Source organism: Mediterranea sp. ET5, assembly GCF_023337025.1.
Taxonomy (GTDB): Bacteria; Bacteroidota; Bacteroidia; order Bacteroidales; family Bacteroidaceae; genus Phocaeicola_A.
This window is the reverse complement of record NZ_JAMBLN010000013.1, coordinates 1-57,671: the sequence shown is the minus strand read 5'-3', so window position 1 is coordinate 57,671 and position 57,671 is coordinate 1. Positions and strand designations below refer to the sequence as shown.

Below are 57,671 nucleotides of genomic sequence, written 5' to 3'. Positions count from 1 at the left end.
AATGTAAGTGGTAATGCGTGGAACTGGTCAGTCAGCGCCGGACGTCTGACAAACTACCTGGAGCTGAACAGCAATCAGTATGACGAGGTATCCACGGCTTGCGAATATTTCTCAGACAAATTGTTGCAGGCAGCGCGCAGTAAAGACGAGGCTTCCCGTTCGGCACTGGTCCGCAAGGCGGTTTGGGGCAACCTGAAGCTGATGAAATCGGCATTAAGCGAGCAACAATACAGAAAATATGTGACGTTGTTAAATTTGACTTTACACAATAAAGGGCTTGATGTTTATTTGGATTAATAAGAAAGACAAATACAATTAATCGAGAGAGAGAAAAGCACAGCAGAAGAGGACAATGTTTCTCTTCTGCTTTTTTTATGCTATGATTACTTTCGTTTTGCTTGTTGACCGGGTTTTCTTACGTAACTTTGCAAGGTCACAGGTTGTGATAAACGATCAAACGAAACAAACACGAATATGAGTAAGAAAATTGTAACTTTTGGCGAGATCATGCTACGCCTGACCCCTCCCGACAATCTGCGTATCCAGCAGAGCCGCGTCTTCCTGGCTAACTATGGAGGCAGTGAAGCCAATGTGGCGATTTCGATTGCCAACTACGGGGGCGAAGTGGACTACATCACCCGTTTGCCGGAGAATGCATTGGGTGAGAACTGCATCACGGAGCTGCGTTCGCACAATGTCGGCACCCGGAACATCTTGCGTGGCGGGAAGCGGCTGGGAACGTATTACATGGAGAAAGCCGTAGCCTTGCGTAACTCCGAGGTAATCTATGACCGCGAAGGCTCTTCCTTCACGGACTTGCAGCCGGGCATGATCGACTGGCACAGCGTATTCGAGGGAGCCAGCATCTTCCACTGGTCGGGCATTGATGCTTCCCTGACTGACGGGTTGGCTGCCGTATGCGAGGAGGCCATCCAAGTGGCTGACGAAATGGGGCTGACCATCTGCTGCGACATCAACTACCGCAAGAACCTGTGGCGTTACGGCAAGACTGCAAGCGAGGTGATGCTTCCGTTGATGCAGCACAGCGATATCCTGTTCGGCAGCGAAGGGGAATATGCCAAGATTCTGGGCATTCCGGCACCGGGCTTTGACTCGAAGTCGGCTGCCGACGGCATCGACCGCTATGCCTACGACAGTTTCTGCAAGGAAATCAGCAAATCCGTTCCCCGATGCAAGCACATCTACATCGCCCTGCGCAATGTCCTGAGTTCAGAGCACCACACGCTTGCCGGTGCCCTTCATTCCAACGGAACGACGAAGTTCACACGGGTCTATGACATCAACAACATCATCGACTGCATCGGTGTGGGGGATGCCTTTGTGGGTGCCCTGCTCTATGCACACACGGTGTATGACGATGACCAGAAACGGGTGGATTTTGCAGCTGCGGCATCGGCGTTGAAGAATACCATCGCCGGAGACTATAACATGATGAAGGCTGCCGAGATTGAATCGCTCGTGGAGAAAGGCGAGAGCGGAGAGGTGAGCCGATGAGCATCATCAGCTTCGGAATGAATATGTAAAAGAAGGGTGCATCGCTTCGTGCGACGCACCCTTCGTCTAAATCTTTGTCTGACTTTGTAGTTCTTCGGATATTAGCCCAAGCTGATAGCTTCAGAAGGACAAACATCTGCACAAGTACCACACTCGGTGCACATATCCGGGTTGATAGAGTATTTGTCACCTTCAGAGATTGCTCCAACCGGACATTCGTCAATACAAGTACCGCAAGCGATACAATCGTCACTAATTACGTAAGCCATTTTCTTATCAATTTAAGTTGTTAGTACCAATTCAACGCTGCAAATATACACCTTTCTTCCATTGATTGTAATCTCTACTAGGCAAAACGGGATAATTTGTATCCGTTCTAAATAACGGCATCGGAGGACGGACGGGGAACTACTGTTCGTTATTCGTCTTTAACCGTTTGTAAGGAAAAGGATTGTAGGAAGATAGGTTTCGGAATGAACGGTACGGCGGAAGGTTGCTTCCGTCATTTCAAAAAAAGTGTTTCTAAACAAGCATCACTCCGAGCGGGAGGATTCCCGGCTATAATCCACCTCTATCCAGCCCAGGAAACGTCCGTACTTGCCCATCTGCTGCACCGGGACAGGGAGTCCGTCCAGGTTGGGATAAGTCAACGGATGTTCGAAGTAGGAATGCGAATGACCGCCCAGCACCAGATCGATATGACGGGTGGAGGCTATCAGCGTCTCGTCGCTCTCCGCTCCCTTCCAACCCAGATGAGAGAGGCAAATCACCAGGTCACAATGTTTCTTCCGCTTCAGCAGGGCAGCAACCCGGTTGGCTGCAACGACAGGATCCTCGTAACGTACGCCACGGTAGTACTCCGAGAAGATGAGTCCTTGCGGACGCGGGCTGAGTCCGAATACGCCTATCTTCAGTCCGCCCCGATGCAGGATGACGTAGGGCTTGATGAGCCCGTCGAGCGGTGTGTCTTCGAAGTGGTAGTTGGCACAGACCACAGGAAAGTGTGCCCGGCGAACGAGACGTGCCAGGTTGTCCAACCCGAAATCAAACTCATGGTTGCCCAGGGTGCAGGCATCATAGCCCATCGCGTTCATCAGGTCTATCTCCACCTCTCCCTTAAACAGGGCGTAGTAAGGGGAGCCTTGCGAGAAGTCACCCGAATCAAACAGCAGCACCCGGTCGGCGCCATGCTCTTTGCGCAGCCGATGAAGCAGGGTGGCACGACGGACGGCTCCTGCCTTGCCTGCCAATGCCGTGTCGGGATAAGCAGGTTCCACCGGGTCGATGGTGCTGTGGGTGTCGTTCGTGTGATAGATGTAGAGTTTGTCTTGTGCCTGCACCGTCGGGAGGACGACACACCACCCCATCAGCAGGCAGAGCAGGAAGATGTTCAAACGGTTCATGGTGCTGTTTCTGATTGTAAGAGGATACGGCGCTGTGACGGAGCTGTCAGCGAGTCTCCGGCAGCACGGAGGGCCGAGAGATGGTCAGCGAAAAGGTCACGCAGGTAGACACCCGGCGGAAATTCCTTCTGTGTCACGGTCCCGAGGACCACCATCCTGCTGTTTCCTTCCGCCAGGTAGTCGATGGTTGCCACCCGATAGGTGCATGTGTCATCCAGCGGACTTCCGCCGACCGTTGCTGCCAACAGATGTCCCGACGCATCCGCCGTCAGTGTGCAACCCGAAACGGCAACCGACCGTTCGCGCACCGCCGCGGCAAACAACTCCCGAAGCTGGCTGCCCGACAGGGTGAGCACACAGAAACGGTTGTCGAAAGGAAGCACCTCATAAAGGTGGCGCAACGTAATGTCGCCGGCAGGCAATGCACTCCGAATGGCACCGATGTTGATGATGCCGACGTCCGCCTTCCTGCCACAGTGACGGACAGCCGCCTCACGCAACACATCCGCCACCAGTCGGGACAATGGACTGTCCATGCTGTCTGCCGTCAACGGTACGGCGGCACAACCTATCACCGGACTCATCACACGGTCTATGCGATTCTTATAAGTGTGGACCAACCTCTGCACCGCCGTGTCGGGAGCCGCATCAAGGGCAGCCGTCAGTTCCAACCGTCCACCCGTCAGCGAATGGATGACCGGCGGACGGGACGACGTACAGGAGGCAGACAGCAGCAAGGCGATGCTGTAAATCAGGGTCAGTCGGAGGTTTATGCTTCTCTTCATAAAAACGATTTCAGACCGCATCCGGGCGGAAAGACGTGCAAAGGTACGTAAAAAGCAAAGAATCACACTCTTTCAGGAAAATATTTGAAGGGAAGCCTTGTGAGTGTGACAAATATCGTGTATTTTTGCACCGCTTTCCGCGCAATCGCTGTCACAGGAAGAGTAACTTGATATGTTGCGTTGGTCACGATAAACAATTTAATAAAACGAACAAATGGATTTAATTAAAATTGCAGAAGAAGCATTTGCTACCGGTAAAGAGCATCCGAAATTCAAAGCTGGTGACACCGTTACCGTAGCTTATCGTATCGTCGAGGGTAACAAGGAGCGTGTACAGATGTACCGCGGTGTTGTTATCAAAATCGCAGGACACGGAAACAAAAAGCGTTTCACGGTTCGCAAAATGTCCGGCACAGTGGGTGTTGAGCGTATCTTCCCCATCGAGTCTCCGGCCATCGACAGCATCACTGTCAACAAAATCGGTAAAGTACGTCGCGCCAAATTGTACTATCTGCGTGCACTTACCGGTAAGAAAGCCAGAATCAAAGAAAAGAGAGTCAGCCTCTAATTCGTTGGCTAAACAGCATAAAAAAGGGAGTCCGAAGTTACGGATTCCCTTTTTTATTGCCTCGTCCCTATGGTATTCTCACACGAATTGGCTATCTTGCCGCCCTAAACCCCAACCAACGGCGCCTCTCACGACACCAACCCGTTGCAAACCATTCATACCGATGAAAAAAATCCTCTTTCCCATTCTCGGCCTGTTGCTCCTGTCCGTCTCCGTTTCTGCAGACGGGAACGACAACGCCACCCGTCCGTCTGTTCCGGAACGGACTTCCGTGGAACAGTATCCCCGCCACTACCGGATGCAGGTGCTGAGCAACCATGCACTCGAACGCATCATCAAGCTGGCAAAAGAAGTCTCCTTCAGCGACGACCGCCGCTGTCTGCTCGAAGCTGCCCTGATCGAACGCCACATCACCTGCGACCAGTGCATCCGTCTGATGAAAGAGCTGGCAGACTTTGACGACGAACGGCTGGACATCGTACGCCTCGTCCGCGGAAACCTTGCCGACCCGGAAAACATCATCGACATCCTGGACGAATTCTCCTTCTCCTCCAACCGCGACACAGCCCGTGAGCTGCTCCGTCCCCGCCGATGACAACCGATACCCTCAAGTCCACCCGATGTCCGTCCGTCTCTGACCTGGACAGACAGATTGCCGCCCTGCTGCAGCAGGATGACGAGACGTGCCTGCGCCTTGCCTTCAGTCACTATTACCGTCCGCTCTGCCTCTATGCCACCCGTTACCTGCTGTCCCCCGACGACATCGAGGACCTCGTGCAAGGAGCCTTCATCTCGCTGTGGCGCAATCATCGCGGACGTTTCTTCACCGGTTCGGTGCGTGCCTACCTGTTCGGGGCAGTAGCAAAGGCTTCTCTGAAACGCATGGAGGAGGAGCAACGCTATTTTTTCGTCGACCTGGAGAGCGTGACCGACAGCCTCATCGACGAGCTGACTGCCGAGAGTGATTCCGACCGCGAGCGTATCCTCGGGCGACTTCACCGTGCCATCGATGCCCTGCCTGACCGTGCCCGTCAGGTACTCCGGCTCATTATCTTCCAGGGACTCTCCTACCGGGAAGTCGCCCACCAACTGGACATTTCACCCCACACGGTCCGCAACCATTATGCCTATGCCCTCTCACAGCTCCGCAAGAAACTGGGAGGGAAATGGATGCTCTGGTTGCTGCTTATGGGGTGATTGCACCTGGCTTCTCAGCCCCTGAATCCGCATGCCTGCAAGAAAAACTGGCTAAAGTTCATCCGACATCCATCAACAGGGGATGCCGTTCTCAAACAAATATTCGGGAGCTATATCCGCACCATTCGCCCAAAAGATAGTCTCATCCAATCCGAATTGGATAAACTTGGACTTGTCTTTCAACTCTTTGTATGCTGGATATTCCAAGAGCGGCGTGAGATCGACCTTACGTTTCTCGCCATTATTAAAGGTACATATCATGCTGTAGTCCCCTGTATATTCTACGTTTGTAACTTGTAGTATCATAGTCCTAAAATTTTATCGTTTAATCTTCCTGCCACAACTGGGCCCAGCAGTATTTACTTCATGACGGTCAGAAAACCGAGACACAAAAATCCAGCTTATAAATGACCAATCATGGTTCTTTGCAAAGATAACCAATTCACAACACAAGCTCTCAACTAATGGCTCTTCAAAAGTTTCCTGTCAGTCACAATGACAAACTATCACTTTGTCAAAGTGTCAAACGAATCGCCTGAGAGTGCCCTTCCTCGCAGCCAACTGCAAGTTTGTGCGCAAAACGGGCCTTCTCGGGCGATTCGCAAAATACACATTGTCAGAATCGGGGAATAATCGCCTGCATGCATACACAAACTGGGACGAAAATATCATCAGCAAGAAAGGAGAATGAGACGCATACCTGTCAATATCATAGTTCCCAATCGAACGTCTTCCGAAACAAACCAGAGGTAAAAATCACTAAATAATTGTTTTCAAACCATAAAACAAGTGTTTCACTGTTCGAAATCTTGACTTCGACGGATGAAACAATATTGTTTCACTCATCAAACAATATTGTTTGACGTACCAAACACAAGTGTTTGACTTCCCAAACAATATTGTTTCGCGGTATAATTATTCGTTTTTGACCCGGATTTGGAATAAGTATGCACGAACCATCGCATGAATATTCCTAAAAAAACCTACCTTGCCCGATTTTTCAAAAGTACGCGTTAGCTGGAAACAGTCAAATGGGAAAATCTGTCAAGCAAAACAGAAGAATCACTTACATTCTGTTTTCAGGACCTCGTCCAGAACTTTTCGTCAGGACTTGCTTGCACATTTCCGGCGATTCGCTACCTTTGTACAGGAAGTTCACTAAAAATGAAATACTTATGACAAAAGTTATTCGAAAAATCGGATTGGTGGCACACGATGCCATGAAGAAAGACATGATTGAATGGGTGCTGTGGAACTCGGAACGCCTCATCGGACATAAATTCTACTGTACCGGTACTACGGGAACATTCATCAAGAAGGCGTTGGAGGAAAAGCATCCCGACATCGAATGGGACATCACCCTCCTGAAATCGGGACCTCTGGGAGGAGACCAGCAGATTGGTTCGCGCATCGTGGAGGGGGAGATCGACTACCTGTTCTTCTTCACCGACCCCATGACCTTGCAGCCCCACGACACCGATGTGAAGGCACTGACCCGTCTTGCCGGCGTGGAGAACATCGTGTTCTGCTGCAACCGCTCGACAGCGGACCACATCATCACCAGTCCGCTCTTCACCGACCCGACGTATGAACGCATCCATCCCGACTATACCAACTATGCCCAGCGTTTCGCCAACCGCCCCATCGTTTCGGAGGCTGTGGAACAGGTGAAAAAGCGGAAAAACAGAAAGAAGTCCGAGGACTAACGGAGGGAGAAAGCCGGACCGGAAACGAAAACATTGAAAAACGAACAAGGAGGTTTCAGCTGTCCCGAGACGACGAACGTGTCGGGATACGGCTGAATGTCATGGGGTTGACGTTCATCGTCAGTGCAGCCTGATAGGCAACCGGATAGAGGATGGCAGCCGCCGCCGTATTGCTGACCAGCTCGGACAAGATGATGGCACACAGGCAGACGCAGGTCAGGGTCAGCAGCGGACTGTTTCCCGAGAAGGACAACAGTTTGGCTGCCAGGAGTTCGGCAAGACCCACCTTCTCAATGGCAAGTCCCATGCAGACGGAACCTGCAAAAATCAGCAGGATGCCCCAGTCGATGCTTTCGCGTGCCTGCCGGATGCTGCAACAGTGGGTGATAATCATGGCAAAGGCTGCCAGGAAACAGGAGGTCATGAGAGGCAGCACATTGAATGACGACAGCAGAATCATCGCCACCATAATCAGCGAAGACACAATGGTCTTGGAACCGATGTTGGGCACTTTCTCCGAATCAAACAACTGCAGGTCCGCCTGGTAGTTGGCAGGATGCTTCAGGAACGAGGGACTGCACTCCAGCAGCAGCGTGTCTCCCTTCTCCAGCACGACCTCACGGGGACTCTGCTGGATGCGTTCTCCCTCCCGGGCAACGGCAACCAGGACCACATCATTCTTCTCTTCAAAGTCAGTGTCCTCCATCTTCTTGCCCACCAGCGGACTGGTGAAACGGACGTTCGCCATCTCAGGCGCCGGTTGCGGTCGACTTCATCCAGAGTAAACACGTGGTGGGTGGCATTGACCAGCTGATGGGACTTCCGCAGTTCCAGAATCCGCTCGACATCACCGGAGAACACCAGACGGTCACCACCGAAGATGAACTCGTCCTTGCTCACCGGGGAGATGATTTCATGGTCAAAACGGATAATCTCAATGATGTGTCCGCCGGGGACCTTGTAAAGCCCGGCTTCCTCGACAGTCTCTCCCACATGAGGACATTCCGTCGGTACCAGCAGCTCGACCGTGTAGTCAGAGACATTCTCCAACGCATCCTCCTGCGATTTCCGTACAGGCAGCAACCGGCTCAATGCCAGTGTGGAGAGAATACCGACCACCAGGCAGAACACACCCACGACCGTCGGTGTGAACAGTCCTATCGCCTCCCCCGTATCGTCGGCATAAAAACCGGCAATCACCAGGTTGGTAGGCGAACCGATGAGCGTGATGGTTCCTCCCATGCACGAGGCATAGCTCAAGGGAATCAACAGTTTTGAAGGGGCGATGCCCAACCTTCTTGCCCACATCTTCACCGCACGCAGGAACAGGGCAACCACCGTCGTATTGCTCAACACCGTGCTCAGCATGGCCACGGGAAACATGAGGCGCAACAGTGCCTTCCCGTACGTCTTGGGCATGCCCAGGCAGTATTTGACAATCCATTGCAGGACACCGGAATAGACCAGTCCGGCAATGATGACAAACAGGGCGCCCGTCATGATGACCGACTCCGAACTGAAGCTGCTGAGCGCTTCGTCCACCGGAAGGACACCCGTAGTGACAAACACCACCATGCTGCCCATAAACACATAATCACCCGGCAGTTTTGTGAAGAGCATCAAGCCGAAGACCACCAGTATGGTCAGCAAGACAATCCACATATCCGGATTCATTCCTAGAAAAATGATACTTTCCATCGTTTTGCTTTATTTAGTTAGAAATGTTGTTTCAGCTTGTCAGCCTGCTCTTCTTCACCAGTGTCAACCGGTTTTCACCGTCCGTCCGTTGGTAGCGGACCTCGTCCATGATGCGCCGCACCAGCAGAAGTCCCAGTCCTCCCGGCGTCCTCTCTTCTGCAGGGAGCGTCACGTCGGCTTCCGGAACCTGTGTCGGGTCAAAAGCCTGTCCACTGTCCCGCAACTCGAAAACCAGGTTGCCGTCCCGGCATGCTGCCGTCAGACGGATAAGGCCCTCCCCGTCACCGTATGCATAACGGATAACGTTCGTGACCGCCTCCTCTACTGCCAGGAGCACCATCTCCGTCTCATCGGCAGGGATACCGGCACGTTGCCCCGCCTGCTTGACGAAGTCCTCCAGACGGAGAATCTCCGTGAGCCGGTTCTCCAGCACCAGTTCCATCTCCTGCGAATCCGGGTCGTGCTTCAAGCGGAGAGCCAGCATGGTCAGGTCGTCGTTCTGTTCCGCCTCACCGGCAAAGTCCTTCACGCTCCGCTCCAGTGTACGGATGATGTCCTGTGCCGGCAGTTCCTGCATGCCTTCGAAGGTCGCCAGCAGACGTTCCACGGAGTACAACTCCTCCGACGGGTTCTCCGCCTCGGTCAGTCCGTCGGTGTAGAGCAACAGGAGGCTGCCGTCATCCAGACGTCCGGACTCCGCCACGTAGTCGAAGTCCTTGAATACACCTATCGGTATATTGGGCAGGCAGGACAACAGGCGCGGCTTCTCCCCCGTCTGCAGGAACACCGGGGGATTGTGCCCCGCATTGCAGTAATCCAGTTCGCCGGATGCCAGGTCGAGCACTCCGACGAACAGGGTGATGAACATGTTCGACTCGTTGTTGTCCGCCACCGCACGGTTCAGGGCAGCAACTATTTCACCCGCCGTCTTCCGGTGAACGGCAATCGTACGGAACAGGCTTCGGGTAACCGCCATCAGCAGTGAAGCAGGAATCCCCTTACCCGACACGTCGCCTATCACGAAGAGCAGCTTCTCCTCGTGGATAAAGAAGTCATACAGGTCGCCGCCCACCTCCTTTGCCGGCTTCAGGATGGCATAGAGGTCGATGTCCTTCCGTTCCGGGAAAGGCGGGAAAAGTTTGGGAATCATGCCCATCTGTATCTCACTGGCAATGCGCAACTCACTCTCGATGCGCTCCTTGCGGACCGTCGTCTGTTGCAGCTCCTCCATGTATTCCGCCAGCTCGCGCTTCATATATTCGAACGCATCGCGCAGCTGTCCCATCTCATCGTCATACGGGCTCGGAGGCAACGGTGTCTGGAAGTCTCCTCCCGCAATCTGCCGGGCAGCCTGTGCAAAGCGTGACAAAGGGTTCAGAATGTGACGGATAATGTGTCCGCAGACCAGTCCGAGCACCACCAGCCCCACTACGGCAATCAACACCACGCACCACTGTATCTTGTCCAGACTGGCAAAGATTTCCTCGCGTGGACAGACCGTGGCGACCGACCATCCCGTCGTCTCGATGGGTGCATAAAACACGTAGGAGAGCGTGTCGTCGTTCTGCAACACCTCCATACCCCGTCTGCCTGCCAGCATGTCGCGCCCGATTTTCTGCGTAGTCGAGTCCTTCATGGTCTTGGTAGCGGAAAAGATGGTCTCATGCAGGATACGTTCCGGACGATGATGGACTATGTAGGTTCCCTCCCTGCCAATCATCAGGTTGTAGGAACGCGGATAAGGGCGTATTCCGTTCACCAGCTCGGTCAGCCATGCCAGCGAGATGTCTGCCGTAAAGACGCCGTACATGCGGTGGTCGGCATCATAGAGAGGTTGGGAATAAGTCGTCATGAGCATCTCCCCTCCTCCGGTGTCGTAGTAAGGTTCGCTCCAATGCGCCTTTCCGGTCTGCATCGGGCGGGAGAACCACTCCTTTTCGCTGTAATTGTAGCGTTCGGTTCCCAACTGTCGCCGACGGATATCCCCATTGGCGTCCTTGAACACATAGGGTGAGTAGTAGGAGCCCTTGTCGCGGAAGAAGTCTTCGCGGAAGGCAACGGCACTCCCGCTGATGATGGGATTGCGTTCCACAAAACGGGTCAGGAGTGCATAGAGGGAGTCGGGCTTGTCCAGCTCTTCGCCGACCGCCCAAGAGGAATTGGCGACTGCCGTCTCCACGGAGTTGAGCACACCGTCAATGCGCAGGATGGTGTTATCGAGCTGTGCATCGGCACGGTGTACCGCCTCTTCACGGATGAAGCGGTAGGAAAAACGAAAAATCACGTAAAAGGCGAGAATGAACAGCAAGGCGGTGAAGCCTACGACATAAACGCGCAAACGAGCCGTAAAGGAATGGCTCATGAAGTCGGGGTTCCATCTTTTCATGTGATGTGTGTGTTTTTTCCAGGTATAACTGGACTAAAACAACAAGATAACTCTTCAGCTACAAATGGATAAGTTCCGGCTCGCAAGCAGGACTTGTCCATTCTATTAACCGTGCAAATTTAGAAGAATCTCGCGGCATAGCTATACAAAATGACCGTATTTTTCTACAGACAGCAATAGAAAGAAGGCAGAAAGGCACAACATCGCCTGTATTGGCAAGGTCTGAAATGCAGTTCAGAGTAGCGGACAAAATAGAAACGAAGGAGGGAACAAGGGAACCGGACACAAGAAAATTTCTTAACATATCAAACCTTCTATTTATCCAATAAACAGTACATGACCTCTCCTCTTCAAGAGTCCCAGAATCGTTAAAACCGCCCCATTACGGACTGTACGGGAAGGAAGTGGACATGGAATATTTACCAAAAGCATGTATTTTCTGTCCCTTTTAGCAGAATGACCGGGAAATCGCTTGCAGATAACGCTTTTTACATACATTTGTGAAGAGTTGACAGAAGAGGCGAATCAAAAAGCGCGACATTCTTTACAACCCGAAACATTGACAAACCCTGAAAAACCAATTGTAGTCTCTTCCGGAAGAAACTACCGATTTTTAATCAATACGAAGTTATGGACACAATGCAGTACAACGAGTCACAGTCTTACGGACAGCCCTATGCCGTCCGGTCTGCTCTAGTCTCAAGACTTTCTGTTTCAACCCTTTCCGCCGACATGTGTGTGTGTGGGGGGGGGGGAGATTTTTCACCTGTTGAATTTACCCGAATCCGGGCAATCCTGCATTCACCACCCTTACACAAGACTCTTTTTACCGATGAAAGGCCTCCCGCCCGGGGAACGTGCATTCCATCGGTCCACCCTGACTACCTGAAATAATTCTACCTAACAAAATCGTTTAACCCCTTTAATCCACAATGTATGAAGAAAAACCATGTGGTAGCGACACTGGCCTGCCTACTTATGGCCGGATGTAGCAACAATATCAGCGACTCTGACATCATCTTTTCCGGAGACCCCGGTGCAAAGGTGACCTTCAGCGCAGTAATCAATGACCCGAACGGCAATGACCTGTCAAGAGTCACCGGTCTGAACTGGGACGATGGCGACACCATCAGCATCACCTGCGGACCGACCCAGCAAAATGTCCCCTACCGTTATAACAAGGGCGACAACTCTTTCACGACCAACCGGGCTGAGGAAATCTGGCTGCTGGGTAACGAAGCGTACGAAGTGACGGCTTTCTATCCGTACTCATCGGATAACGTACAGAAGGTCGCTACGACCAGCGAGAACCTGACAACTGCCGAAAAGCGTTCCAAGCTCGACTTCCTGTTCGCCTCCACCCAGGCAACCCGTGAGCAACCTAACGTCCGTCTGGACTTCAACCATGCCATGAGCCGCATCGTCCTGCAGTTCCAGGCAGGTAAGGACAAGGACGGACAGCCCCTCACACTGACCGACATCGACTGCTACGTGACCGGACTGAAGCTCAACGGAACTTTCGACCCCAAGACAGGACAGACCGCTGTCGACGAGGACGCTGCCGGCGCCAGTGTCTACCAGAGCCTGACCGATGCGAACAACCACACCTTCACCGGCTTCTTCCTCCCGCAGACTCTCGGAAGCGAAGGTTTGCTCATCGAGGGTGCCATGAGCACGAAAACAACCCGCGTATATTATAAGGTGGAAATCACCAACCTGAAAGAGCTGCTTCCGGGCTACTCCTACAACTACACCCTGACAGCCAACGACTACAACGACAGCCCGATTCGCCTGACCATCACCGGGACGCAAATCAGCCCGTGGAAAGATGTCGACGGCGGCAACCTGGAGCCTGACCCGGGCGTAGTGGGTACAGAGACTACCATGACCCCTTCAGACTGGGGCACCATCACCAACGAGGACATCGAGGCAACCCCGAAGAAATAGCCTTTATCTCATCTTATTAACAGACTAAGACAAGTTCATATCATGAAACTATCCGCATACTTATCCATCGCGTTGCTGGCAGCCGGTATGTCTGCCACCGTTTCCTGTTCCCAAGAGAACGAGCCTGACCTGACCGCCTCTTCCGTACAAGGACTGACCATCAGCATCTCCGATTCCGGCTATGCCACGACCGACGGCACACGTGCCATCGACCAAGCCTACAAGACCACTTTCACCGATGGGGATGCCATAGGCGTGTTTGCCGTACGCAGCGGCAAGGTGGTCGAGAAAATATCCAATCGCAAGTTCACCTTCAAGGAGGGAAACTGGGAGCTGGAGGGTGAACCCATCGAATACAAGGGCACGGAATTCAAATACATGAAGTTCTTCGCCTACTATCCCTACAGCGAAAATGTGAAGTTCGACGCCGGGAAATGGGATGCAGCCACACAGACGGGCGACCCGTTCGAATCGTATGTCAACACCTGGAACATCCAGTCCGACCAAAGCGGCGACAACTACACGAAGCAAGACCTCATGACCAGTTCAAGCGATGCCGAGGGGGAACGTCTGCAAGGCAAAGTAGCCTTCACGATGACCCACCGCATGAGCCTCGTCGTGCTGGAGATGCCGAAGCTGACCTATGACTTCACCAACCCGGGACTGGACGACTATCAGATGAACGTATCACCCGCAGACTTCCAAATCAACGGCAAGGCAGCACATCCGCATTACGACGCAGCGACCCATACCTACCTGGCACTGGTCAATCCCGGCAAGGACTTCACCATCGGCGGTTCCTACACCGGTACCCAACTGATGGAGTACAGCGCCAAAGGGAACCTGCAAGGTGGCAACGCGAAGAAATACACCATAAAGGATGCAGGCAAGATCAGCTATACCCTTGCCGTAGGCGACTATTTCTGCGCCGACGGCTCCCTGGTAAGCAAGGATGCGGAGACGGTCCCGGCAAATGTCGTGGGCATCGTGGCATACGCCGGCAATCCACAGCCGCACGTCATGGCTCCGGATGCCTGCAGCGATGTGCAGGACGCGCTCTTCCGCGACTATCCCTCCGCTTCTCACGGACTGATACTGGCGCTGAACAATGCTGCGCTGGAAGACGGCTCCACCACTTCCCAATACCACTCCGGCAAGTCAGGGACGTATGATACCTGGTTCGATGACGATGCGGAATGGGCAGGCAAGTTCGTTTACTGCAACACCAGCCGCAACGGCAGCCTGAAGAACGATGTGCTCGCCATGTATCCCGCCTTCTTCGGTTACAACAACACGGTCCTCATGACCATGGTGACGGAAGAGGGAAAGGGTTCTCCCTCGACCTGCGACCATGCCTGCAAGTTCATCCAGGCATACCGCTCCGCCGTTGAACTTCCTGCATCGGCAAGTCCGTGGTACCTCCCGTCCGCCAAAGGTCTGCAACAGGTGGCAGACAACCTGAGCCAGCTCAACAGCAGCCTGACGAAAGCCGGCGGACAGGAACTCGTCTCCACTACCGCACAATCCGGACATTACTGGACGAGTGTCCTGCGCAGCGAGGTGTACCAATGGACCCACGGCATGGAAGGCGGGCTCTATACCGTCCTGGCTGAACGCGGCTCACGGGCCGGACAATTCCGCATGATGGCAGCCTTCTGATTGCCGCATGCTTCCTTATTCCTAAAGACAGATATCTATGAACAAGAAAAACTACATAACAGGCACGACCCTACCCCTGGTCCTGTTTGTGTCGGCATTTGCAGCCTCGCCCCTCGCCGGGAGCAGGGTCCTTGCCGAGACACGGATGGAACAGCAACAGGGCATCCTCAAGGGTACGGTCGTAGACGATAAAGGCGAACCGGTCATCGGTGCAAGCGTACAGGTGCAAGGTGTAAAGGCGGGTGCCATCACCGATATCGACGGAAACTTCTCCATCAAAGTCAAACCGGGCACAAGGCTCACCATCTCTTTCATCGGCTATCAGACAGTGACCACGGAGGCCCGTCCGGGCATGACGGTCACCCTGCACGAGGATACACAGATGATTCAGGAGGTGCAGGTCGTCGCCTACGGTGTGCAGAAGAAAGTGACCGTGACCGGTGCCGTCGCCAGTGTGAAGACCGAAGACCTGACCCGTACACCGGTAGGCTCGGTATCGAATGTCCTGGGTGGACAGATGACCGGTCTGACCACCGTGCAGTATTCCGGAGAGCCGGGCTCGGATGCAGCGAGCATCTTCGTCCGCGGCAAGGCGACCTTCGGGGATTCATCGCCGCTGATTCAGGTCGACGGCGTGGAACGCAGCATGAACGACATCGACCCGAATGAAATCGAGAGCATCACCGTCCTGAAGGATGCTTCCGCCACGGCTGTATTCGGCATCCGAGGGGCAAACGGCGTCGTCCTGATAACGACCAAACGTGGCGCAGAAGGCAAGGCGAAGATATCCTTCACCACGTCTGCCAGTATCCTGACACCGACAAAGATGGTGGAACAGGCAGACTCTTACGACTATGCCACGTTCTACAACCGGATGCGCGAGCTGGACGGGATGACACCGATGTTCTCGGACGAGATTATCCAGAAGTTCAAGGACCACTCCGACCCCATCCGCTTCCCCGACACCCGTTGGGCGGACTACATCATGAAGGACCGGACGCTCCAGAGCCAGCACAACCTGAGCATCTCGGGCGGCACGAAGACGGTGCGCTACTTCATCTCTGCCGGAGCCTATACGCAGGGCGGTCTGTTCAACAACTTCAGCCTCCCCTATAACCTGGACTACTCCTACCAGCGGTTCAACTACCGCTCGAACCTCGACTTCACCGTGACGAAGAGCACCACGCTGCAAATCAACCTGAGCGGCAACGTGGACAACTCCGACAAGCCGCACACCAGCCAGGGCGCGTCGGGCATGATCAAGAACATGTACTATGCCACACCGTTCTCCAGCCCCGGCATCATCGACGGACGCTACATCGTGACCGCCACCGACTACAGCGACCTGCAGCTGCCGTTCACGGGAGGCACCGGCATGGCTTACTACGGTACCGGCACCAACCATCAGAGCAACAACAAGCTGAACGCCGACCTCGTCATCGACCAGAAGCTCGACTTCCTGACCAAGGGACTCTCGTTCAAGCTGAAAGGTTCCTACAACAGCGACTTCACCATCTACAAGTATGGCGAAGGTGGCGCCGTGGCAGTCTATACGCCGGTCATTCAGGAGGACGGTTCACTGAAGTACCGCAAGTCGGGCGAGAACACCGACATCCGATACAGTCAGAAGACCGGCAAAGGACGCGACTGGTACATGGAGGCTGGCTTCAACTACGCACGCACCTTCGGCGACCACAGTGTCAGCGCCCTGGTGCTCTACAACCAGTCGAAGGAGTACTACTACGGCTCGACCTACAGCGACATTCCCCGCGGCTATGTCGGATTGGTCGGACGTGCAACCTATGACTACAAGAACCGCTACATGGCTGAGTTCAACATCGGCTACAACGGCTCGGAGAACTTCGCGCCGGAACGTCGCTTCGGTACGTTCCCTGCCGGCTCAGCGGGATGGATACTCAGCGAGGAGAACTTCTTCAAACCGCTGAAAAAGTACGTCAGCTTCCTCAAGCTGCGCGTCAGCTTCGGACTTGTGGGCAACGACAAGACCACAAACAAGGACTTGCGCTTCCTCTACCTGGCAGACCCGTATGAAATCAACAACAGCGAGTCCCCCAACCGCAACGGAGGATATGGATACAACTTCGGCATCGAGAACGGGACCATCAGCCTGGGCGCCCGCGAAGCATCGAAGAACAATGCCGACGTAGGTTGGGAGAAAGCCTTCAAACAGAACTACGGTATCGACGCCAACTTCTTCGACGACCGCTTGCGCGCGACCTTCGAGTACTACCGGGAACACCGCACCAACATCCTGCTGCAGGACGGGACCGCTCCCAGCATCATCGGCTTCAGCGTGCCTTTTGCCAACCTGGGAGCTGTCGACAGCTGGGGATGGGAACTGTCCCTGAAGTGGAATGACAAGTTCGGCGACGACTTCCGCTACTGGGCAAACCTCAACTTGTCGCAGAACCAGAACGAGGTCATCGACCGCAAGGAAGCTCCGCAAAGCAACCTCTACCAGTATCAGAAGGGACACCGCATCGGGGCGCGGTCGCAATATGTGTTCTGGCGCTACTACGACGAACAGACGCCGGACCTGTATGAGCAGACTTTCCACCGCCCCTATCCGCAACAGATGGCGGAACTGCGTCCGGGTGACGCCGTTTATGTGGACCTGAACGGTGACCGCAAGATTGACGTGAACGACATGAGCCGCGACTACGGCTACACCGACGACCCGGAGTACATGCTCGGCTTCAACTTCGGCTTCAGCTGGAAGAACTGGGAGTTCAACAGCCAGTGGACAGCCGCGTGGAACGTGTCGCGCATGATTTCCGATGTGTTCCGCCAGCCCTTCACCTCGGCAACGGGCCCTACGACGGGCGGTCTGCTGGCCTACCACCTCGACAACACATGGACACCCGACAATCCGTCGCAGAGCGCCAAGTATCCGCGTCCGACCTGGGAGAATGCGACCAACAACTATGCATCGAGCACGCTCTATGAGAAGGATTCGAAGTACCTGCGCCTGAAGACGCTCCAGCTGGCCTACAACTTCAACTTCCCCTGGATGAAGAAGCTGAAGATGAACACCTGCCAGCTTGCCCTGAGCGGCTACAACCTGCTGACCTTCACACCCTATCTCTGGGGAGACCCGGAGACCCGGGCTAGCAATGCCCCGTCCTACCCGCTGGCACGCACTTACACACTAAGCTTAAAACTGGGATTCTAACTTAAAAGCAAACAACTATGAGAACTACATATACCTGGGTCATCGGCGCCCTGCTCTTCGCGTCCGTCGGAGCTGCCTCGTGCGTGGATGACATCAAATTCGGGAATGCCTTCCTGGACAAGGCACCGGGAGGAACAGCCACCAAAGACACGGTGTTCTCCAGTGCGCTCTACACCCAGCAGTTCCTGAACGCCATCTACGGACGGCAATACTACGGACTGCCGTACAAGGACGACACCTCGCTGCCCGTCTCCAGCAGCGCCTATGTGGGCAAAGCGGAAGCCTTGTCCGACTGCTGGCAGCTGCACTGGGCGGCACCGACCATCTATTCGCAATACTACACGGGCATCCACAAGGCGAACTACGTCCGTCGTGAGGACAAGTTCTGCTGGAACGACGAAAAGGTCTGGGAGGTCACACGCTGGTGCTGGCTGCTCATCGAAAACATCGACAAGGTGCCCGACCTGAGTGCCTCAGAGAAAGCCCGCATGGTGGCAGAGGCAAAGTGCCTCATCGCAACCCGCTACTTCGACATGTTCCGACACTATGGCGGACTGCCCATCCTGCGCTCTTCATTCATCGGCAACGAATCGAGCTACAGTAATCCGCGGGCAACGGTGGAGGAGACCGTGAACTTCATGATTGAGATGCTCGACGACGCCATCAACTCGGGCGCACTGCCCTGGGCTTACGACGGCTCCACCGCAGCCACCAGTCCGACTTACACGGGACGATGGACGAAGGCGGGAGCCATGGCGCTGAAGTGCAAAATCTGGCAGTTTGCCGCTTCTCCTCTGTTCAACGATGCGCAAGGCTACGCCGGGGGTTCGTCGGAGGCGGAACAGAAACATCTCGTGTGGTACGGAGGCTACAGGAAAGAGTTGTGGGACAACTGCCTGAAGGCTTGCGAGGACTTCATGAGCGCGCTCCGGCAGAACGGGTTCTACGAACTGAAGCAGTCGGTCAACAATACCCCGGCAGGCTATCGCTGGGCCTACCGCATGGCGTACATCGCACAGGACAGCCGCGAGATTCTGCACTCCGTCCGCACCAACGGTTATGATGCCTTCAAGTCCGCCACCTACATGTGGCACTATTGGGCGGACCTGGGACGCAACTCCTACACTCCGACGCAGGAGTATGTCGAGATGTTCCCGTGGGCTGACGGCAAACCTTTCGACTGGGACAAGACCAAGGCGGAAGGAAGGCTGGACGCCATGTTCATGACCGGCACGCTCGAAGGGGGCGACCTGACGCTGACCCGTGACCCGCGTCTCTATGAGAGTGCCCGCGTCAACGGACTGCCGAAAATGCTCGACTGGTCGACTCCTGCAGGCGTGATGGGCGGACAGCCCTACGAGCTCTGGGTGGGAGGCTACGATGCCGGAAACAACTCGAAGAACGAGACGGGACAATACGCCACCGGTTATGACAACATGAAGTATTACCTGGGGAACGACTACCTGCGCCAGTACACCCAGTGGGTGACGCTCCGTCTGTCGGACATCTACCTCACCTATGCCGAGGCACTCCTGCAGGCACGCAACGACAATGCCGGTGCACTGGAGTATATAAATAAGGTGAGGGCACGTGTCGGCCTGGGCAAGCTGGAGGACTGCAACCCGGACAAGAACCTGCGCAGCAACAAGGCCAACCTCCTGCAGGAACTGCTCCGCGAGCGTGCCTGCGAACTGGGACTGGAGGATTCACGCTTCTTCGACCTCATCCGCTACAAGCGGAAGGACCTCTTCGAGAAGGAGCTGCACGGACTGCTCATCTATCGGCTCGACGAGAATGGCAACCGCATCTACACGAAGTGGTTTGAGGGCGACCAGAACAAGGGTGCGAAGCAGCCTACCCGCTTCGACTACGAGAAGTTCGTCCTGAAGAACATCCGCCGCTACTGGTGGGATAACGGCTTCGATGCCAAATGGTACCTGTCACCCATCCCGGAAATAGAAATCAACAAGAAGTATGGTCTCGTACAGAACCCGGGATGGTAAGGTCCGGCAAGACGAGAAGTGAATAACCAAACGATGAATGGATTTATGAAAACATATAGATATCTGATAGTAGCAGGACTGATGTGCGCGAACCTGCCTGCACTGGCGCAAGAAGCCGTCGGGAATGTCACGGGAGTGGTCGTCGACCCGGCAGGACGCCCCGTCTATGGCGCGTCGGTCATGGTCATCGGTGCGCCCGGTACGCGGGTGGAGACCGACAAAGACGGCAAGTTCTCCATCAAGGCTGCCAAAAACGAAAAGCTTGTCGTGTTCAGTCCCGACAAAGGGACAACCACTGTCCGGGTGGACGACTCACTGACGAAGGTGGTCATGGGATATAAGGCGGAAACGGTCGACGTGGGCGCCGACCGCACGTTTACCCGCGGAGAGTCGACCATGGCAGTCTCGACGGTCTCTGCCCCGGCATTCGACAAACGCGCGGCCAAGGACATAGCCAATGCGTTGCTGGGACAGGGGCTGGGACTCATCTCCCTGCAGAATGCCGGCAACTACGCGGCTGTCGAATCGACGTTCTACGTCCGCGGCCTGCAAAGCCTGTCGAGCAGCGCCCCGTTGCTCCTCGTCGACGGCGTGGAGCGTGACCTCTCGTTCGTCAGTCCGGAGGAGGTGGAGTCCGTCTCGGTGCTGAAGGACGCACCTGCCGTGGCACTGTATGGCTACAAGGCGGTCAACGGCGCCATCTTCGTGACGACCAAACGGGGCAAGTACAACACGCGCGAGATGCGGTTCACCTACGACCATGTCACCAACTTCCTCTCACGCAAGCCGGAGTTCGTCGACGCGCCGACCTATGCACGCGCCATGAACGAGGCACGCGCCAACGAGGGACTGGCACCGCGCTATGCCGACAAGGAAATCGAATACTTCGGCAACGGGGAGTTTCCCTACCTCTATCCCAATGTGAACTGGCTCGACGAGACGTTCAGGAACACCGGCGTATCGAACAAGTACACGATGGAGATACGCGGGGGAGGGTCCAAGTTCCGCTACTACACGTTGCTCGGACTGGTGACCGACAAAGGCTTCATCAAGCACCCCGACGTGAACGACGGCTACTCCACACAGAACAAGTACGCACGCGGCAACCTGCGTTCCAACCTGGACATCGACGTGTCCAACAGCACCCGGCTGAAGCTCAACCTGCTGGGAACGCTGTCCGAGTCGAGCCGGCCCGGCGCGTCCGCCAACCTGTGGGACATGATTTACACCGTGCCTGCCGGCGCCTTCCCCATCCGCAACGAAGACGGGCTCTGGGGCGGCAACAACAATACCTTCACGGGCACACTCAACCCGGTCGCACAGGCACAGGGAGCCGCCTACTCGAAGGGACACACCAAGAGCCTTTATGCCGACCTCACCCTGACACAGGACCTCTCCGGGTTCGTCAAAGGGCTGGGAGCGACCCTCCGCCTGGCATACGACAACTACTCCTCCATCTGGGAAGACCACAGCCAGGCATACCAGTACGGCGGCTACGTCGTGACTTACGACGAGGTGAACGGACCGTTCTACACCCAGACTACCGGAGGTGAACCGGGCACCATGGGCAAGAGCGCCAACATCAACAGCTGGATGCGGCTCTTCAACTTCGCCGGAAGCATCGACTACAACCGCACCTTCGCCGGGAAGCACGATGTGTTCTCGCAGGCCAAGTGGGAATATGAGTTCCGCGATGCCTACGGACTGAACACGACCATCTTCCGGCAGAACCTCTCGTGGTTCACCCACTACGGCTATGCCAAGCGTTACTTCGCCGACCTCGCCCTGGTGGGCTCCGCCTCCAGCCTGCTGGCCCCGGGACACAAGTGGGCGTTCTCGCCGACGGTCTCTGCGGCATGGGTGTTGTCGGAAGAGGACTTCATGCAGCGTGCGTCCTGGGTCGACTTCCTGAAGCTGCGTGCCTCCTTCGGTGTCATCAACGCCGACTACCTGCCGAAGGACGGGAGCGACACCGTGCTCGACTACTGGGACCAGATTTACACCACGAGCGGCGTGCGCTACATGTTCAACAGCGCCTATGACTCTTCGTTCGGAACGACTGCCATCAGCCGTCTCGCCTCGGTGAACTCCACCCACGAGAAGGCATACAAATACAACCTAGGCGTAGACGCCACGTTGTGGGGCGGTCTGGACGTGACCCTGGAAGGATACTACCAGCGGAGGAAGGACATCTGGGTGTCGTCCGACGGCAAATACACCGCCGTGCTGGGCATGGGTGCCCCGTTCGAGAATGCCGGTATCGTCGACAGCTGGGGCGTGGAAGTCGGAGCGAACTACACCGCCCGGCTCGGCTCCGTCCTCGTGAATGCCGGCGGGAACTTCAACTGGAACCGCAACGAAATCAAGGAACAGCTGGAGGAGCCGCGCCAGTATCCCAACCTGGTCCAGACGGGACACAGCCTCGACCAGCTCTACGGACTGGTTGCCGACGGGCTGTTCAGGGACGCTGACGAAGTGGCACAGCGACAGCAGACGCTGCCCCAGAACTTCAGCACGCTCTACGCTGGCGACGTGAAGTATAAGGACATCAACGGCGACCACCTCATCGACAGCAACGACCGGACCGCCATCGGCTACGGCACCATCGCGCCCCGCATCTTCTACTCCTTCCACCTCGGTGCGGAATGGAAGGGATGGGGTGTCGACGCCCTGTTCCAGGGAACGGCACAGTACTCGGCACTGCTGAACACGAAGAGCCTCTTCCGTCCGCTGCTGAACACCACCACGCTCTCCAGCCACTACTATGACAACCGCTGGACACCCGAGCATCCCGATGCCCGTTATCCGCATCTCGCCACCCAAAGCTCGAACAACAACTACCAAACGAGCACCCTGTGGCTTGCCGACCGGTCGTTCCTGAAGCTCCGCAACGTCGAGGTGTACTACCGCTTCCCCAAGAGCCTGCTCCAGAAGACACACTTCATCGGCGACGCAAAACTCTATGCCCGGGGAGTGGACCTGCTGTGCCTGGACCACATCGACGTGACGGACCCGGAAGCGTACGGTGCCACCAACCCGCTGAACAAGAGCCTGGTCGTGGGACTGCAAATAGGTTTTTAACCCTTTAAGACAAGACGAACTATGAAACTGAATACATTCCTCTGTGGCGTCCTGTGCCTGGGAGCGCTGTCTGCCTGCTCCGAAGAGATGGACTACCACGAATACAACAACTACGATGAGGACTTCGTGAAGCTGAACTTCGGCAATGTCGGCGGCCTGATAACCAACATCTACTCGGACCTGGACACCGACTTCGGCTCCTACTCCGGCGCGGTCCTCGGCGCCGCGACCGACGAAGCGGAGTACGCGTACTCCGGCGGCGCCATCGAGACGTTCTACAACGGCACCTGGAGTCCGGTCAACACGCCCGCCGGCGCATGGCGCTCCTGCTACCGCGCCATCTCCAACTGCAACCTCTACCTGGAACGGTTCACCGGACTGACCTTCCCCGAACTGGAGATGAACGCCGACTACAAACCGCAGATGTACCGCTATAACAACTACCGTTACGAGGTCCGCTGCCTGCGAGCCTACTACTACTTCCTGCTCGTGCGACAGTATGGCGACGTGCCCTTCAGCGACCATGTGCTCACTGCCGACGAGAGCAATGCCCTCCCACGCACCCCGGCACAGGACATCTTCGACTACATCATTGCCGAGTGTGACGCCGTGAAGGACTCCATCATCGCCGACTACGCCAACCTGCCCGCCGACGTCGCCCTGCCTGCCGAGTCACCCGAGACGGGACGGGTCAACCGCCTGACCGTGCTCGCCCTGAAGGCGCGTGCCGCCCTCTACGCCGCCAGTCCGCTGTTCAACCCGACGGGCGACAAGGAACTGTGGCACCGCGCCGCACTTGCCAACAAGGAGCTGCTCGACGCTGCCGACGCCGCGAAGATGAAGCTCATAGACGACTATGCCAAGCTGTGGACCAAGAACAACTACAAGGACGCCACCTCGGAAATCATCTTCGGCAGAAGGGCGGACCGCGAAAGCAGCAGCATGGAGACCTCCAACTTCCCCGCCGGACTGGAGAACTGCAAGGGTGGCAACTGCCCGACGCAGAACCTCGTGGATGCCTATGAGATGGTGGACGGGAAGCCTTGGGACCAGAGCGCGTTCTACGACCCCGCCAACCCCTGTGCCAACCGCGACCCGCGCCTCGCCGCAACCATTGCCGTCAACGGGGAGACGGGCTGGCCCGCCTGGAACGAAGCCCCGCTGGAGACCTTCCAGGGAGGAGCCAATGGCGAGCCGGTCAACGGGGGCACTCCCACGGGCTACTACCTGAAGAAATACTGTCAGGGCGACATCGACCCGCGCTCGAACAGCACCAACAAGTCGGCATACCACACGTGGATTACCTTCCGACTGGGAGAGTTCTACCTCAACTATGCCGAGGCAGTCTTCCGTTACCTGGGCAGTGCCGACGCCACCAGTGCGGAGTTCCCCCTTTCCGCCCGGGAGGCAGCCAGCCGGACCCGCGCCCGCAAGAGCGTCAACATGCCACCCTTCCCCACCGGCATGAGCAACGACGAGTTCTGGACGAAGTACAAGAACGAACGGATGGTCGAGCTCGCCTTCGAGGGACACCGCTTCTGGGACGTCCGCCGCTGGAAAGAGGCTGACAAGTACTTCAGGAGCATCACCGAGATGAAGATTACCCGGCAGACGGACGGCACATTCGCCTACACCCGCAAGGAAGTAGCCCGCCAATGGGACGACAAGATGTACTTCTTCCCCATCCCCCAGGCGGACAAGCTCAAGAACCCGAACCTCGGGCAGAACCCGGGCTGGGGTGACTGACCGACGGACGTCCGCCGGACACCCTCCCGGCTCCCGGCACCGACAGGAGACCACCCGACCGGTGCCGGACCGGGAAGCTCCGTCCGACACATCACAAACCACACAGAACCATTAACCATACAGACTACCGCTTATGAAAACCCTTCATAAACTCTTGTGGGCTTGCTGCCTCACGGCGAGCCTCACCGCCTGCAAGGACGACACCGACACCCTCCTCCCATCGGACGAACTGCCGCCCCTGCCGACCGACATCATCACCGGCGACCGTGCCATGTGGGTCAGCTACGACCCGACACCGGACGCGGACGCCAACGCCACCACCGGCATCCACGGTGCCCTCATCAGCTGGCGCATGCTGCCGACTGACCCGGCAAGCACCGCCTTCGACCTCTACAAGTCCGTCAACGACGGGACGGAAACGAAGCTGAACGCCGCACCCATCGCCGATGCCTCCTGCTGGCTGGACGAGACCATCGACCCCGCACAGACCACCCGCTACCGCGTCACCCTTGCCAACCAGGCGGAGACGCTATGCGCCTACACCTTCACACCGCAACGCGCCAAGATGTTCTACTACCGGATTCCCGTCGACGACTCGCGGCTGCCCGACCCCTCGCTGACCTACACCATCGACGACATCCAGCCGGCGGACCTTGACGGCGACGGCGTCATGGAGCTGGTCGTGAAGCGCGAGCCCTATGACGGCGCCAACCAAGGCGGCTGGCACAACGGCACCACCCTCCTGCAGGCATACAAGATGGACGGCACCCTCCTGTGGCAGATTGACCTGGGCATCAACATCCGCTCGGGCTCCCACTACACGTCCTACATCGTCTACGACTTCAACGGCGACGGGCTGCCCGAGATTGCCTTCCGCTCGTCAGAGGGAACGACCTTTGCCGACGGGAAGACCATCACCAACGCCGACGGCCGGGTGCATGACTACCGCATCCGCGAAAGCAACGGGGCGGGCTGGGCTTCGGGCGCTTCGCTCCCGACAACCTGCGGACTCGTCTTTGACGGACCGGAGTACATCTCCGTCTGCCGGGCGTTCGACGGACGGGAGATAGCACGTACCGACAACATCGCCCGCGGCGGAAGCGGCTCGAAGAAGGACCGCGCCCAACACTGGATTGACTATTGGGGCGATGACTACGGCAACCGCATGGACCGTTTCTTCATCGGCGTCGCCTACCTCGACGGCATACCCGACCCATCCACCGGCGTCCGCACGACCAACCCCAGCCTCATCATCTCGCGCGGCATCTACAAGAACTGGCAGGTCCGCGCCCTCGACCTGCGGGAGGACGGCCTGCAGACACGCTGGACCTTCGACACCGCCGAACACAGCGACAAGTGGCTCGCCATGTGCTCGCATGCCTTCCGCGTTGCCGACCTCGACGGGGACGGACGCGACGAGGTGCTCTACGGCTCTGCTGCCATCGACGACAACGGCAACGAGCTCTGGTGCACGGGCAACGGGCACGGCGACTGCCTGAGCGTGGGCAAATTCGTGAAGGACCGCGAGGGACTGCAAATCGTCGCTTCCTTCGAGGAGCCGGGGAACTATGCGGGACAAGGGCACGGCTATGCCTGCCAGGTGATTGACGCACGCGACGGCTCGCTCATCGCCGGACACGGAGCCGGGGACCACGGGGACGTCGGGCGCAGCATCGTGGCAGACATCGACCCCGACAGCCCGAACTTCGAATACTGGTCGTCCATCAACTCGGGGCTCTACAACTGCGGCGGTCCGTCGGACGCACCCGTCACTGCCGACCTGCCGAAGGGCATCGGCGGGGGGAACGATGTACAACGCCGCCATCTACTGGAGCGGTGAGCTGACGCGTGACCTCTGGGACCGCGGACTCATCATGAGCTACCGGGCGAACCCGCTCACGAAGCGCAACCGGCTGGTGAACTTCAGCACAGGCTACGGCAGCAACCAGGGGAACCACAGCACGAAGTACAACCCGTGCTACTACGGCGACTTCCTCGGCGACTGGCGCGAAGAGGTCATCCTGGGCTCCGAAGACAACAAGTCCATCCTGGTCTTTTCCACCAACTACCCGACGCACCACCGCTTCACCCACCTCATGGAGGACCACACCTATGACCTCTCGCAGGCAATGCAGAACATGGGTTACAACCAGCAGACGAACCTGGGCTTCTACCTGGGTGCCGACATGAACCGATAAAGTTGGCATTTTGTCAAAACGTCAAATGAATCGCCCGAGAAGGGCCTTCCTTGCACCGAAATACGAATCGGTGAGCAGGAAGGGCCTTCTCGGGCGATTTGCTGAATGCAGGTTGTCACCTTACTCTGCATTTTCCTTTCTTTTCTCTCTACGCACGCACGCTTTCTTCATCCGGACGGTATGAAATCCTCCGGACGGACGTCCAAACGAAAGTTGGGAAACACAAGCCCACTTCCGTCTAAAAATGAAAACAGGTAAAGAATGCAGACAAAACAGACCCTTCTTTTCGTACGGACGTGTCCGCACGGTGGTGCGGATGGGTCGGTACGGTGGTGCGGACGTGTCCGTACGACGGTGAAAAGGGGTAGACACCGCGATGGGAACGGAAGCAAACGGTCGTTTTTATGTGAATAAAGTAAAAATAAAGCCTCGTCCGGACGGCACTATCTTAAAATATGTATTCAACTTCGCTCCAGAAGGGAGAAAATCACCAAGGTACGCGTCAGCTGAAAACGCCCAATCGGGAAAAAGAGACAGCCAAACGGGGATTTCCGTGTCAGAACGTCAGCGTCAGCAGGAGTCCCTTCCGCCCTCCAGCAGGCGGCAGAGCCGACGGACGAAATGCGCCCAGTCGTTCTCCGTCAGGAAGTCGCGGTAGGCCTCCATCGAGGCAGGCTCGTCGCCATGTGCCGCCAGCAGAGGGGCAAGGTCGTCGAACGAGCGGAAGGTATAGACCTTCAGGCGCGGCTCGCGTGCATAGTCCTTGAACGAGCCGGTATCGGGCCCCACGACCTTCGCTCCGAACGCCAGCGAATCCATGAGGATGCCCGAGCTGAGCACCGACGCGGCGTGGTAAGGCACCAGGACGAAGCGGCTCCGGTCCAGGTACGTCCGCAGCTCCTCGAACGAGGGGGCATGGAAGCGGCAGTCGACGTTCGGCAGGCGGACCGCCTCAATCTTCCGTCGGAGCGACTCGTCCGAACAGCCGCCCACGATGCACACACGGAAGGTCTGCGGACGGGCGGCGAGGTATTCCAGGAGTTCGAGCACGCCCTTGTACGCCGTGATGTGCCCCCACACGAGGTAGTCGCAGGCAGGCGGGACGTTGGCAGGGACACCCAGACGGTCCTTCGTCGGGTGATGGAGGAAGTGCGCCTTTGCCGCCTGACGGGGGAAGCGTTGGCGGACCAGCTCCACACCGTCGGTGGCATGGGTGATGATGAGGTCCGCCCCGTGTGCTGCCAGCCGGGTAAGCAGTTCCTTCAGCCGACGGCGGCGCGGGTGATGGGGATGCTTGTTGTGCAGCATCCACACCACCTTCCTGCCCCGCAGCTTCAGCCACACGAACCACAGCACGGCAATGAACGTCTGGATGTATCCGTGGCGGAAGTCGGGGATACTCTCGAACCAGTTGAGGATGACGACGTCGCCCTGCCGTCCCGGCTTCAGGAGCGAGAGGAGCGGATTGCGATGGGGCGGATTGACGACCTCCACGCCGGGCAGCGCGGAGAGTGCCTGCACCATGTCGTGGATGTAGGGGTTGGGGCGTGTGCCCGGACGGGGTTGCAGGTAGGGGAAGACGGTGACTTTCATAGGCGTGAGGCTGTGCAGTGGTAAGGGATGCCGCGGATGAGTGCGGCAACCTCGGAGAAGGAGCTGTAGTAGGAACCGATGATGCGCCGGGTACGGCTGAGCGTGAAGAAGTCGACGGCTCCCTCCTGCATGCCTGCCAGGCTGGAGCGGTCTGCCGGACGGTCGGACGTGAGGATGCGGTCGCCGAAGTGTGCACGCAGGGCACGCTTGTCCTCCTCGGAGTCGGATGCCACGAAGAAGAGTGTGTCCGCGTGCGCCGCTACCTCGCGCTCCATCTCCTCGATAAAGAGCGACAGGGGACTGCGGGCGATGGAGGCGGCGTTATCCGTCCGTCGGATGTGTACCCCGACGGTGTGTGGCGTGAAGCGCGCGACGTAGGCGTCGACGAGCCGTCCGACGGTTTCATTCGGACGGAAGAGCTCGCCATAGAGGACAGGGTCGGCAGGATAGAACGAGTGGCAGCTGCTGATGTACGTACGCCGGTGCTGCGCCATCCATCCGCCGAAGTCGAAGGCGGGTGCGTCCGCCGTCCAGGGTCCCTGTTCATGGAGCCGTCCGTCGAACAGCAGCCGCTGGAACATGCCCGGCAGCCGTGCGTTCCGTTTGCGCGGACGGTCATAGACCAGCGCGTCCAGCGCCGATGCCTCGTGCAGGCGGATGTCCGGTGCGTCGAGCGGAAGGCAGAGGTCGTCGAAGCGGCAGTTCAGCCCCGCGTCCTTGAACCAGTAGATGTGCAGTGTCTGTCCGTAGTCCCGTGCCAGCGCCACTCCCGAAGCGATGCTCCGCAGGCGGTTGGCGAGTCCTCCGATGGGTATGAGTGTCAGCATGAGTATATGAGTTTATCTGTTTGCAGGGATGGGTGTCTGTCCGCCTTTCACTGTTCCGGCGTGGTTGACCGACGGACGTGTCAACCGCTCCGTTCACCCCCGTCCTCCGCCCTTCAGCTTCCGCAGGTAGCCGAGGGTCTCGCGGAGCATCTCGGAGCGCAGCACATGGAGCGTCCCGACATAGAGCAGGGCGACGAAGGCTATCTTGCAGCCGAAGCGCAGGTAGACATTCCCGAGCGGTGTCACCACGAGGTGCACCACCCCGATGGCGGCAAGGGTCAGGGCGGCATAGGGCAGCAGGTCCCGGAACAGCAGTCCCGCCAGGCTGACGGGGATGCTCCGGCGGATGAAGTAGAACCACACGAAGAACCAGGCGAAGTTGACCACGACGTAGTTGATGACCATCTGATAGATGCCCAGCGGAGCGGAGAAGTAGATGACCAGCAGCTGCACCACGTCGAGCGCAATCGTCCCGTACATGTAGACGCCGGAGTGTCCGCGGCTGAGCAGCGTGTTCGTGCAGAGGTTGTTCAGCGGCGCGATGATGCCCCAGAGGCAGAACAGCTGCATGTAGGGGACGCTCGCCGCCCACTTGTCCGTCACGGTGATGGTGGTCAGCTCCGGCGCCACGAATGCCAGCCCGAGCATGCAGGGGCAGGTGACATACGCCATGAAGCCCACGAGCTTGCGGAAGACCGCCTGCTGCCGTCCGGGCGTGTCGGCGACCTGTGCCAGAACCGACTGCGAGACGTTCGACATCATGCCCCACAGGCTGGAGTATGCCATGTAGCCCCACTTACGTCCTTGCGAGTAGTAGCCTGCCTGCGCCTTGGAGTAGCGGATGCCGAGTATGAGGGTGAAGATGTTGTCGTTGACGACGTTGAACAGCCCCGTTATCAACAGCTTGCTGCTGAAGGGCAGCATGCGCCGGATGGGGGCTTTGGGGAAGCGGAACGAGGGACGCCAGGGGGAGTAGTGCCAGCGCAGGAGGACGCTCACGGCTCCCTGCACGACCATCTGGACTATGAGGCTCCAGTAGGCCATGCCGCAGAGTGCCATCGTCACCGCGACGACGCACGACACGATGAACGCCGTGAGGTCGGCACGGGTCTTCTCCTTCATCATCAGCCGCTTGATGAGGATGGCGTTGTGCACCGTCCCCGTACAGCCGAAGAGGAACCACAGGAAGAGCACCCGGGCGCCTGCCGTCAGTTCGGGCGCGCCATAGAACTCGGCAATCCACGGTGCGGCAAGGAAGAAGAGGACGTACAGCCCCGCTCCCATCGAGCAGCTGAACCAGAAGACGGAGTTATAGTCTTCGTCGGTAGCATCCTTCTTGTTGATGAGTGCCGTGGTGAAGCCGCTGTCCTGGAGCAGGTTGGCCAGGGACGTAAAGATGAGCAGCATGCTGAACAGTCCGTAGTCGTGCGACGAGAGGATGCGTGCCAGCACGATGCCGAAGAACATGCTCGCCACCTGCTGGAGCGTATTGCTGAATCCGCCCCAGAAGAGTCCTTTTGCCGTCTTGTCTTTGAGTGAGTCCATAAGCTAGCGTTTCTTCTCCCAGTACCATTGCCGCAGGGAGGAAAGCGGACGCCCCGCGAAGGTGCGTGTGAGGAATTTCGAGAAGGGGGTGCGCGGCATGACGCGGTGGGGATTGCGGTCCGAGAGGCGGGAAGCCAGGAACGCCTGCCGTCCGAAGAGGGCGATGCGCTCCACATTCTCCCAGCGGATGCGCACCTGGTCGCGGCAACGGTAGAGGCAGACGTTGAACACGCACTGGTCGTGGCGGTGTTCGCGGAAGAAGGGTGCCTCGTGCTTCCGCTCTTCTGCCGGCACATCGGTCACAAACTCGGGATGCTCGTCCATGAGCTGTCGCCAGTCGTCCACCAGCCGGACGCTCGCCCGGCTCTTCTTCAGCAGCAGGATACCGCCCATCACCTGGTAGTACTCGCCCCAGTGCGGTTGCTCGGTGCGTGCATAGTCCAGCAGGCTGCGGCGGCAGTAGAACTTGTTGCGGTAGCCCAGCCGGAAGGCGACGACACTCTTCGTCCGCAGGTCCCGGAAGAAGCGGTCCCATTCTGGCGACGGCTGCACGGAGCAGCCTGCATCGGCGTATACCAGGATGTCGCCCTCCTGCATCCGGCGCAGGCATGCCTGCAGAAGGCAGGGTTTCCAGTACCAGTATCCTCCCCCACGGGCATGACACATGAGCGGATGCCGCTTCACATCGTCGGGCAGGTCCGCCGGTCCGTACGTCCGGACGTCGTCGAAGATGCCGAGCGAACGGGCTTCCGCTGCGAGCCGCTGTGCGGAACGGGTGTAGTTCTCGTCGCCGTAGGTGATGAAATACTTCATGCCGGTCACTTTGCGCTTCCGCCGTTCATGGCAGCATGCTCCTTGAGCAGTTCCTCGCGGATTTGCAGCGAGTTCCATTGCACATTGTGGGGCGTGAGGGCTGCCTTGAGGTGGACAGGTGCGATGCCTGCCGCCTTGGAACGTGAGAGGAAGTTGTAGATGTCGTCGCTGTTGAAATCGCAGAATATCATCATCTCCTCGCCGAACGCCGGTCCGGCAGGGGTGTGGCGGCGCGGATAGCCGACGATGCCTGCCAGTGCGCCGATGGTTTCCAGATAGTCCGCGGGGGTAATGTCGCGGCACGAAACGGACAGGGAGGCACACACTTCGCGGATGCGCTTTCCCTTCTCATTGTTTAGGTTATAAAGCAATACTTCTTTCATAATGGTTGTGGGGAAACAAACAATTGACAAGGGACAACGGAAGGACGGTGCGCCCCCGTTGCCGATTGTCAATTGTCAGGGATTAAATCATTTCACTTCGCTGCCCGGCTTCACTTCGCGCATCGGGCCAATCACGGAGAGGCTGCCGTCGAAGTTCTCGGCAGAAAGAATCATGCCCTCCGACACGATGCCTTTCAGCTTGCGCGGCGGCAGGTTGGCGATGAAGCACACCTGGCGTCCCACGAGTTCCTCGGGCTTGTAGTGCTGTGCGATACCGGAGACGATGGTGCGGTTCTCCAGTCCATCGGCAATCTTGAATTGCAGGAGCTTGTCCGCCTTGGGCACCTTGGTGCACTCGAGCACCGTACCCACGCGGATGTCCAGCTTCAGGAAGTCGTCGAACTCAATGTTCGGACGGATGGGGTTCGCCTTGTAGCTGGCTTCCTCGTTTGCCTTCTTGGTCGCTTCGAGCTTTTCCACCTGTGCGGCGATGACTTCGTCGTCAATCTTCTCGAAGAGCAGTTCGGGCTTGCCCAGCTGATGACCGGCAGGGAGCAGGTCCGTATGTCCCAGCTGATTCCAGTCGAAGCTGTCCATGCAGAGCATCTTGCGCAGCTTCTCCGAGCTGAAGGGCAGGAAGGGTTCGAAGGCGATGGCGAGGTTGGCAACCAGCTGGAGGGCGATGTTCAGAATCGTTGCCACACGCGGCATGTCGGTCTTGGCAAGCTTCCACGGCTCGGTGTCAGCCAGGTACTTGTTTCCGATGCGTGCCAGGTTCATGGCTTCCTTCTGCGCATCGCGGAACTTGAAGACGTCGAGCAGACACTCCACCTGCGTCTTCACGTCGGCGAACTCGCGCAAGGTCTCCTTGTCGTAGTCGGTCAGTTCGCCGCACTCGGGTACACGTCCGTCGAAGTATTTCTGCGTCAGCACCAGTGCCCGGTTGACGAAGTTGCCGTAGACGGCGACCAGCTCGTTGTTGTTGCGTGCCTGGAAGTCCTTCCAGGTGAAGTCGTTGTCCTTGGTCTCGGGAGCATTGGCGGTGAGCACGTAGCGCAGCACGTCCTGCTTGCCGGGGAAGTCCACCAAGTACTCGTGGAGCCAAACCGCCCAGTTGCGCGAGGTCGATATCTTGTCGCCTTCGAGGTTGAGGAACTCGTTGGCAGGCACGTTGTCGGGCAGGATGTAGCTTCCCTCCGCCTTCAGCATGGCGGGGAAGACGATGCAGTGGAACACGATGTTGTCCTTGCCGATGAAGTGAATCAGGCGTGTCTCGGGATCCTTCCACCATTTCTCCCACGAGTCGGGCAGAAGCTCCTTCGTGTTGGAGATGTAGCCGATGGGCGCGTCAAACCACACATAGAGCACCTTGCCTTCGGCTCCCTCCACGGGAACAGGGATACCCCAGTCCAGGTCGCGGCTTACGGCACGCGGCTGCAGACCCATGTCGAGCCAGCTCTTGCACTGTCCGTACACGTTCGGACGCCATTCCTTGTGGTCTTCCAGAATCCATTGACGGAGCCATGCCTCGTGCTTGTCGAGCGGAAGGTACCAGTGCTTCGTCTCGCGCATCACGGGCTTGCTGCCGCTGATGGCGCTCTTCGGGTTGATGAGCTCGGTAGGCGAAAGGGAGGTGCCGCACTTCTCGCACTGGTCGCCGTAAGCGCCCTCGGCATGGCAGTGCGGGCACTCGCCGGTGATGTAGCGGTCGGCAAGGAAGGTCTTCGCCTCCTCGTCGTAATACTGCATGCTGGTCTTCTCGATGAATTCGCCTTTATCGTAAAGCGTACGGAAAAAGTCGGAAGCCATCTGGTGATGGGTTGCCGACGAGGTGCGCGAGTACACATCGAACGATATGCCAAATTCCTCGAACGACTTCTTGATGAGGTTGTGGTAACGGTCAACAATATCTTGTGGGGTAACGCCCTCCTTACGTGCCCGGATGGTGATGGGCACTCCATGTTCGTCAGACCCGCCGATGAAGAGTACATCTTCCTTCTTCAGGCGCAAGTAACGCACGTAGATGTCGGCAGGAACATACACACCGGCGAGGTGGCCAATGTGTACAGGACCGTTGGCGTAGGGCAACGCCGAAGTGACGGTTGTTCGTTTGAATTTCTTTTCCATGTAGTATGTTGATGTAGCTTTTATGTGATATCCTTTCGTAAGATGTTGCAAATTTAGACAAAAAGCATGATTCCCGTGTCATTGGAGGGAAAAAGAAGCCCGGCAGGCGACAGAAGGGAACAAAAATTGTCCGTCCGCCGCCCTCCGGTTGTCAAGATACGTTGTATCTTTGTCCCACTGACAGAAACTTAAAGACCTATTACGTATGAAACACGTCTTACTGGGCATGATTGCCCTGATGGCAACCGCAGGGACGGTCCGGGCACAGCAACCGGCAGACTCCCTGCGCTATGAGATTGTGAACAACATGCCGCTGTTCTACCAGCAGATGAAGGAGCAGCTCACCTACCCGATGGCTTGGGGAAACGCGCCTGAAACCGATTTCGGACAGTGGCGCACGAAGGCACGCGAGACCGTGACGGAATGCCTCCGGAACCTTCCGCCTGCCCCACGGGACTATGCCGTGCAGACCGTGGCGACGGAGCAGCGCGAGGGCTATGAGGTACGCAAAATCACATTCAACATCTCGGCATGGAGCCGTGTCCCTGCCTACCTGCTGGTGCCTGACGGTGCCGAGGGCAAGCGGCTGCCTGCCGTCGTGATGCTCCACGACCACGGTGCACACTTCACCATCGGCAAGGAGAAGATGGTGCGCCCCTTCGGCGTGAGCAAGGAGGTGCTGGCGGATGCGGACGACTGGGCGGTGCGCTGCTACGACGGACAGTATACGGCGGACTACTTTGCAGCCAACGGCTTCGTCGTCCTCTGCGTGGACGCGCTCTTCTGGGGCGAGCGGGGATGCAAGGAGGGCTTCGACTACGACCGTCAGCAGGCAGTGGCAAGCAACTTCCTGCAAATGGGAAGCTCGTGGGGTGCCTGCATCAACATGGACGATGTGCGCAGTGCCGAACTTCTGGCCTCCCTGCCTTACGTCGACCCGGACCGCATTGGCTGCCTGGGCTTCTCCATGGGGGCTTACCGCTCGTGGATGCTCGCCGCACTGACCGATGTCGTGAAGGCGTCAGCGTCCGTCTGCTGGATGAACACGACCGAACACCTGATGACCCTCACCAACAACCAGAACAAGGGCGGTTCCGCCTACTCGATGCTCATCCCCGGACTGCGCCGCTACCTCGACTATCCGCATGTGGCATCCATCGCCTGTCCCAAGCCGACGCTCTTCTTCAACGGACGGAAGGACAAGCTCTTCCCGGTGGCTGGCGTGGAAGATGCCTACCGCACGATGCACCGCGTATGGGAGTCACAGGGTGTCCCCGAACGTCTGGTCACCAAGCTGTGGAACGGCCCACACTTCTTCAGCCGGGACATGCAGCGTGAGACGCTGGAGTTCTTCAAGAAGTGGCTGTAAGCGAACCGATACAACAATCCCCGGACAATCGCATGACGGACTGTCCGGGGATTTTTTATGACGGGACGGCTCGCGGGGAGCGCGCTTATTTCTGCAAGAGGGTCATCGTGTCGGTGGCAATCATCAGCTCTTCGTCGGTCGGGATGACAACCACTTTCACTTTCGAATCCGGGGTAGAGATGACTGCTTCCTCGCCGTGGATGGTCTTGTTCAGCTCCTTGTCGAGCTTCACACCCATGAACTCCAAACCTTCGCAGGCACGTTCGCGGCTGTCGTCCTTGTTCTCGCCGACACCACCGGTGAACACGATTACGTCAACACCGCCCAGGGCAGCTGCGTACGTACCGATGTACTTCTTGATGCGGTAGTAGTACATCGTCTGTGCCAGGTTCGCCTTCGCATTGCCTGCGTCGACAGCTGCCTGAATCTCGCGCATGTCGGACGATACGCCGGAGACACCCAGCAAACCGGACTTCTTGTTGAGCAGGTTCGACACGCCCGTTGCGTTCAGACCTTCCTTCTCCATGATGAAGGTCACGGCACCGGCATCGATGTCGCCGCTGCGTGTACCCATCATCAGTCCTTCGAGCGGTGTCAGACCCATGCTGGTGTCGATGCACTTGCCGTCCTTGATAGCGGAAACGGAACCGCCGTTACCCACGTGGCAAGTGATGATGCGGGTGCCTTCGGGCTGGATGCCCAGGAACTCACACACGCGCTTCGACACGTAGCGGTGGGAAGTCCCGTGGAAGCCGTAGCGACGGATTCCGTACTTCTCATACAGCTCGTAGGGGATGGCGTACATGTAGGCGTAGTCAGGCATGGTCTGGTGGAAGGCTGTGTCGAACACGCCGACCTGAGGCAGACCCGGAAGGAGGGCGGATACGGCAGCCACACCCTTCAGGTTGGCAGGATTATGCAGCGGGGCAAGGTCGTTGCAGGCAGTGATGGCATCGAGGGCTTCCTTGTTGAGGATGACCGACTCGCTGAAGCGTTCGCCGCCGTGCACGATGCGGTGACCTACGGCATCAAGCTCCTTGAGCGACTTCAGGGCGCCGTATTGCTCGCTGGTCAGTGTCTGGAAGATGAACTCCACACCTACCGTATGTTCGGGGATGTCCTTGTTGAGGATGACTTTCTCGCCATTGGGGAGGGTCAGCTTCAGGAACGAGCCTTTCAGACCAATCTTCTCAATACCGCCCTGTGCGAGAATCTCTTTGGTAGTCATGTCAAACAGCTTGTATTTGATGGACGAACTACCGCAGTTCAATACTAATATCTTCATTGGGTTTCGGGGATTTAAGTTTGTGGGTTTATACATGCAGAAGCGGACGAGCGGATGAGTCCTCGCGGAACTCACCGGCTCACCCGCTGAACTCTTACGCCTTCTTGGCAGCGATGGCCTGGTTGGCGGTGATGGCAATCATCTTGTAGACATCGTCCACGGAGCAGCCGCGTGACAGGTCGTTCACCGGACGGGCGATACCCTGGAGGATCGGACCGATGGCATCGGCGTTGCCCAGGCGTTGAACCAGCTTGTAGGCGATGTTACCCACTTCGAGGTTCGGGAATACGAGGACGTTTGCCTTGCCGGCAATCTCCGAACCCGGAGCCTTGCTGGCACCTACCGACGGAACGAGAGCGGCATCAGCCTGCAGTTCGCCGTCAATCTTCAACGTCGGGTCGAGCTTCTTTGCCAGACCGAGTGCCTCAACCACCTTGTCGACCACTTCGTGCTTGGCAGAACCTTTGGTCGAGAAGCTCAACATGGCAACGCGCGGGTCTTCGAAGCCTGCGACAGCCTGAGCCGTACGGGCGGTGCAGACTGCAATCTGCGACAGCTGGTCGGCATCGGGAGCCGGAGTCACAGCCACGTCGCCTACCACCAGGACGCCGTTCTCGCCGTATTGGGGAGTCTTCGTGATGAGCAGCATGGCGCCGGATACGCAGGTGATGCCCGGAGCGGTCTTGATAATCTGGAGAGCCGGACGGAGCACGTTACCCGTGGTGTTGCGGGCACCGGCAAGCTGGCCGTCGGCATCGCCGGACTTGATGATGAGGCAGCCCAGGTAGAGCGGGTCAAGCACCAGCTTCCGAGCCTCCTCGATGGTCATGCCTTTCTTCTTGCGGAGTTCGCAGAGCAGTTGGGCATACTCCTCCTTCTTCGGATGGTTCTCAGGGTCGATAATCGTGGCTTTATCGATGTTTTTCAAGCCCAGTTTGTCAGCGAGGGCCTTGATTTCGGCAGGGTTTCCCAGGATGATGAGATTGGCTACACCGTCTGCCAGCGCACGGTCGGCAGCAGTCAGGGTACGTTCTTCAGTTCCTTCCGGAAGAACGATGCGTTGCGGGTTGGCTTTCGCACGCGCAACTATTTCACTAATTAAATCCATGATGGTATGTATTAAAAGTTGTTCTCTTACACATGAATGTTGTTTCGATGACGCAAAATTACTCAATTATTGCCATATCAAGATGTCAATACGCACTCATTTTTTGCCCGGCGGAAGCAAATATCTTATGTTTGATAACACTTTTTTCGCCCTTCTGCCTACCTTTGCGCATTCTGATGCTTTAAGATGAACGACCGAATATGATTGCTTTCAACGAGATTTCCCTCTCCGACCGGGAGAGGGTGTTGCGGTACACACTGACGAGTACCCGACGGAACTGCGACCTGTCCTTCTCCAACCTCTACAGCTGGCGGTTCCTGTACCAGACCCAACTGGCTGAGAAGGACGGATTCCTGTTAATTAAATTCCGAGTCGACGGACATGCGTGCTACATGATGCCCGTGGGCGACGGCGACCTGCGGGCGGTCCTGCACGACCTGAAGGAGGATGCCGAAGCCGAGGGAGAGACCTTCCGCATGATGGGCGTATGCTCGCACATGCGTGCCGACCTGGAGGAAGCCGCACCCGACTGCTTCCGCTTCACCGCCGACCGCGACTACTATGACTACATCTACCTGCGCACCGACCTTGCCACACTGAAGGGCAAGCGCTACCAGCCCAAGCGCAACCACATCAACAAGTTCCTGCGCACCTACCCCGACTATCAGTACCTTCCGCTGGACGCCACCCTCGTGCCGGAGTGCCTGGAGCTTGCCGACCGCTGGTGCCGCCTGAACGAGACCACGGAAGAGGAGCGCCGGGAGCTGGAGGACGAACATCGTTCGCTGACCGACGCCCTGAACCACTTCGACGAGCTCGGGTTGCTGGGCGGCGTGCTCCATGTCGGCGGACGCATCGTGGCGTTCACCTTCGGCGCACCCATCAACGCCAACACGTTCGATGTCTGTGTGGAGAAGGCGGACGTCGACATCGAAGGTTCGTACACCATGATTAATTACGAGTTTGCCAACCACATCCCCGAACAGTACTTCTTCATCAACCGCGAGGAGGACCTGGGACTGGAAGGCCTGCGCAAGGCAAAGCTTTCCTACTACCCCGAGGTGCTCCTGGAAAAATGGATTGCCGTATGCACGAAATGACTTCCGCTGACCTGAAAAGCTCCGTGCGCCACCTGTGGGAACTGTGCTTCCGCGACACGCCGGAGTTCATCGACCTCTACTTCCGCCTGCGCTACCGCGACGCGCTCAACGAGGCAATCCTCCGCGACGGGCAGGTGGTGTCCGCCCTCCAGCTCATCCCCTACGAGCTGCAGACGTGGGGAGCCCGCCTTCCGCTCGCCTACCTCTCGGGGGTCTGCACCCATCCGCAGGCACGGAGGCAGGGACTCATGCGCCGTCTGCTCAGACAGACGCACCGGCGGCTGTATGCCGAGGGCTGCCCCGTCAGTTCCCTGATTCCCGCCGAGCCGTGGCTCTTCGACTGCTATGCGACGTCGGGCTATGCACCGCTGTTCGTCTATGACTGGCGCCGGCTCTCCATCGCGACGGGGGACGACACCGTGACGGTCAGCGAATACCGGGAAGACAGTCGGGACGTGTATGCCTACTTCAGCCGGAAGATGGGCGAACGTCCCTGCTGCGTCCTGCACTCCGAGGAGGACTTCGGCGTGGTGCTCGCCGACCTCTACCTGAGCGAGGGCAGCCTCTGGGTAGCCCGCCGCGACGGGGCGGTGACGGGACTTGCCTTCTGTGTTCCCACCCCAGACGTCTGCCGCATCGGCGAGTGCCTTGCCGACACGCCTGCCGTGGCACGGACGCTGGTCAACCGGGCTTGCGAACACACGTTCATGCAGGAGGCGGAATGCCTGCATCCCGTGGCTCCCGACGAGGTGGGGCGTCCGCTGGGCATGCTGCGCATCATCCGCGTGGCAGACGTCCTGGCGCTCCATGCACGGACGCACCCCGACGCGGAAGCCTGCTGGCGCATCACCGACCCGGACATCCCCGAGAACAACGTCTGCATCCGCCTCTCGCAGGGCACAGCCACTCCGGCTGCTCCGGACGAGGGCATCCCCACAGGCATCGGCGAACTTGCCGCCCGGCTGTGGAGCGACGAACGCCCCTACATGAGCCTGATGCTGAACTGACACCCCACCGAATCACAAACATAAACCATCAAACCATGAGACACCTGTACAACAAACTACGACTGTTCCGGTCCCTCCGCACGAAGATGCTGCTGGCAGGAGCCTTGCTGCTGGCTTCGTCAGCCGACGGACAAACCATCCGCTCCTTCCGTCAGGAGAACCGGAGCCTCATCTGCCACACCGACAGCGGGACGCTACGCCTCCAGCCGATGGCGGACAACGCCGTGCGCGTCCGCTTCGTCAAGGAACCGGTCCATGACCTGCCGGAATGGATTTACATCGACCGGCAGACGCCGGACTTCCGTGTGGAAGAGCATGGAGAGACCCTGACCCTCACCCTGCCACGCCTCACCGTGACGGTCGACAAGCCGAGCGGACGCCTCGCCTACTTCTCGTCCGGGGGAGAGACGCTCCTGCGCGAGGAAGGACGCCGCCTGCTCCCTGCCCGGGTACAGAACGAGAAGACCTACGAAGCGCAACAGGTATTTCGCTCCCCGGCGGACGAATACCTCTACGGACTGGGACAGTTCCAGGACGGACAGCTGAACGTCCGCGGACTGACGCGCCGGCTGACGCAGGTCAACACCCAGATAGCCATCCCCTTCATCCTCTCGAACAAAGGCTACGGACTGCTGTGGAACAACTACGGTCTGACGGACTTCAACCCTGCCGACGGACGGCTCACCCTGACTCCGGAAGGTGCGTCGGGCGAGAAGACGGTGGTCGACGTGACCTCCACCGAGGGCGGCAAGCAGGAGGTACGCGAAGGGGCTGCCTTCACTGCCACATGGACCGTCCCGCAAAAGGGACGCTACGCCCTGCTGCTCGATGTCGGGCGGACGATGGCGCGACGGCATCAGCTGGAAATCGACGGGAAGGTGCTGGTGGACATACGGAACACGTGGCTGCCTCCCACCACCGCGCTGACCGTGGAACTGGATGCCGGAACCCACTCCGTACGCGCCCTGCTGGAGAAAGACGACCGCCCTACCTTATATTATAAACCCGTGGACGACCGGACCGTCTTCCGCTCGCCCGTCGCCGACGCGGTGGACTACACCCTCTTTGCCGGAACGCCCGACGAGGTCATCGCCGGATACCGCACCCTGACGGGCGACGCTCCCCTGATGCCGGACTGGGCGCTGGGCTACATCCACTGCCGCGAACGCTTCCATTCGCAGGAGGAGATTCTCGCGACGGCAAACCGCTTCCGCGCCGAACGGCTGCCCGTGGATGTCATCGTGCAGGACTGGCAGTACTGGGGCAAATACGGCTGGAACGCCATGCGTTTCGACGAGGAACACTATCCCGACCCGGCGACACTGGTACGGGACCTGCACGCACGCGACCTGCGCTTCATGGTCTCGGTGTGGTCCAAGGTCGACCCGCAGTCGGAAGTCGGGCGACGGCTCACCGACAAGGGCTACTACATCCCCGGCACGTCGTGGGTCGACTTCTTCAACCCGCATGCCGCCGCCTGCTACTGGCAGGAGTTCTCCTCCCGTCTGCTACGCCCCTACGGCATCGACGCATGGTGGCAGGACGCCACCGAACCGGAGAACGACGACCTCGTGGGACGGCGCATCGCCGGAGACAGCCTGCCCGGCGAACTGCTGCGCAACGTCTACCCGCTGCTGGTCACACGGACGGTCTATGAAGGGTCGCGGCGCGACGTGCCCGACAAACGGACGATGATTCTGACCCGCAGCGGCTTTCCCGGCATGCAACGTTACGCCGCCGCCACCTGGTCGGGCGACGTGGGGCACGACTGGGACACCTTCCGTCGGCAACTCACCGCGGGACTGGGCATGATGGCGTCGGGACTGCCCTGGTGGACGTACGATGCCGGAGGCTTCTTCCGCCCTGCCAACCAATACGCCGACGCGGCATACCGGGAGTGCTTCCTGCGCTGGTTGCAGACGTCGGTCTTCCTTCCCCTGATGCGCGTCCACGGCTACATGTCGGACACGGAGTTCTGGAACTACGGCCCCGAGGTGACCCGTCAGGCACGCGCCGCACTTGCCGTCCGCTACCGCCTCTTCCCCTACCTGTATGCCGGAGCGGCGGACATCACCTTCCGCCACGGCACGCTGATGCGTCCGCTCGTGATGGACTTCCCGCACGACACGCTCGCCCTGCGTCAGACCACCGAATACATGTTCGGCAGCGCCCTGCTGGTGGCTCCCGTGACCGCTCCCGGGCTGTCCGTCACCGACGTCTACCTTCCTGCCACGCCCGGCGGCTGGTATGACTTCTGGACGGGTCTCCCGACGGATGGCGACGGCATCCGGACCCTCCCCGTCAGTCCAGAGCACATCCCCGTGTTCGTCCGTGCAGGCAGCATCCTTCCCCTGGCGGAAGGAGAGCTCCAGTCGACCGTCGAGGCACGTTGCGCGGACTGGGAGATACACATCTATGCCGGTGCGGACGGCAGCTTCACGCTCTACGAGGACGAGGGTACGAACTACCGCTACGAGCAGGGTGCCTGTGCCACCGTCCGCCTGACGTGGGACGATGCCCGGCGGACGCTGACGCTGCATCCGCGTCAGGGCAGCTTCGAAGGCATGCGGACGGAACGCCCCATCCGCCTCATCCTGCACGACAAGGGGCAACAGCCCGTCACCCGTCCGGTGACCTACGACGGACGTACCGTGATGGTGAGCTGGGGTTCAGCGGACGCCCCGCCTGCCGACATCCCCCGTCTTCTCCCCTCTCCGCTCCCCGGATATGCCGTTTCTTTCGTCCCACAATTCCTTTTGGAAGTAGATACGCCGTATCCTTTAACAATTGATTAACTTTGGTCCTAGATACGTCATTTCCTTTAACAAATAATTCCTTTTAGTCCTGGATACGCCCTATCCTTTAACAAATAATTCCTTTTGACACTGGATATGCCCTATCTTCCGCCAAACAATTCCTTTTGGAGCTGGATACGCCGTATCCGCAAGGCGGAGGAAGGAGAAGGAAGGCATGTCGACCGACACGCCGGCACTGCGTCCGCTTACCGCTTCATGACATTCTGACGCTTCAGCGAGAAGATGGGAAGATAGAAGAAAATGCCGACGAGCGACAGGACCAGGCCACCGATGGTGCCGGCTGCCAAGGGAAACCAGAAGCCCTCCTTCTCCTCGCCCACCATGAAGGGGATAAAGCCCAGGATGGTGGAGACGACCGTCAGGAAGATGGGGACAACCTTCACGTTCCATGCCTTGGTGTAGGCACGAAGCGCATCCAGACGGGGCTGACGGCGACGGATGGCATTGTACTCGTTGAGGATGTAGATGCTGGCGTTCACCGTGATGCCGCACAGCAGGACGAACGAAGCAAAGCCGCCCTGGTCGAAGTTCAACCCGAAGAGATAGAACGTCAGGAACACGCCAATGTAGGAGACGGGAATCACGAAAATGATTGCCAGGGGCTGCTTCAGCGAGTTGAACAGAATGGCGGTGATGAAGAAGATGATGGCAACCACGATGAGCAACAGCGCGTACTGCCCCGCGTCGCCGCTGCCCCACCTCCAGTGCTCCTGCTGGATTTCCATCGTATAGCCCAGCGGAAGGCGCGTCCGCATCTCCTCCACGTCCTTCTCCAACAGCCTGCGTCCCTGCTCCGACGAACCGATGTACTCGTATTGCAGGCAGAGGACGTACTGCTGGTTCTCCTTGGCTATCTTCTTCGGCGCCTGCACCTTCGTCACGGTCGCCACGTCCGAGAGCTTGTAGGAGCGTCCGCCGACGCGGAAGGGCATCCCCATCAGGCTCCACACGTCGTAGGCGCTGCTCTGGACCGAAGACAGGCGCAGGCTCTCCGCCCGTCCGTCAAAGACCACCGTGGCGGCAGGCTGGTCGTGCATGAACACGGGTTGCAGGACGGCAAAGAGTGCGCTCGCCGTCAGCCCTTCCTTCGCCATGCGCTCCTTGTCGAACTCCAGGTAGAACTCCGAGTAGTCGTCCTTCCAGTAGGAGAACTCCGAGCTGACGGTCACCTCCTTGATGCGTCGGTGCGAGAGTAGCTGGCGGGTCATCTCGTCCGCCCAATGGGACAGCTCGTCGTAGTTGTAGCCGAACATCTTCACGCGCAGGCTTCCGGCAGACTCGCGGACGTCGTTGCTGAAGCCCTGGTCCTGCAGGCCGTAGACGCTCCAGCTGCCGCCGCCCAAGGTGAGTGCCTTGCTGATGACGCTCGACTTGAGGACGTAGGGAAAGCCGCTGTACTCGTGCTCCTTCTTGAAGAAGACCTGTATGGTGGCACGGCGGGCGTCGTAGACCGAAGTCTGGAACTGGCGTATCTCGTCAAAGCCGCTCAGGTAAGTCTCCATCTGCTTCACCAGGTTGTTCATCTGCTCCAGCGTGCTGCCGTTGGGCAGGGTGGCATTGATGGAGAGCGTCACCTCGTCTTCGCGGCTGTCCAGGTAGCTTCCGTTATAGACTTTCTCCACAAACAGACGCAGCGAGCCGCCCAGCGCCTTGTCGACCACGGGACGGATGTCCTCCCGGTAGGTGGTGCCCGCAAACATGCGGTTGTAAAGCTCCTCCCAGAAGCCTTTGGCATCCTTGATTTCTTCCGGCAGGAGGAACACCGGCAGGCCGAACCCCAGGAGCAGGAGCAGGCAGACCGCCACCCGGAAGCGGCACAGTCCGCCGATGAGCACGCGGTAGAAACGGGTGAACCGCACCGTCAGTCTCTTCATCCACAGACGCGGATGACAGGAACGGCGGCGCTCCAACCCGATTTTGTCGATGACAGGGGGCACGAAGAAGAGCGCCACCAGCAGCGAGACGGCGAGGTTGATGATGACCACGGCGGCAAAGTCCTGCAGGTTGAGCCGCACCTTCTCGTCGAGGAAGAAGATGATGACCAGCGCGCCGATGGTCGTCAGCGTGGCGGCAAGGATGGAGAGGAACGCCTTCAGGTCGCGCCGCCGGGTGATGTGGTCGGTCATGACGATGGTATTGTCGATGACCAGGTTGAGCGAGATGGTGATGCCTGCCAGCGAGTAGAGCTGTATCTCCAGCCCGAAGAGGTAATAGAAGATGAACGCCACCGCCATGTTCACCGACAGGCTGAGCACGATGAGCAGCAGGTAGCGCAGGTTGCGGGTGATGAGGGCGACGAAGAGCAGGAGGATGAGGACGGTCATGCCCGTGCGGAAGTAGATGGTGTCCAGCTCGCGGCTGATGTGCTCGGTCGCATCGTAGCTCGTGTGCACCTCATAGCCGGCGGGCATGGTGCGCTGCACCTCGTCCATCGCCTGCCGCACGTTGCGGGCGAGTTCCAGCTGGTTCGCCGTCTCCTCGGCGGTGAGGGAGAGGTAGACGGAGTTCAGCCCGTTGATGCGGAAGTAGCTGTCCGGCTCCTGCTCCTCGTGTGTCACGCGGACGAGCTTGTCCAGCCGGACGGCTTCTCCCGAGCGGCTCCGCACCCAGATGTCGGCAGGACGGAACTCCTCCTCCACCCCGTCGGTGACACGGACGAGGCGCATCCATCCCCCTTCGTCGTCGACCCGGCAGATGCCCAGAAACTCCCGGTCGTAGTGCTCCTGGATGGCTGCGCGGATATCGCTGACCGTGATGCCCGCCTGCTCCAGCCGGGTGTTGTCATAGGTCAGTCTCCACTCCATGGGCGTGGCTCCGCTCAGCTCCACCTTGTAGATGCCCTTTATCTGTGAGAGCAGCGGCTTGATGTTCTCCTCGCCGTAACGCTGGATGACGAAGGGGGCGGCAGGTGCATTGAGCGTATAGGTCAGGAAGGGGCGTGCCGAACGGTCGTCGGACTGTTGGGCGGCAATCTGCGGATAGCTCACCCCGTCGGGCAGCTGCGACCAGAGCTGGCGTATCAGCGTGGAGACCTCGAAGCGCACGACGTCCACCCCGGCATGTCTGTCCAGCTCGATGGTGACCCGTCCGCTGCCGTTGTCCGAGGTGGAGGACACCTTTCTCACTCCACGGACACGCGAGAGCAGTCCCTCCAGCTTGCTGGTCACTTCCGACTCGACCACCGGCGCGGGATTGCCCGGCATCGAGAAGGAGACCGTGAGCCTGGGCAGGGTGTGCGAGGGGGAGAGCTTGACCGGCAGGAGCGGCAGGAGCGCCAGCCCGACGAGCGAGAGGCAGACGAAGGTCACGATGAGCGTGAACGAGGAGAAGCCGTGCGTATGTGTCTCTTCCTGCTTCATCGGTAGGAGCCTTTATCAAAGTCGAAACGGTCGAACAGGGCGCATCCGTGTTCGAAGTCATGGAGCGTCAGGCGACGTATCTTGTAGTAGTTCAGCCAGTAGTTCTGCAGGGCGCCGATGTAGTTCTTCCACGCCTCCTGCTGACGGTTGAGCGAGAGTGTCAGGCTGTTGATGTCCGACTTGCCGATGATGAAGCGTCGGCGTGTCTGGTCGTATGCCATCTCCGCCAAGTCGAGCGCCTCTTCGGCGCTCTGGATGAGGTCCTGCTGCACGTTGAAGTCGTTGACCGTCATCACCACGTCTTCCTCCACGCTGATTTCCTCCTGCCGGGCGGCAATCTTCACCACGTCGAGGTTGTTCTTTGCCATGTTGTACTTGCCCTTGCGCACGCCCCAGTCCACCAACGGGATGGAGATGCTGAGGGAGACGAGGTCCTGCTGGAGGGGATTGCGGTATGCCGCCCGGAAGTTGTCCGCCACCTGGTTGAAGCCGACGCTGGCATTGAAGCTGGCGTTGAAGTGGGACTCCTTCTTCGTGCGGTCGACCTCGCGCTCCGCCTCCAGGATGTTCTGCCGCTGCTCCAGGTAGACCGGGTTGTTTGCCCGGGCATGTCCCAGTGCCTCATCGGCTAGCACCGAGAGAGTCCGCGGACGCACGGGGAGGTCTATCTCGATGCGGGTGTCCTTGTCGAGGTTGAGGAAGGTCGCCAGTGCCGACATGGCACGCTTGAGGGAAATCTCGGAGTTGCGCAGGGCGTTGCGGGCGTTCACCCGGTCGAGCCGCAGCGTGAGGAGGTCCGCCTGCGAGATGGCGGCAATCTGCTGACGCCGTTCCCCGATGGCGTAGAGCGTGTCCGAGCTGGCAAGGTTCTCCTTGGCAAGGTTGTACTCCGCCTGTGCCATGGCGAGCTCGAAGAAGTAGGTCACCGCCTCCTCGGACACCTGCTCGGTCTGGTAGACGAACTGCTTCTTCGCCTTCTCGAACTTCAACGGCTCGATTTTGCGGTCCCAGTGGAAGGCGTTATAGCCCAGGAGGTCCTGCTCGTAGCCGATGCGGACGGGAACGGCAGAATACTGGGTGGACTTCGTGTCGCCGAAGTTGCGCATGAAGTCGAGCTGCGTGTCCACATAGAACCGTCCGCCCAACCAGTCGAAGTTCTGTGCCAGGCTCAGTCCGCCCGTGGCGCTGAACATCTGCTGTTCGCGGTAGACGTCCATGTCCATCTCCGAGTCGTAGCGTTGGGTGATGTAGCGGTAGTAACGCGCCGGCGTCAGGTTCATCGTCAGGCTGGGCAGACGCTCCGCCTTGTACGTCCGGTACTCCCAGTAGCCCGAGAGGTACATGTTCTGGTTGCGGAACGCCGAGAGCGAACTGTCATTCGCCATCTCGATGGTCCGTCCGAGGGTCAGCCTCAACGTACGCTGTGCATGTGTTCCGGCGGCAAGGCACAGCAGCAGGCACACGAGTATCTCAATTCTTCGCATTCTCATAGTTTCTTCTGTAAACATACCAATATATCAAGGGGACAATAAACAAGCTGATGACGACGCCCACCGCCATCGCACCAATCATGGCTATCGACAAGGGCTTCTGCAACTCCGAACCGATGTCGGACGTGAAGAGCAGCGGCACCATGGCGAAGATGGTCGTCAGCGTGGTCATGATGATGGCACGCAGACGCCGGACACCCGCGGTGTGGATGGCGTCGAAGAGCGGCATCCCCTGCTTGCGCAGCTCGTTGATGCTGTCAATCTTCAGGATGGAGTCGTTGATGACGATACCGCAGGACACGATGATGCCGATGGCGGACATGAGGTTGAGCGTATGACCGCACAGCCACAGGCAGAGCAGGGCGAACGCGGTGTCCATGGGCACCTCGGACAGGACAATCAGCGGCTGGAGGAAGCTCTCGAACTGGGCACAGAGGATGAAGTACATCATCAGGATGGAGATGAGCAGGATGACCATCAGCTCGCCCATCATCCGGCGGTTGGAGAAGAAGCTGCCTCCGAAGTCGACGTCCCAGCCGCCTGCCTCCGTCACCACGTCCCTGACCTCCTCCATCAGGCGGGGCGCATCGTCCACGCCGTAGAAGTTCAGGGGGATGTACTCGCCGTTGCGTCCGGCGGTGATGCTTTTCAGGTCCTCACCCGGCACGACCGTCACCAGTTCGCGCAGGGGGACATACTGTTTCTCCTCTCCTGCCGGAAGCGTGTTCTCCACAAGCGTCTCCGCCAGCACCCCGCTCACGGTCTTCTCGTTGCCGGCAATCACGATGGGGAGATACTGCTGATAGGAGTGCAGCGTCGAGGTGCGGTTCTCCTTGAAGACCGTGCGCAGGGTGCGCACCACCTCGTTGTAGTCGACATGATAGACCAGCAGCTTGCTCCGGTCGATGACCAGGTTGAGCTGGCTGCGGAAGGCGACGCCCTCGGGTTGTATGCCCGTCGCGCCGGCAATCCGTTGCTCCAGTTCCTTCAGTGCAGCGGGGTCGGGCGCCGTGCCTTTGTCCGCGGCATGCAGGCGTGCCACCACGTCGGGCTCTCCGGTGACGAAGAGCTTCTCAAAGACGGTCATGGGCGGGGCGAATGTCACGACTGCATCCGGGTAGCTGCGGCGGAAGAAGTCCTTCACCTGTGCTTCGACTTTCCCCACATCGCCGGGGGAGGCGGTCTTGAAGTACAGTTCCGCCTCGTCGGCAGCCAGCTCCTCGTCCGCATTGAGCACATAATCCTGTATGCCGACGTATGCCGTGTGCTCGACGACGAGGCTGTCCACCTCGCGCATCAGGGCGTTCACGCGCCGTTCGTTCTCCTCCACGTGGATGTTCTCGTTCCAGCCGACCTTGACAATCAGTTCGCTCTGCGTGATTTCCGGCATGCGCTCCTTGTCCAGCACCCGGAACATGACCACACACAGGGGCAGGGTGAGCAGCCCCAGCAGCAGGCTGAGCCGCTTGTGGGCGAACGTCCAACGGATGCCGGCATCGTAGAACCGTTCCAGCCAGTCATTCTTCAGCACCTCCCTGAAGTTGCGCGTCAGCCAGTTGTGCTTCCGCAGGGCAATGCGGTAGAACAGCAGGTAGAGCACCGGCAGCAGCATGATGCCCGTGAAGTAGGACACCAGCAGTCCGGACGTGATGGAGAAAGCCTGGTCCATGAAGATGGCTCCCGCAATGCCGCTCATGAACACCAGCGGAACGAACACCGCAATGGTCGTGAGCGACGAGCTCAGCATGGGCGTAATCATCTCGGTCGTGCCTGCCACGGCTGCCCGGCGGAGCGAATAGCCCCGTTCCCGGTACTGCGACACGTTCTCGGTGACGATGATGGCATTGTCGATCATCATACCCACGGCGAGAATCAGTCCGGAGAGGGAGATGATGTTCAGTGACACCCGGCAGATGTAAAAGAAGAAGAAGGTGATGACCACCGACGTCACCATGCTGATGCCGATGACCAGGGGAGAGCGCACGTCCCCGATGAAGAGGATGGCGACCACGAATATCAGCAGGAAGCCCAGCGTGAAGTTCTGCTGCAGGTTGGAGATGGTGTAGTCGAGCAGCTCCGTCTGGTTACGGCTCACCGAAAACTCGATGGAGGGATAGAGGCGGGAGAAATAGTCGGTCGTGCGCTTCAGCTCCGCCTTGAGGTTGTCCATGTTCTCCTCCGACTGCTTGATGATGGCGAGGGTCACGGCACGCTTGCCGTCTGCCAGCGAACGTCCCAGCTCCTTCTGCGACACCACCTGCACGCGGCAGATATCCTTCAGTTGCAGGATGCGTCCGTCCACGTTCAGGTAAATCCGCTCCACGTCCTCGGGGGTACGCAGGAGCGAGGCGATGCGGATGTTGTACTCATAGTATCCGTCGCGCACGAGCATGCTGCCCGGCTCCACGTTGTTGGCAGCCAAGGCATTTTCCAGGTCGGCAATGGTCAGTCCCAGGCTTTCCATCTTCGCCCGGTCGGGCACGAGGCGGAGCATCCTTCCCGGTATGCCGGTGACGTCCGCCATTGCCACCTGTGGCAGCTGTTCGATGCGCCGGCGCACGACGTTGTCCGCCAGTTCGCAAAGTTGCAGGAATGCCTGTTCGTCGACGGGTGCATAGGGTTGCCCGTCCTTCAGCGTCATGTTGAGGTAGAAGACGGGGATGTCCGTGGCGCTTGCCTTGATGGCTTTCGGACGGGTGGCATCGCGGGGCAGGCTGTTCATGGCGGCGTCGATTTTCTCATTCACCTCGATGAACGCCAGGTCGGTATCCGTCCCGAAATCGAACGACAGACGGATGATGCCGGAGCCGTCGCGTGTCTCGCTGCGCATCTCGTCCAGCCCCGAGACCTGGAGCAAGGAACGGCGGACGGGAGCGACCAGCGTGTTCTCCAGTTCGCGTGCCGACATGTTGTCGCCCGTCACCTGGATGGTAATCTGGGGGATGTCGATGTCGGGCAGCAACGACACGGGCAGGGCGAAGTAGGTCACCAGTCCGATGATGAAGCTGGCGGTGAACGCCATCAGTACGGCAATGGGACGCCGGATGAGAAACTTGACCATGACCGCACTCCTATTTCTTCTGTCCGACGACTCTGACAGGTGTCTCGTGCGCCAGGTTCACGTTGCCCGTCACGATGACCTGCGCCCCTTCCTCCAGACCGTCTCCCGTGACGGTGTATTCGGTCATGTTCTCCAGTCCGGTCTGCACGTAGTTCCACTGGGCTTTTCCCTCCCGGAGAGTGAAGACCACCTGTCTGCCCGAGCGGAGCACCACCGCCGTCTTTGGCACCACGAGCTGTCCCGGCACCCGGCGTTTCACTGTGACGCGGACGTTCATGCCGTCGAAGAGCTGGCTGCCTCCGTCGACCTGCGCCTTCACACGCACCATGCCGTTTTCGTCGACCAACGGGTTGATTTCCGTCACCCGCCCCTTCCGTGCAGCGACTGTCGCCGCATAAGGAGAGACATCCACCTCGTCGCCCCGTCTGATGAGCGGAAGCTCGCTCTCCAGTACGGAGAACTCCACCTCCATGCCCGCCGTGGCAATGATGCGGCAGAATGGCTCCGCCCCGTCAGGACGGTTGTACTGCTTGCCGAAGAGGTTTGCCACCACGCCGTCAAAGGGAGCAGTCAGCACAGCCTGCTGCAACTCATACCGTGCCAGCTCGTAGTTCGCCCGGCTCTGTTCGTAGCCGCTCCGCACACGCGCAAGCTTCATGACATTCTCCGGCACCGACTCCGGACGGTCGGGCGCATAGCCTTGCCCGATGAGGACGTCCTGCATCTCCAGGTCTGCCTGGTCGAGCGAGGTCTTCGCCTGCTCCAGCTTGTTCTGCAGCGTGAAGAGGCTCAGTTCGGCGAGCTTCTGCCCTTTCTTCACACGGTCACCGTTTTTCACATAGACCCGTGCGACGGGTTCCGAGGTCAGGCGGAAGTTCAAGTCGGCATACGCCCGCGCCTCCACCTTGCCGTTGCTCACCAGTTCGTGGTTGAAGTCTCCCTTCTTGAGGGTCATCACCGACACTTCGTTCACCTCGGCAGGCAGGACGGTCTCGACACCTTCCTTCTCCGCCGACGGACGGTCCTCCCGTCCGCAGGCAGTCAGGAGCACCGCTGCCATCATCACTCCGAGTGAACTGTATACGATTCCATTCATAAGGTTATTGTTTCAAGGTTAATGAATCTCCACCCTCTCCCGGTCCGGCAGGGACTAACGTGACACTCTCAATCATGTACGGGATGTCACGTCGTATGGAGTCCCGGTCCACCGGAGTCAAGGCAGATGTCTGTATCTCTTTCAGGATGTCTCTTACCTCTTCCCGCATCTGTGCGATGGCAGGTGAAAAGACTTTGGGTTCTCTTTCAAGCACCATCCGCGCTGCCTCCTGCAAGCGGTCCGGCTGGTAGAAATAAGGGTCAGCATAAAGTTTCGTCAGTAGATAATAAGGATAAGTCAGCGACGGAACCCTGTGGGCGGAACGTTGCAAATAGGTTTCCGCCATAAACGGATAACCTGCCTTCCATGCATTCTGTGCCAGCAGATTCAGGATCATCGGGTCTCCGCTAAGGCACAGCGCCTTGTCCAGTTCCCATTTGGCAGGGAGGCATTCACCGCTCTTGTAACAGGCACGTCCCAACTCGAAATGATAGTCAGCACATGCATCCATCCCTTTCACCTTCCGATACGCCTCCATGGCTTCCCGATAGGCACCGACACGATAATATTGCCGCGCCTTGGTCCACTGCAACGTCTCCTCATGAGTGATGCCGTGTAACGAAGAGTAAACTGACGAAGTAAACAGGATATACATCAGAAAAGGAACAGCCACGATCGGCCAACTTCTTCCGGCATACCTTCCGACCTTCGGACCTGCCCAAGCCAAGAAGGAAGCCACAACCAGCAGAAAGAAAGTACAGACAAATGCAGGCAACTGCAATGGATAAGAAAAAAAGGCGAATACACCGAGTGACAGCAAGGCGGCACCCAGACCGACTTCGCCACTCCGGATAGCACCCCTGAAAGCCAGGATACCAATCAGCAGCAACAGCACCGGACACCAGACTCCCTCCATCAGGGCAAACTGGATGTAGTCGTTGAATGCAAACTCGGGAGAGGCTGCCACACGAGCCTCAGCGTCCGTATAGTCTCCGGCTGTGAAATACCGTTCCTGTGCATTCCCGTACACAGCCGAAAAGGTTGAACCTGCATCCATCTCCGCACCTCCGGGGTGTGCCACAACCTCTTTCATTGCCACTTTCCAAATGAGCAGCCTTCCGTCAGCCGAATCCTTTTTCAGCAGGTAAATTCCGACGGCTGCCAGACAAAGCAACAGGCACAAAACGCCGACGAGCATCCGACGATGCTCCCGGCAGAAAACGAAAAACGCCGTATGCCGTTTCCCCTCCGTACACCGGAACATGACAAAGGCAAGCGATACACCTGCCGCCAGCCACGATGCACGGCTCATACCGCCCGGGAGGACACAGAGAATCAGCAAAGCCACACTCCCTGCCGCCCAACGCACCGGAGACTGTTTCTGCCCAAGCCTCAACGCCTCAAACACTGCCACGGGAAGTACCAGCGCCAGATAACCGCTATAAGGACCGGGATTGAAAAATGAACCCGTCATGGGGAACAACGCATGCCGGGAGGGGCAGAGACCGAAAAGCTGGCAAAGCCCCCAAAGGGCTTCTACACCTCCCAAGGCTATCAACGTCCCTGCCAATATCCGGGGAAACAGCCGGAGCCACTGCGGGCGTACAATCCCCACCAATAAAAGCCATGCCACACTTACCCAACAGGCATGATACAGCCATTCGCGTTGCCATCCCAGCCAATCGGCAGGCAGACGGCTGTCGTAAACAAAGACGACTCCGAGCAACCCCATCAGAGGGAGCAACGCCACATAGGGCATACATGTTTTCACGGCTTGTTTCATTCTTCACTTGTAAAAGTTGGTCCATAAACCGGATAAAGACAAAATGCCGTGAACATCCTTGCCGGAATATTCCCCGAAGCATCATCTTGTCCGGTCTCATCCGGCAGACGGTTCAGCACTCCAAAGGTACAGGATATGTCGCAAACAAGACTACTTCCCGGCACAAATATTGATCTCAATTTTTTTATTGAGGCTGGGAATGAACCAAAATCAATGTTTTCGCCCCGATATCCGGCTGGTGCTTTGCCCCGAAAAAGACATGGGAAAAGCCTGTCAGACGATTTACACCTTGTCAGCCAAACGGACTAATCACTTTCATTATTTCCCCAAATCAAGACTTTCAGCTAACTCATACTTTTCAAAAATCCGATAATCTGGAGGTGAAACGTGAATGAGTGCAAACAAAACATACGGGAAAAGCCTTTGATTTTAGAAAACTATACATTTCATTTTCGGGAAACAGGCAAAACGTGCCCGGAACAATATTGTTTCGCGAGCCAAACAATATAGTTTGAGGCGTCAAACAATATAGTTTCACCTGCCAAACACTATTGTTTCGTGCCCGGAAGTCAAATGTTTGGAAAATGGAAGTAACAAATCCGGAGTTTCACTCTCCAGAAGGTGAGCGGTGTCAACAAATCGGAAGGTAATAAAAAGAGGGGTAAAACAGAGGCATGAACAGTAAAAGGACGTAGCCATCCCATTTTTACCCACTGCAACGCAACTAGAATAAGCCGTTTGGCAACAAGGTGTATTTTGCGAATCGCCTGAGAAGGCCCTCCGAATCCATCAAACTGTATTTTGGTGCGAGGAAGAGCACCGTGGAGAGGCTCATTTGACATTTTGACAGAATGAACGCCCCAATGCCTGTATCCTCCTAAAAGGTTTACATTTCAACTGATATTTTCCTTGTCCGACTGTATCCAATTGATAACGGGGAAAGTCTGCCAAGTTTTTCCGAAGGGTATAAAGATGGGTATCTATATTCTTGTCAGCAGTCATGCTGTCAGGCCAAAATGCCTGCTTCAGTTCCTCACGAGTAACCACATAGTCCTTGTTCTTCAAAATGAGCTTCAGAATCTGACGGTCCAATTTAGCCATTGCACAATACTTCCCATCAATCCATACCAGTTTATCGTCCTTATCAAAAACTATATGAACCCGATAACACCGTATCACATAGCCTGTCAGAAGCATCAATGGCAACAGGAAATCCAAAACTACAAATCCAATCATTCCCAAAGGATGCATGTTCACAAAAACGGTCAGCCCGTCATAATCCACCCAGCCCTGAACACTGACCGTGTTGGCAAAATCAAGAAACCTCATTGGAGTCAGACAGGATGCATACCGAGGAGAAATCGTGTCATTCAAACTATATTGGGCGATGCCGTTATGCCGATAGATAATGCCACATGAGTAGTCCCCACCTACATTTTCCATCAGCTTTTCCTTAAATATCCCAGCCATAACACTGGGATTGACGGGGCATTGAGTTGCCATCATAAACTGATCGGCATATTGCCTTGCTTGCGGAACATAAATACTGTCCTGATAGACCACATGATAGAGTTCCTTTTCCGTATAGACCCATTGTTCCTTTATCTTCTGATAGATTTTCCTTTTGTTCCCTTCCGTGTGTCGGTAAATTCCACCGATACGATTTTCATAATCCTGATTGATAGTCTCCTGCAAGACCCGGTATGTTTTTGAATACAGGGCTGTACGCTCTACGGAATAAATTTTAAGTCCTCCAACCACTCCCGTCAATACTAGAATACATAAAATATAGTTGGTACAAAATTTCTTTAATGCTTTTAATCGCTTCATCCAATTATTATCTTACAAATCGTTTCGCGCCAAATATAATTAATATTTCCCAATAAACCGTTCATACACGTTTCATTTCTTTTCACTCACGTTACATTTCTAATTATTAAAGTATAAATCAAACCTCAAAGAAAGATTTGAGATAGAAAACACCCTGAATGTTATCTTTTTATCCGTAAGTCTTATACATTTGCCACAAACCAAATTCTACGCATATGAAAACTATTTACGCTTAAACATTATCACTTATACTGCTAGGCAGTACATGCATTTTGGGACTAAACAAACGCAACACCCCTGTCAATGGGTTGCTGCTGGAAAATGTAGAAGCTTTGGCTGGAGGAGAAGATAAACCAGCTGAAGTTGATTGCAAAGATCTTGGTTGCCTGGTGTGTCCTCATGGTGGTCACAGGGTTGCTTGGATTGATATTATCCCTCGATGACAATGAATAAAGCAACACTGTTTCTGACAAGCCTACTTCTTTTCGGCATTACTGCCTGCAAAGAGAACCGAGAAGCACACATCACACGCTTGGTTCAGGAATGGTCAGGAAAAGAAATACAGTTTCCGGAACATCCCGTTTTCACCCTACAGGGAAAGGACACGGTAGAGGCTCCAACAGACACGCTACCTTATAAAATAGTGGTATATGTTGACTCCACCGGCTGTATGAGTTGTCGTTTACAACTCGTACGATGGAAAGAAATGATGGCAACCCTGGATTCACTGGCAGCAGGAAAAACATCGTTCCTGTTCTACCTCTGCCCGAAAGACCTGCATGAGATGCAATACATCCTTAGAAGAGACGCATTCCGCCATCCGGTTTGCATCGATACGACAAATGCCATCCAACATCTCAACCATTTCCCTGAAGAAGACAATTTCCAGACGTTTCTGGTGGGGAAAGACAATCGTGTACTTGCCATCGGTAATCCGGTACACAACCCACACGTGAAGGACCTTTATCTCTCCCTGATTTCAGGAAAGAAAATCTCGACACAGGCCCCTCCGGCAACCAGTGTACAACTTGAAAAGAGTGAAGTGGAACTGGGCACATTCTCCCGTAAAGAGGAAAAGACAGACTCGCTCCGCATCACCAACACAGGCAATCACCCGTTGGTCATCCACGATGTAGTGACCGATTGCGGATGTTTGCAGGCACAATTTGACAAGAGACCTGTTTCACCGGGAAAAGACTTGTTGTTACGAATAGTCTACCGCCCCGACCAGACGGGCTATGTGAACAAAACGCTGCGCATCTATACCAACGTGGAAGGTGGAATACTGACCGTCCGGGTAAAAGGGAAAGTAGAATGACTCTGAACAACTATATATAAATTCCGGCAGACTCCACAAAGAAAGGGAGCACGGCTATGCATCTTCTTCGAATAGACAAACATAGTATCCTGCTCCCCGTGTACCTGCCTAAAAAAGAAAGGAGGCGCGACAAAGGTAAGAAAAAGAAAGAAAATGTGATGCGTTCACAGTTGCACTGAAAGGATAAATGTGCAGGAAAGAAAAAAATCTCTAACGAATAAATTAATGTATCATGAAAAAGAACATCGTTAAATATGTTTTAGCTGTAGCTGTTGTAGCTGTAGCCGGAATGGGAGTATACCAAGCTCAAAATAAAGGAATTGAATTATCAGGAGTTTCATTGGCTAATGTTGAGGCATTGGCTAGTGGGGAAGGCGATTATTCTCAAAAAATATGGGAACGTTTTTACCGTCCAGATTGTACAGGCTATAATTGTACAAAGACAGGCAATGAAACTTGCTAGTAGTAAAAATAAGTTCTAGTGACGATAAATATTAATGATTTTAAGATTTCATTTTGTCTTTATCCAAATTGAAGTAATTTAAGTATTAAAATAGGGTCTAGGAGTGTTTCTGTTATAGATAGCTCCTATTCCTTATTCTATATGGATTTAAACTTGTAATATGATAGGTATGCATAAACTATTCGTTATATTTACTACAACTTTATTGATTCT

Annotated in this window: 38 protein-coding genes and 3 pseudogenes (1 of these 41 running past the window's edge); 19 read left to right on the top strand and 22 right to left on the bottom strand. The window is 57.2% G+C overall.

Features of this window, described 5'->3' with window-relative positions; all coding sequences use genetic code 11:
- Positions 1–297 carry the 3' portion of a hypothetical protein gene (locus M3087_RS09115; RefSeq protein WP_022384779.1) on the top strand. The gene continues 75 nt to the left of window position 1, outside the view, so 297 of the gene's 372 nt are visible here — the last part of the coding sequence; the start codon falls outside the window, past its left edge; it ends in the stop codon at positions 295–297.
- 177 nt (positions 298–474) lie between these two features.
- Positions 475–1,515, top strand: a complete 1,041-nt coding sequence (locus M3087_RS09110; RefSeq protein ID WP_106484382.1) for a sugar kinase — start codon at positions 475–477, stop codon at positions 1,513–1,515.
- A 101-nt stretch (positions 1,516–1,616) separates the two neighbouring features.
- On the opposite strand, the gene M3087_RS09105 is transcribed toward M3087_RS09110, so the two are convergent.
- The 3 genes from M3087_RS09105 to M3087_RS09095 form a co-directional block, all read right to left on the bottom strand.
- Positions 1,617–1,784: a DUF362 domain-containing protein gene (locus M3087_RS09105; RefSeq protein ID WP_022384781.1), complete on the bottom strand. Its 168-nt coding sequence runs from the start codon at positions 1,782–1,784 to the stop codon at positions 1,617–1,619.
- A 264-nt stretch (positions 1,785–2,048) separates the two neighbouring features.
- Entirely contained in the window at positions 2,049–2,918 is an 870-nt protein-coding gene (locus M3087_RS09100) for a bifunctional metallophosphatase/5'-nucleotidase (RefSeq protein ID WP_410796986.1), read from the bottom strand.
- Positions 2,915–3,703 carry a 5'-nucleotidase C-terminal domain-containing protein gene (locus M3087_RS09095; RefSeq protein ID WP_249095166.1) on the bottom strand — a complete coding sequence of 263 codons (789 nt, stop codon included), beginning with the start codon at positions 3,701–3,703 and terminating at the stop codon, positions 2,915–2,917. Before M3087_RS09095 ends, M3087_RS09100 begins: the two co-directional genes overlap by 4 nt.
- 214 nt (positions 3,704–3,917) lie before the next feature.
- On the opposite strand from M3087_RS09095, the gene rplS reads away from it, so the two are divergent.
- The 3 genes from rplS (at position 3,918) to M3087_RS09080 (ending at position 5,468) form a co-directional block, all read left to right on the top strand.
- The gene (gene rplS, locus M3087_RS09090; RefSeq protein ID WP_022384784.1) at positions 3,918–4,271 is read left to right on the top strand and encodes a 50S ribosomal protein L19; all 354 of its coding nucleotides are present in this window, start codon (positions 3,918–3,920) and stop codon (positions 4,269–4,271) included.
- A gap of 163 nt (positions 4,272–4,434) precedes the next feature.
- Positions 4,435–4,866: a DUF4476 domain-containing protein gene (locus M3087_RS09085; RefSeq protein ID WP_249095163.1), complete on the top strand. Its 432-nt coding sequence runs from the start codon at positions 4,435–4,437 to the stop codon at positions 4,864–4,866.
- Positions 4,863–5,468, top strand: a complete 606-nt coding sequence (locus M3087_RS09080; RefSeq protein ID WP_249095162.1) for an RNA polymerase sigma factor — start codon at positions 4,863–4,865, stop codon at positions 5,466–5,468. The genes M3087_RS09085 and M3087_RS09080 overlap by 4 nt, the downstream gene beginning before the upstream one ends.
- A 72-nt stretch (positions 5,469–5,540) precedes the next feature.
- Here M3087_RS09080 and M3087_RS09075 read toward each other — a convergent pair whose 3' ends face one another.
- The gene (locus M3087_RS09075) at positions 5,541–5,774 is read right to left on the bottom strand and encodes a DUF2442 domain-containing protein (RefSeq protein ID WP_022384787.1); all 234 of its coding nucleotides are present in this window, start codon (positions 5,772–5,774) and stop codon (positions 5,541–5,543) included.
- 869 nt (positions 5,775–6,643) lie between these two features.
- Here M3087_RS09075 and M3087_RS09070 point away from each other — a divergent pair.
- Positions 6,644–7,174: a methylglyoxal synthase gene (locus tag M3087_RS09070; RefSeq protein ID WP_022385375.1), complete on the top strand. Its 531-nt coding sequence runs from the start codon at positions 6,644–6,646 to the stop codon at positions 7,172–7,174.
- 55 nt (positions 7,175–7,229) lie between these two features.
- Here M3087_RS09070 and M3087_RS09065 read toward each other — a convergent pair whose 3' ends face one another.
- From M3087_RS09065 to M3087_RS09055, 4 genes and pseudogenes are all read right to left on the bottom strand, one after another.
- Positions 7,230–7,787, bottom strand: coding sequence for an SLC13 family permease (locus M3087_RS09065; RefSeq protein WP_249095160.1), 558 nt, complete (start codon positions 7,785–7,787; stop codon positions 7,230–7,232).
- Positions 7,788–7,802: 15 nt separating this feature from the next.
- Positions 7,803–7,880: pseudogene (locus M3087_RS14420) on the bottom strand (hypothetical protein); the annotation flags it as partial.
- A 110-nt stretch (positions 7,881–7,990) separates the two neighbouring features.
- Positions 7,991–8,794 (bottom strand): annotated as a pseudogene (locus M3087_RS09060) (SLC13 family permease); the annotation flags it as partial.
- Positions 8,795–8,903: 109 nt separating this feature from the next.
- Complete coding sequence (locus tag M3087_RS09055; RefSeq protein ID WP_249095156.1) at positions 8,904–11,258, bottom strand: SpoIIE family protein phosphatase; 2,355 nt, start codon at positions 11,256–11,258, stop codon at positions 8,904–8,906.
- Positions 11,259–12,194: 936 nt separating this feature from the next.
- Here M3087_RS09055 and M3087_RS09050 point away from each other — a divergent pair.
- The 7 genes and pseudogenes from M3087_RS09050 to M3087_RS09020 all read left to right on the top strand — a co-directional run bounded on the left by M3087_RS09050 (position 12,195) and on the right by M3087_RS09020 (position 27,085).
- Positions 12,195–13,205, top strand: coding sequence for a fimbrillin family protein (locus M3087_RS09050; RefSeq protein WP_249095154.1), 1,011 nt, complete (start codon positions 12,195–12,197; stop codon positions 13,203–13,205).
- A gap of 42 nt (positions 13,206–13,247) precedes the next feature.
- On the top strand, positions 13,248–14,864 hold the full coding sequence (locus tag M3087_RS09045) for a fimbrillin family protein (protein WP_249095152.1): 1,617 nt from the start codon (positions 13,248–13,250) through the stop codon (positions 14,862–14,864).
- A 37-nt stretch (positions 14,865–14,901) separates the two neighbouring features.
- On the top strand, positions 14,902–18,057 hold the full coding sequence (locus M3087_RS09040; protein WP_249095150.1) for a SusC/RagA family TonB-linked outer membrane protein: 3,156 nt from the start codon (positions 14,902–14,904) through the stop codon (positions 18,055–18,057).
- Between the two features lie 17 nt (positions 18,058–18,074).
- Positions 18,075–20,060: a RagB/SusD family nutrient uptake outer membrane protein gene (locus M3087_RS09035; protein ID WP_249095148.1), complete on the top strand. Its 1,986-nt coding sequence runs from the start codon at positions 18,075–18,077 to the stop codon at positions 20,058–20,060.
- A gap of 45 nt (positions 20,061–20,105) precedes the next feature.
- Positions 20,106–23,141: a SusC/RagA family TonB-linked outer membrane protein gene (locus M3087_RS09030; RefSeq protein ID WP_249095146.1), complete on the top strand. Its 3,036-nt coding sequence runs from the start codon at positions 20,106–20,108 to the stop codon at positions 23,139–23,141.
- Positions 23,142–23,162: 21 nt separating this feature from the next.
- Entirely contained in the window at positions 23,163–24,887 is a 1,725-nt protein-coding gene (locus tag M3087_RS09025) for a RagB/SusD family nutrient uptake outer membrane protein (RefSeq protein ID WP_249095144.1), read from the top strand.
- 133 nt (positions 24,888–25,020) lie between these two features.
- Positions 25,021–27,085: pseudogene (locus tag M3087_RS09020) on the top strand (hypothetical protein).
- A 570-nt stretch (positions 27,086–27,655) separates the two neighbouring features.
- Here the strand turns inward: M3087_RS09020 and M3087_RS09015 are convergent.
- From M3087_RS09015 to metG, 6 genes are all read right to left on the bottom strand, one after another.
- Positions 27,656–28,678 carry an exopolysaccharide biosynthesis protein gene (locus M3087_RS09015; RefSeq protein ID WP_249095142.1) on the bottom strand — a complete coding sequence of 341 codons (1,023 nt, stop codon included), beginning with the start codon at positions 28,676–28,678 and terminating at the stop codon, positions 27,656–27,658.
- Positions 28,675–29,505, bottom strand: a complete 831-nt coding sequence (locus M3087_RS09010) for a glycosyl transferase (protein WP_249095140.1) — start codon at positions 29,503–29,505, stop codon at positions 28,675–28,677. The genes M3087_RS09015 and M3087_RS09010 overlap by 4 nt, the downstream gene beginning before the upstream one ends.
- 93 nt (positions 29,506–29,598) lie before the next feature.
- Positions 29,599–31,050, bottom strand: coding sequence for a lipopolysaccharide biosynthesis protein (locus M3087_RS09005; RefSeq protein ID WP_249095136.1), 1,452 nt, complete (start codon positions 31,048–31,050; stop codon positions 29,599–29,601).
- A gap of 3 nt (positions 31,051–31,053) precedes the next feature.
- Entirely contained in the window at positions 31,054–31,863 is an 810-nt protein-coding gene (locus tag M3087_RS09000; RefSeq protein ID WP_249095133.1) for a hypothetical protein, read from the bottom strand.
- 5 nt (positions 31,864–31,868) lie between these two features.
- Positions 31,869–32,246 carry a DUF3783 domain-containing protein gene (locus M3087_RS08995; RefSeq protein WP_022385391.1) on the bottom strand — a complete coding sequence of 126 codons (378 nt, stop codon included), beginning with the start codon at positions 32,244–32,246 and terminating at the stop codon, positions 31,869–31,871.
- Between the two features lie 87 nt (positions 32,247–32,333).
- Positions 32,334–34,373 (bottom strand): methionine--tRNA ligase, encoded by a 2,040-nt coding sequence (metG, locus tag M3087_RS08990; RefSeq protein WP_249095130.1) that lies wholly within the window; start codon positions 34,371–34,373, stop codon positions 32,334–32,336.
- A 205-nt stretch (positions 34,374–34,578) separates the two neighbouring features.
- Between metG and M3087_RS08985 the strand changes: the two genes are divergently transcribed.
- Positions 34,579–35,742: a dienelactone hydrolase family protein gene (locus M3087_RS08985; RefSeq protein WP_249095127.1), complete on the top strand. Its 1,164-nt coding sequence runs from the start codon at positions 34,579–34,581 to the stop codon at positions 35,740–35,742.
- Positions 35,743–35,827: 85 nt separating this feature from the next.
- Here M3087_RS08985 and M3087_RS08980 read toward each other — a convergent pair whose 3' ends face one another.
- Both M3087_RS08980 and pta read right to left on the bottom strand, forming a co-directional pair.
- Positions 35,828–37,027: an acetate kinase gene (locus M3087_RS08980; protein ID WP_249095123.1), complete on the bottom strand. Its 1,200-nt coding sequence runs from the start codon at positions 37,025–37,027 to the stop codon at positions 35,828–35,830.
- Between the two features lie 94 nt (positions 37,028–37,121).
- Entirely contained in the window at positions 37,122–38,135 is a 1,014-nt protein-coding gene (pta, locus tag M3087_RS08975; protein ID WP_106484359.1) for a phosphate acetyltransferase, read from the bottom strand.
- Positions 38,136–38,335: 200 nt separating this feature from the next.
- Between pta and M3087_RS08970 the strand changes: the two genes are divergently transcribed.
- The 3 genes from M3087_RS08970 to M3087_RS08960 are packed head-to-tail and all read left to right on the top strand — an operon-like array spanning position 38,336 to position 43,037.
- The gene (locus M3087_RS08970; RefSeq protein ID WP_106484358.1) at positions 38,336–39,235 is read left to right on the top strand and encodes a DUF2156 domain-containing protein; all 900 of its coding nucleotides are present in this window, start codon (positions 38,336–38,338) and stop codon (positions 39,233–39,235) included.
- Entirely contained in the window at positions 39,223–40,242 is a 1,020-nt protein-coding gene (locus M3087_RS08965; RefSeq protein ID WP_249095121.1) for a GNAT family N-acetyltransferase, read from the top strand. Before M3087_RS08970 ends, M3087_RS08965 begins: the two co-directional genes overlap by 13 nt.
- 35 nt (positions 40,243–40,277) lie before the next feature.
- Positions 40,278–43,037 carry a TIM-barrel domain-containing protein gene (locus tag M3087_RS08960; RefSeq protein ID WP_249095119.1) on the top strand — a complete coding sequence of 920 codons (2,760 nt, stop codon included), beginning with the start codon at positions 40,278–40,280 and terminating at the stop codon, positions 43,035–43,037.
- Positions 43,038–43,243: 206 nt separating this feature from the next.
- On the opposite strand, the gene M3087_RS08955 is transcribed toward M3087_RS08960, so the two are convergent.
- The 6 genes from M3087_RS08955 to M3087_RS08930 all read right to left on the bottom strand — a co-directional run bounded on the left by M3087_RS08955 (position 43,244) and on the right by M3087_RS08930 (position 55,677).
- Positions 43,244–46,417: an efflux RND transporter permease subunit gene (locus M3087_RS08955; protein ID WP_249095117.1), complete on the bottom strand. Its 3,174-nt coding sequence runs from the start codon at positions 46,415–46,417 to the stop codon at positions 43,244–43,246.
- Entirely contained in the window at positions 46,414–47,907 is a 1,494-nt protein-coding gene (locus M3087_RS08950) for a TolC family protein (RefSeq protein ID WP_249095115.1), read from the bottom strand. The genes M3087_RS08955 and M3087_RS08950 overlap by 4 nt, the downstream gene beginning before the upstream one ends.
- Positions 47,888–50,968 (bottom strand): efflux RND transporter permease subunit, encoded by a 3,081-nt coding sequence (locus M3087_RS08945; RefSeq protein ID WP_249095112.1) that lies wholly within the window; start codon positions 50,966–50,968, stop codon positions 47,888–47,890. Before M3087_RS08945 ends, M3087_RS08950 begins: the two co-directional genes overlap by 20 nt.
- 10 nt (positions 50,969–50,978) lie before the next feature.
- Positions 50,979–52,064: an efflux RND transporter periplasmic adaptor subunit gene (locus M3087_RS08940; protein ID WP_022385436.1), complete on the bottom strand. Its 1,086-nt coding sequence runs from the start codon at positions 52,062–52,064 to the stop codon at positions 50,979–50,981.
- A gap of 4 nt (positions 52,065–52,068) precedes the next feature.
- Complete coding sequence (locus M3087_RS08935; RefSeq protein ID WP_249095110.1) at positions 52,069–53,835, bottom strand: O-antigen ligase domain-containing protein; 1,767 nt, start codon at positions 53,833–53,835, stop codon at positions 52,069–52,071.
- Positions 53,836–54,678: 843 nt separating this feature from the next.
- The gene (locus M3087_RS08930) at positions 54,679–55,677 is read right to left on the bottom strand and encodes a transcriptional regulator (protein ID WP_249095108.1); all 999 of its coding nucleotides are present in this window, start codon (positions 55,675–55,677) and stop codon (positions 54,679–54,681) included.
- 706 nt (positions 55,678–56,383) lie between these two features.
- On the opposite strand from M3087_RS08930, the gene M3087_RS08925 reads away from it, so the two are divergent.
- Together M3087_RS08925 and M3087_RS08920 are read left to right on the top strand one after the other, a co-directional pair.
- Entirely contained in the window at positions 56,384–56,995 is a 612-nt protein-coding gene (locus tag M3087_RS08925) for a DUF1573 domain-containing protein (RefSeq protein ID WP_249095106.1), read from the top strand.
- Between the two features lie 232 nt (positions 56,996–57,227).
- Positions 57,228–57,458 carry an NVEALA domain-containing protein gene (locus M3087_RS08920; RefSeq protein WP_249095102.1) on the top strand — a complete coding sequence of 77 codons (231 nt, stop codon included), beginning with the start codon at positions 57,228–57,230 and terminating at the stop codon, positions 57,456–57,458.
- Positions 57,459–57,671: the final 213 nt, after the last annotated feature.

Bases quoted from the DNA above. Each gene is read 5' to 3' on its own strand.
- M3087_RS09110 (WP_106484382.1), top strand. From the start codon at position 475: ATGAGTAAGAAAATTGTAACTTTTGGCGAGATCATGCTACGCCTGACC.
- M3087_RS09105 (WP_022384781.1), bottom strand. From the start codon at position 1,784: ATGGCTTACGTAATTAGTGACGATTGTATCGCTTGCGGTACTTGTATT.
- M3087_RS09100 (WP_410796986.1), bottom strand. From the start codon at position 2,918: ATGAACCGTTTGAACATCTTCCTGCTCTGCCTGCTGATGGGGTGGTGT.
- M3087_RS09095 (WP_249095166.1), bottom strand. From the start codon at position 3,703: ATGAAGAGAAGCATAAACCTCCGACTGACCCTGATTTACAGCATCGCC.
- rplS (WP_022384784.1), top strand. From the start codon at position 3,918: ATGGATTTAATTAAAATTGCAGAAGAAGCATTTGCTACCGGTAAAGAG.
- M3087_RS09085 (WP_249095163.1), top strand. From the start codon at position 4,435: ATGAAAAAAATCCTCTTTCCCATTCTCGGCCTGTTGCTCCTGTCCGTC.
- M3087_RS09080 (WP_249095162.1), top strand. From the start codon at position 4,863: ATGACAACCGATACCCTCAAGTCCACCCGATGTCCGTCCGTCTCTGAC.
- M3087_RS09075 (WP_022384787.1), bottom strand. From the start codon at position 5,774: ATGATACTACAAGTTACAAACGTAGAATATACAGGGGACTACAGCATG.
- M3087_RS09070 (WP_022385375.1), top strand. From the start codon at position 6,644: ATGACAAAAGTTATTCGAAAAATCGGATTGGTGGCACACGATGCCATG.
- M3087_RS09055 (WP_249095156.1), bottom strand. From the start codon at position 11,258: ATGAAAAGATGGAACCCCGACTTCATGAGCCATTCCTTTACGGCTCGT.
- M3087_RS09050 (WP_249095154.1), top strand. From the start codon at position 12,195: ATGAAGAAAAACCATGTGGTAGCGACACTGGCCTGCCTACTTATGGCC.
- M3087_RS09045 (WP_249095152.1), top strand. From the start codon at position 13,248: ATGAAACTATCCGCATACTTATCCATCGCGTTGCTGGCAGCCGGTATG.
- M3087_RS09040 (WP_249095150.1), top strand. From the start codon at position 14,902: ATGAACAAGAAAAACTACATAACAGGCACGACCCTACCCCTGGTCCTG.
- M3087_RS09035 (WP_249095148.1), top strand. From the start codon at position 18,075: ATGAGAACTACATATACCTGGGTCATCGGCGCCCTGCTCTTCGCGTCC.
- M3087_RS09030 (WP_249095146.1), top strand. From the start codon at position 20,106: ATGAAAACATATAGATATCTGATAGTAGCAGGACTGATGTGCGCGAAC.
- M3087_RS09025 (WP_249095144.1), top strand. From the start codon at position 23,163: ATGAAACTGAATACATTCCTCTGTGGCGTCCTGTGCCTGGGAGCGCTG.
- M3087_RS09015 (WP_249095142.1), bottom strand. From the start codon at position 28,678: ATGAAAGTCACCGTCTTCCCCTACCTGCAACCCCGTCCGGGCACACGC.
- M3087_RS09010 (WP_249095140.1), bottom strand. From the start codon at position 29,505: ATGCTGACACTCATACCCATCGGAGGACTCGCCAACCGCCTGCGGAGC.
- M3087_RS09005 (WP_249095136.1), bottom strand. From the start codon at position 31,050: ATGGACTCACTCAAAGACAAGACGGCAAAAGGACTCTTCTGGGGCGGA.
- M3087_RS09000 (WP_249095133.1), bottom strand. From the start codon at position 31,863: ATGAAGTATTTCATCACCTACGGCGACGAGAACTACACCCGTTCCGCA.
- M3087_RS08995 (WP_022385391.1), bottom strand. From the start codon at position 32,246: ATGAAAGAAGTATTGCTTTATAACCTAAACAATGAGAAGGGAAAGCGC.
- metG (WP_249095130.1), bottom strand. From the start codon at position 34,373: ATGGAAAAGAAATTCAAACGAACAACCGTCACTTCGGCGTTGCCCTAC.
- M3087_RS08985 (WP_249095127.1), top strand. From the start codon at position 34,579: ATGAAACACGTCTTACTGGGCATGATTGCCCTGATGGCAACCGCAGGG.
- M3087_RS08980 (WP_249095123.1), bottom strand. From the start codon at position 37,027: ATGAAGATATTAGTATTGAACTGCGGTAGTTCGTCCATCAAATACAAG.
- pta (WP_106484359.1), bottom strand. From the start codon at position 38,135: ATGGATTTAATTAGTGAAATAGTTGCGCGTGCGAAAGCCAACCCGCAA.
- M3087_RS08970 (WP_106484358.1), top strand. From the start codon at position 38,336: ATGATTGCTTTCAACGAGATTTCCCTCTCCGACCGGGAGAGGGTGTTG.
- M3087_RS08965 (WP_249095121.1), top strand. From the start codon at position 39,223: ATGCACGAAATGACTTCCGCTGACCTGAAAAGCTCCGTGCGCCACCTG.
- M3087_RS08960 (WP_249095119.1), top strand. From the start codon at position 40,278: ATGAGACACCTGTACAACAAACTACGACTGTTCCGGTCCCTCCGCACG.
- M3087_RS08955 (WP_249095117.1), bottom strand. From the start codon at position 46,417: ATGAAGCAGGAAGAGACACATACGCACGGCTTCTCCTCGTTCACGCTC.
- M3087_RS08950 (WP_249095115.1), bottom strand. From the start codon at position 47,907: ATGAGAATGCGAAGAATTGAGATACTCGTGTGCCTGCTGCTGTGCCTT.
- M3087_RS08945 (WP_249095112.1), bottom strand. From the start codon at position 50,968: ATGGTCAAGTTTCTCATCCGGCGTCCCATTGCCGTACTGATGGCGTTC.
- M3087_RS08940 (WP_022385436.1), bottom strand. From the start codon at position 52,064: ATGAATGGAATCGTATACAGTTCACTCGGAGTGATGATGGCAGCGGTG.
- M3087_RS08930 (WP_249095108.1), bottom strand. From the start codon at position 55,677: ATGAAGCGATTAAAAGCATTAAAGAAATTTTGTACCAACTATATTTTA.
- M3087_RS08925 (WP_249095106.1), top strand. From the start codon at position 56,384: ATGATGGCAACCCTGGATTCACTGGCAGCAGGAAAAACATCGTTCCTG.
- M3087_RS08920 (WP_249095102.1), top strand. From the start codon at position 57,228: ATGAAAAAGAACATCGTTAAATATGTTTTAGCTGTAGCTGTTGTAGCT.